General features: G+C 64.9%; 54 protein-coding genes. 14 read left to right on the top strand and 40 right to left on the bottom strand.

Annotated elements, in window-relative coordinates; genetic code table 11:
* The 3 genes from AC3WJE_RS17490 to fabV all read right to left on the bottom strand — a co-directional run.
* A partial coding sequence (locus tag AC3WJE_RS17490; RefSeq protein ID WP_493732098.1) for a hypothetical protein occupies positions 1-189 on the bottom strand: 189 nt, incomplete at its 3' end.
* A gap of 252 nt (positions 190-441) precedes the next feature.
* Positions 442-1,518, bottom strand: coding sequence for an HDOD domain-containing protein (locus AC3WJE_RS17485; protein ID WP_493732097.1), 1,077 nt, complete (start codon positions 1,516-1,518; stop codon positions 442-444).
* A 235-nt stretch (positions 1,519-1,753) separates the two neighbouring features.
* Positions 1,754-2,959, bottom strand: coding sequence for an enoyl-ACP reductase FabV (gene fabV / locus AC3WJE_RS17480; RefSeq protein WP_493732096.1), 1,206 nt, complete (start codon positions 2,957-2,959; stop codon positions 1,754-1,756).
* A gap of 192 nt (positions 2,960-3,151) precedes the next feature.
* Here fabV and AC3WJE_RS17475 point away from each other — a divergent pair, with 192 nt between their 5' ends.
* From AC3WJE_RS17475 to AC3WJE_RS17455, 5 genes are all read left to right on the top strand, one after another.
* On the top strand, positions 3,152-4,213 hold the full coding sequence (locus tag AC3WJE_RS17475) for an alpha/beta hydrolase fold domain-containing protein (RefSeq protein WP_493732095.1): 1,062 nt from the start codon (positions 3,152-3,154) through the stop codon (positions 4,211-4,213).
* An 88-nt stretch (positions 4,214-4,301) separates the two neighbouring features.
* The gene (locus tag AC3WJE_RS17470; RefSeq protein ID WP_493732094.1) at positions 4,302-4,715 is read left to right on the top strand and encodes a host attachment family protein; all 414 of its coding nucleotides are present in this window, start codon (positions 4,302-4,304) and stop codon (positions 4,713-4,715) included.
* A 265-nt stretch (positions 4,716-4,980) separates the two neighbouring features.
* Positions 4,981-7,068 (top strand): pyrroloquinoline quinone-dependent dehydrogenase, encoded by a 2,088-nt coding sequence (locus tag AC3WJE_RS17465; protein ID WP_493732093.1) that lies wholly within the window; start codon positions 4,981-4,983, stop codon positions 7,066-7,068.
* A 404-nt stretch (positions 7,069-7,472) separates the two neighbouring features.
* The gene (locus tag AC3WJE_RS17460) at positions 7,473-9,470 is read left to right on the top strand and encodes a bifunctional 2',3'-cyclic-nucleotide 2'-phosphodiesterase/3'-nucleotidase (RefSeq protein WP_493732092.1); all 1,998 of its coding nucleotides are present in this window, start codon (positions 7,473-7,475) and stop codon (positions 9,468-9,470) included.
* 197 nt (positions 9,471-9,667) lie between these two features.
* Positions 9,668-10,477: an EcsC family protein gene (locus tag AC3WJE_RS17455; RefSeq protein ID WP_493732091.1), complete on the top strand. Its 810-nt coding sequence runs from the start codon at positions 9,668-9,670 to the stop codon at positions 10,475-10,477.
* A 132-nt stretch (positions 10,478-10,609) separates the two neighbouring features.
* On the opposite strand, the gene AC3WJE_RS17450 is transcribed toward AC3WJE_RS17455, so the two are convergent.
* From AC3WJE_RS17450 to AC3WJE_RS17305, 30 genes are all read right to left on the bottom strand, one after another.
* Entirely contained in the window at positions 10,610-11,920 is a 1,311-nt protein-coding gene (locus AC3WJE_RS17450) for an acetamidase/formamidase family protein (RefSeq protein ID WP_493732090.1), read from the bottom strand.
* 104 nt (positions 11,921-12,024) lie between these two features.
* Positions 12,025-12,357 carry a YegP family protein gene (locus AC3WJE_RS17445; RefSeq protein ID WP_493732089.1) on the bottom strand — a complete coding sequence of 111 codons (333 nt, stop codon included), beginning with the start codon at positions 12,355-12,357 and terminating at the stop codon, positions 12,025-12,027.
* 117 nt (positions 12,358-12,474) lie between these two features.
* Positions 12,475-14,280, bottom strand: coding sequence for a hypothetical protein (locus AC3WJE_RS17440; protein WP_493732088.1), 1,806 nt, complete (start codon positions 14,278-14,280; stop codon positions 12,475-12,477).
* Entirely contained in the window at positions 14,280-16,478 is a 2,199-nt protein-coding gene (locus AC3WJE_RS17435; RefSeq protein ID WP_493732087.1) for a hypothetical protein, read from the bottom strand. Before AC3WJE_RS17435 ends, AC3WJE_RS17440 begins: the two co-directional genes overlap by 1 nt.
* Entirely contained in the window at positions 16,475-17,638 is a 1,164-nt protein-coding gene (locus tag AC3WJE_RS17430) for a BatA domain-containing protein (RefSeq protein WP_493732086.1), read from the bottom strand. The genes AC3WJE_RS17435 and AC3WJE_RS17430 overlap by 4 nt, the downstream gene beginning before the upstream one ends.
* A 160-nt stretch (positions 17,639-17,798) precedes the next feature.
* Positions 17,799-18,695, bottom strand: coding sequence for a DUF58 domain-containing protein (locus AC3WJE_RS17425; protein ID WP_493732085.1), 897 nt, complete (start codon positions 18,693-18,695; stop codon positions 17,799-17,801).
* 3 nt (positions 18,696-18,698) lie between these two features.
* Complete coding sequence (locus tag AC3WJE_RS17420) at positions 18,699-19,691, bottom strand: AAA family ATPase (protein ID WP_493732084.1); 993 nt, start codon at positions 19,689-19,691, stop codon at positions 18,699-18,701.
* Between the two features lie 106 nt (positions 19,692-19,797).
* The gene (locus AC3WJE_RS17415) at positions 19,798-20,499 is read right to left on the bottom strand and encodes a DUF4159 domain-containing protein (RefSeq protein ID WP_493732083.1); all 702 of its coding nucleotides are present in this window, start codon (positions 20,497-20,499) and stop codon (positions 19,798-19,800) included.
* 160 nt (positions 20,500-20,659) lie between these two features.
* Positions 20,660-21,994, bottom strand: coding sequence for a TldD/PmbA family protein (locus AC3WJE_RS17410; RefSeq protein WP_493732082.1), 1,335 nt, complete (start codon positions 21,992-21,994; stop codon positions 20,660-20,662).
* 96 nt (positions 21,995-22,090) lie between these two features.
* Complete coding sequence (locus AC3WJE_RS17405; protein WP_493732081.1) at positions 22,091-23,725, bottom strand: TldD/PmbA family protein; 1,635 nt, start codon at positions 23,723-23,725, stop codon at positions 22,091-22,093.
* A gap of 233 nt (positions 23,726-23,958) precedes the next feature.
* Entirely contained in the window at positions 23,959-25,584 is a 1,626-nt protein-coding gene (locus AC3WJE_RS17400) for a TldD/PmbA family protein (protein ID WP_493732080.1), read from the bottom strand.
* Positions 25,585-25,887: 303 nt separating this feature from the next.
* Positions 25,888-26,331, bottom strand: coding sequence for a DUF4288 domain-containing protein (locus AC3WJE_RS17395; RefSeq protein WP_493732079.1), 444 nt, complete (start codon positions 26,329-26,331; stop codon positions 25,888-25,890).
* A gap of 476 nt (positions 26,332-26,807) precedes the next feature.
* Positions 26,808-27,446, bottom strand: a complete 639-nt coding sequence (locus tag AC3WJE_RS17390) for a LysE family translocator (protein WP_493732078.1) — start codon at positions 27,444-27,446, stop codon at positions 26,808-26,810.
* A 117-nt stretch (positions 27,447-27,563) separates the two neighbouring features.
* On the bottom strand, positions 27,564-27,851 hold the full coding sequence (locus tag AC3WJE_RS17385) for a hypothetical protein (RefSeq protein WP_493732077.1): 288 nt from the start codon (positions 27,849-27,851) through the stop codon (positions 27,564-27,566).
* A gap of 49 nt (positions 27,852-27,900) precedes the next feature.
* Entirely contained in the window at positions 27,901-28,392 is a 492-nt protein-coding gene (locus AC3WJE_RS17380) for a molybdopterin-dependent oxidoreductase (RefSeq protein ID WP_493732076.1), read from the bottom strand.
* Between the two features lie 126 nt (positions 28,393-28,518).
* Positions 28,519-29,115 (bottom strand): TMEM175 family protein, encoded by a 597-nt coding sequence (locus tag AC3WJE_RS17375; protein WP_493732075.1) that lies wholly within the window; start codon positions 29,113-29,115, stop codon positions 28,519-28,521.
* A gap of 97 nt (positions 29,116-29,212) precedes the next feature.
* Positions 29,213-29,734, bottom strand: coding sequence for a GNAT family N-acetyltransferase (locus tag AC3WJE_RS17370; RefSeq protein WP_493732099.1), 522 nt, complete (start codon positions 29,732-29,734; stop codon positions 29,213-29,215).
* Positions 29,735-29,820: 86 nt separating this feature from the next.
* The gene (locus tag AC3WJE_RS17365; protein ID WP_493732074.1) at positions 29,821-30,510 is read right to left on the bottom strand and encodes a metal-dependent hydrolase; all 690 of its coding nucleotides are present in this window, start codon (positions 30,508-30,510) and stop codon (positions 29,821-29,823) included.
* 77 nt (positions 30,511-30,587) lie between these two features.
* Positions 30,588-31,202: an isochorismatase family protein gene (locus tag AC3WJE_RS17360; protein WP_493732073.1), complete on the bottom strand. Its 615-nt coding sequence runs from the start codon at positions 31,200-31,202 to the stop codon at positions 30,588-30,590.
* Positions 31,203-31,247: 45 nt separating this feature from the next.
* Positions 31,248-31,649 carry a hypothetical protein gene (locus AC3WJE_RS17355; RefSeq protein WP_493732072.1) on the bottom strand — a complete coding sequence of 134 codons (402 nt, stop codon included), beginning with the start codon at positions 31,647-31,649 and terminating at the stop codon, positions 31,248-31,250.
* A gap of 80 nt (positions 31,650-31,729) precedes the next feature.
* Positions 31,730-32,164: a hypothetical protein gene (locus AC3WJE_RS17350; protein WP_493732071.1), complete on the bottom strand. Its 435-nt coding sequence runs from the start codon at positions 32,162-32,164 to the stop codon at positions 31,730-31,732.
* Positions 32,165-32,298: 134 nt separating this feature from the next.
* The gene (locus AC3WJE_RS17345; protein ID WP_493732070.1) at positions 32,299-32,766 is read right to left on the bottom strand and encodes a hypothetical protein; all 468 of its coding nucleotides are present in this window, start codon (positions 32,764-32,766) and stop codon (positions 32,299-32,301) included.
* Between the two features lie 69 nt (positions 32,767-32,835).
* Positions 32,836-33,570 carry a hypothetical protein gene (locus AC3WJE_RS17340; protein ID WP_493732069.1) on the bottom strand — a complete coding sequence of 245 codons (735 nt, stop codon included), beginning with the start codon at positions 33,568-33,570 and terminating at the stop codon, positions 32,836-32,838.
* A gap of 122 nt (positions 33,571-33,692) precedes the next feature.
* A complete protein-coding gene (locus AC3WJE_RS17335; protein ID WP_493732068.1) occupies positions 33,693-33,950 on the bottom strand; it encodes a hypothetical protein in 258 nt (85 codons plus the stop codon).
* A gap of 61 nt (positions 33,951-34,011) precedes the next feature.
* Positions 34,012-34,515: a YcxB family protein gene (locus AC3WJE_RS17330; RefSeq protein WP_493732067.1), complete on the bottom strand. Its 504-nt coding sequence runs from the start codon at positions 34,513-34,515 to the stop codon at positions 34,012-34,014.
* A gap of 45 nt (positions 34,516-34,560) precedes the next feature.
* The gene (locus AC3WJE_RS17325) at positions 34,561-34,908 is read right to left on the bottom strand and encodes a DUF6794 domain-containing protein (protein WP_493732066.1); all 348 of its coding nucleotides are present in this window, start codon (positions 34,906-34,908) and stop codon (positions 34,561-34,563) included.
* 57 nt (positions 34,909-34,965) lie between these two features.
* The gene (locus AC3WJE_RS17320) at positions 34,966-35,319 is read right to left on the bottom strand and encodes a DUF2185 domain-containing protein (protein WP_493732065.1); all 354 of its coding nucleotides are present in this window, start codon (positions 35,317-35,319) and stop codon (positions 34,966-34,968) included.
* Positions 35,320-36,126: 807 nt separating this feature from the next.
* Positions 36,127-36,429: a toxin-antitoxin system YwqK family antitoxin gene (locus AC3WJE_RS17315; protein ID WP_493732064.1), complete on the bottom strand. Its 303-nt coding sequence runs from the start codon at positions 36,427-36,429 to the stop codon at positions 36,127-36,129.
* Positions 36,430-36,506: 77 nt separating this feature from the next.
* Positions 36,507-37,163 carry a hypothetical protein gene (locus AC3WJE_RS17310; RefSeq protein ID WP_493732063.1) on the bottom strand — a complete coding sequence of 219 codons (657 nt, stop codon included), beginning with the start codon at positions 37,161-37,163 and terminating at the stop codon, positions 36,507-36,509.
* Positions 37,164-37,398: 235 nt separating this feature from the next.
* A complete protein-coding gene (locus tag AC3WJE_RS17305) occupies positions 37,399-38,409 on the bottom strand; it encodes a class 1 fructose-bisphosphatase (RefSeq protein WP_493732062.1) in 1,011 nt (336 codons plus the stop codon).
* Between the two features lie 518 nt (positions 38,410-38,927).
* Here AC3WJE_RS17305 and AC3WJE_RS17300 point away from each other — a divergent pair.
* Genes AC3WJE_RS17300 through AC3WJE_RS17285 form a run of 4 tightly spaced genes read left to right on the top strand, consistent with a single transcriptional unit; the run spans position 38,928 to position 42,026 of the window.
* Entirely contained in the window at positions 38,928-40,310 is a 1,383-nt protein-coding gene (locus AC3WJE_RS17300) for an arylsulfotransferase family protein (protein WP_493732061.1), read from the top strand.
* The gene (locus AC3WJE_RS17295) at positions 40,301-40,576 is read left to right on the top strand and encodes a hypothetical protein (protein WP_493732060.1); all 276 of its coding nucleotides are present in this window, start codon (positions 40,301-40,303) and stop codon (positions 40,574-40,576) included. Before AC3WJE_RS17300 ends, AC3WJE_RS17295 begins: the two co-directional genes overlap by 10 nt.
* Positions 40,577-40,579: 3 nt before the next feature.
* On the top strand, positions 40,580-40,963 hold the full coding sequence (locus tag AC3WJE_RS17290; protein WP_493732059.1) for a hypothetical protein: 384 nt from the start codon (positions 40,580-40,582) through the stop codon (positions 40,961-40,963).
* Positions 40,950-42,026, top strand: a complete 1,077-nt coding sequence (locus AC3WJE_RS17285; protein WP_493732058.1) for a sulfotransferase — start codon at positions 40,950-40,952, stop codon at positions 42,024-42,026. The genes AC3WJE_RS17290 and AC3WJE_RS17285 overlap by 14 nt, the downstream gene beginning before the upstream one ends.
* Positions 42,027-42,084: 58 nt before the next feature.
* Here the strand turns inward: AC3WJE_RS17285 and AC3WJE_RS17280 are convergent, their stop codons facing one another.
* Complete coding sequence (locus AC3WJE_RS17280) at positions 42,085-43,287, bottom strand: amino acid aminotransferase (RefSeq protein ID WP_493732057.1); 1,203 nt, start codon at positions 43,285-43,287, stop codon at positions 42,085-42,087.
* Between the two features lie 162 nt (positions 43,288-43,449).
* Here AC3WJE_RS17280 and AC3WJE_RS17275 point away from each other — a divergent pair, with 162 nt between their 5' ends.
* Together AC3WJE_RS17275 and AC3WJE_RS17270 are read left to right on the top strand one after the other, a co-directional pair.
* Positions 43,450-45,576, top strand: a complete 2,127-nt coding sequence (locus AC3WJE_RS17275; RefSeq protein WP_493732056.1) for a TonB-dependent receptor family protein — start codon at positions 43,450-43,452, stop codon at positions 45,574-45,576.
* Between the two features lie 467 nt (positions 45,577-46,043).
* Positions 46,044-46,451 (top strand): flagellar basal body L-ring protein FlgH, encoded by a 408-nt coding sequence (locus AC3WJE_RS17270; RefSeq protein WP_493732055.1) that lies wholly within the window; start codon positions 46,044-46,046, stop codon positions 46,449-46,451.
* A 129-nt stretch (positions 46,452-46,580) separates the two neighbouring features.
* Here the strand turns inward: AC3WJE_RS17270 and AC3WJE_RS17265 are convergent, their stop codons facing one another.
* A complete protein-coding gene (locus tag AC3WJE_RS17265) occupies positions 46,581-46,802 on the bottom strand; it encodes a hypothetical protein (RefSeq protein ID WP_493732054.1) in 222 nt (73 codons plus the stop codon).
* A 145-nt stretch (positions 46,803-46,947) separates the two neighbouring features.
* On the opposite strand from AC3WJE_RS17265, the gene AC3WJE_RS17260 reads away from it, so the two are divergent.
* The gene (locus AC3WJE_RS17260; protein ID WP_493732053.1) at positions 46,948-47,343 is read left to right on the top strand and encodes a hypothetical protein; all 396 of its coding nucleotides are present in this window, start codon (positions 46,948-46,950) and stop codon (positions 47,341-47,343) included.
* Between the two features lie 109 nt (positions 47,344-47,452).
* Here the strand turns inward: AC3WJE_RS17260 and lldD are convergent, their stop codons facing one another.
* The 5 genes from lldD to AC3WJE_RS17235 all read right to left on the bottom strand — a co-directional run bounded on the left by lldD (position 47,453) and on the right by AC3WJE_RS17235 (position 52,327).
* On the bottom strand, positions 47,453-48,613 hold the full coding sequence (gene lldD / locus AC3WJE_RS17255; RefSeq protein WP_493732052.1) for an FMN-dependent L-lactate dehydrogenase LldD: 1,161 nt from the start codon (positions 48,611-48,613) through the stop codon (positions 47,453-47,455).
* Positions 48,614-49,334: 721 nt separating this feature from the next.
* Positions 49,335-49,790, bottom strand: coding sequence for a DUF2214 family protein (locus AC3WJE_RS17250; RefSeq protein WP_493732051.1), 456 nt, complete (start codon positions 49,788-49,790; stop codon positions 49,335-49,337).
* Entirely contained in the window at positions 49,790-50,365 is a 576-nt protein-coding gene (locus AC3WJE_RS17245; protein WP_493732050.1) for a methyltransferase family protein, read from the bottom strand. The genes AC3WJE_RS17250 and AC3WJE_RS17245 overlap by 1 nt, the downstream gene beginning before the upstream one ends.
* Positions 50,366-50,379: 14 nt before the next feature.
* Positions 50,380-51,894 (bottom strand): carotenoid oxygenase family protein, encoded by a 1,515-nt coding sequence (locus tag AC3WJE_RS17240; RefSeq protein ID WP_493732049.1) that lies wholly within the window; start codon positions 51,892-51,894, stop codon positions 50,380-50,382.
* A 13-nt stretch (positions 51,895-51,907) separates the two neighbouring features.
* Positions 51,908-52,327 carry a DUF2141 domain-containing protein gene (locus AC3WJE_RS17235; protein WP_493732048.1) on the bottom strand — a complete coding sequence of 140 codons (420 nt, stop codon included), beginning with the start codon at positions 52,325-52,327 and terminating at the stop codon, positions 51,908-51,910.
* A 149-nt stretch (positions 52,328-52,476) separates the two neighbouring features.
* Between AC3WJE_RS17235 and AC3WJE_RS17230 the strand changes: the two genes are divergently transcribed.
* Both AC3WJE_RS17230 and AC3WJE_RS17225 read left to right on the top strand, forming a co-directional pair.
* Positions 52,477-53,580 (top strand): sensor histidine kinase, encoded by a 1,104-nt coding sequence (locus AC3WJE_RS17230; protein ID WP_493732047.1) that lies wholly within the window; start codon positions 52,477-52,479, stop codon positions 53,578-53,580.
* Entirely contained in the window at positions 53,577-54,212 is a 636-nt protein-coding gene (locus AC3WJE_RS17225; protein ID WP_493732046.1) for a response regulator transcription factor, read from the top strand. Before AC3WJE_RS17230 ends, AC3WJE_RS17225 begins: the two co-directional genes overlap by 4 nt.
* Positions 54,213-54,500 lie beyond the last annotated feature (288 nt).

Raw genomic sequence — 54,500 nt, 5'->3', positions numbered from 1 at the left:
GTCGCCCTTCGGGTTTTTCCCGCTGGCTCCGTCGCTGCGGATGGGGGCCCCGGAAAAGCGAAGAGCAACTGCAAAAGGCAAAATCACGAGCAACAGCAACAGCAACAGCAACAGCAACAGCAAGAGCAAGAGCAACAGCAAGAGCAACAGCAACAGCAAGAGCAACAGCAAGAGCAACAGCAAAATCACCTGGCTTTTCCCTTCTCCCGCTTCCGTGGGAAGGTGCCCGGAGGGCGGATGGGGGCGCGCCAAAAGAACATCGGAGCAGCCGTCTGCAACCTTGCGCCTCGACCCGGCGCAGCGTCCCGGACGCTCACGCACTCATGGCTCGCACACGCCTTCACTCCAGCAGGAGAAGGGAATGCTTCGAACCTTTCCCAGGTTGCGGCCATGATCGAAGGCAGCGGTAACGATCCGCTTGAGTGTCGAGTCGGCCCGACGCTATTCGATGTTCTGCGCGATCAGGCGCTTCCACAGCTGGGTGTTGGTGTCGGCGTCGGGTTCCACGGTTGCCAGCTGTGCTAGTGCGTTTTCGTCGGTTTCGGCGCCGGTGCGGGCGAGCATCGCCAGTGCGGCGGCCATGCGACCGTAGCGCAGAGCGGTGCCCAGTGGCGTTGCGGGGGCGATGGTGTCGTGTTCGGGGCGTTGTTCTTCGAGTGCGGCGGCCAGGGGCCGTGGCATGCGCCAGCCGATGGCGATGGCGCGGGCGGTGACGGCGGTGTAGCGCTCGATCAGCGTCGTCGCCACGCGCAGGTCCGGGACGATGTCGGGATGGCGCGCGTACTCGTCGCGCAGCACGCGGATCGTCACGATCGCGCCGAGCCCGTGCAGCAGGCCGAGCAGTTGCGCCGACAGGACGTCGCCGCGATGGCGGCGCGCGTAGCCGGCGGTCGCGATGGAGGTGCGCAGCGCGAAATCCCACACCGCCACCGGCAGGCTCGCGAACATGCGGTCGTCCAGGTCAAGCACCGGCTGCATCAGCGCGGCGGCGATGATCTGGCGGACGCCGTCGGTGCCGACCTGCACCACTGCGCGTTCGAGGTCTTCCAGCGGTTGTCCCTGTGGGCGGTAGAGCACGCTGTTGGCGATGCGCAGCAGATGCGCGGCCAGCGCGGGGTCCTGGGCGATGATCGCGGCGATGGCGCGGCCGGAAGCGCGCGGGTCGTTCACCGCGCGCATCAGCTGCGGCAGCAGCTGGGGACGGCGCGGCATGTAGTGCGGCTGCATCTCCAGCCGATCCAGTGCGTTACATGCGGTGTCCTGCACGTAGGCCTGGGCGGGGTCCAGCGAGGTCGATTCCTCGCCGAGTTCGGGCGTGTCCATCACCGCGGCGTACATGCGCCGCAGTAGCGGTCGCAGCGGCAGGGGCGGTGGTCTGGTGGCGATCGGAGTGGGGAGCGACTCCGGCTCCGCCATGGGCGCTTCGGTCGGCATCGCGTTCCGACGCCGGTGCTGTTGCCACAACAGCAGCAGCACGACGGCGAGGACGGTGGCGATCAGCAGCAGCGCAGGAATCATGGATGAATGAACGCTAAAGGCGTGCGTACTATCCGTTGTGCGGCTTGGATCGGCAATGCGCTTTTTTGCGCCTGGGCGGGTGTGCTGCTGAGGCCAGACCCTTTGCAACAGGTTTTCGAGTCATCCCCGCTTTCGCGGGGATGACGATCGAAAAATGGTGCAGACGTCGAAGTCGCTGGCCCCCCGCCCCCGCCTGCGCGGGGGTGACAGCAAAAACATCACCCCAACAGTGCGATCAAAGCTCGATCACATCGAACCTCACGTCGGGCTCGACCTCGGCGTCGTAGTCCACGTCGTCGCGCTCGAAGCCGAACAGCTTGAGGAACTCGTGCTTGTAGCTGGCGTAGTCGGTCAGTGCGAACAGGTTCTCGGTGGCGACCTGCGGCCAGATCGCCTTGCACTCGGCCTGCACGTCTTCGCGCAGTTCCCAGTCGTCCAGGCGCAGGCGGTTCTCGCTGTCGACCTCGCCCGGCTGGCCGTCGGTGCGGTACATGCGCTCGCGGAACAGGCGGTCGAGCTGCTCGATCGTGCCTTCGTGGACGCCCTTGGCCTTCATCACCTTGAAGACGATGGCGATGTACAGCGGCAGCACCGGGATCGCCGCGCTGGCCTGGGTCACCACCGACTTCAGCACCGCGACATTGGCGCCGCCGCCGTGGCCCTTCAGGCGTGCGTCCAGGCGCTGCGCGGTGGCGTCGAGGTCGGCCTTGGCCTTGCCCAGCGCGCCGTGCCAGTAGATCGGCCAGGTGATCTCGGTGCCGATGTAGCTGAAGGCTACACTGCGGGCGTTGTCGGCGAGCACGCCGGCGTTTTCCAGCGCGTCGATCCACAGCTCCCAGTCCTGGCCGCCCATCACGGTGACGGTGTCTTCGATCTCCTGTTCGGTGGCCGGCTCGACCGTGGCCTGGATCACCTGGTCCTTGTTGGTGTCGATCGCGTTGGACGTATACGCCGCGCCGATCGGCTTGAGCGCCGAGCGCTTCAGCTCGCCGGTGCCCGGCAGCTTGCGCACCGGCGAGGCCAGCGAATACACCACCAGATCGACCTTGCCGCCCATCTCGGTCTTGATCAGCTCGATCACCTGGGCGCGGGCTTCGTCGGAGAACGCGTCGCCGTTGATCGAGCGCGCGTACAGCCCGGCCTGCTTGGCGTACTTGTCGAACGCGGCGGCGTTGTACCAGCCGGCGGTGCCGGGCTTCTTGTCACTGCTGGGCTTTTCGAAGAACACGCCGAGGGTGTCGGCGCCGAAGCCGAACGCGGCGGAGATGCGTGCGGCCAGGCCGTAGCCGCTGGACGCGCCGATCACCAGCACCTTCTTGGGGCCGTCGTCGCGCACGCCCAGCGCGCGGGTGGCGGCGATCTGGTCGCGCACGTTCAGGTCGCAGCCGGTGGGGTGCGTGGTGGTGCAGATGAAGCCGCGGACCTTGGGATGGATGATCAAAACGGAGGCCTCGATAGTGCTTGCGTGGGCCGGCAGCTTACGGCGCGACGCACGTCAGTTGAAGTACGGGGGCGTGTGGTCGCGGCTGGACGGCGCTGCGGATATGCTGGCGCGGCCACATTCGGGGGAAGGGAGGCGATGCAGATGCGTACAAGGGGCTATCTTGCGCTCATGATGCTGGCTTCAGCGGCGATGTCCGCTCAAGCGGGTGATGTGCCGCCGTCGGGCGACGGCACCCGCCAGGTGGCCGCGTTCGAGCTGCCGCTGTCGCCCTACCTGAGTGCCGAGGCGCAGGCCGAGGCCCGCAATGCGCTCGCCCATCCCGACCCGCTGGCGAAGGCCGACAACGCCACGCTGCTGCGGCATCTGCCCGAGATTCGCAAGGACATGCCGCGCTGGGCCGGCGAGGCGGTGGCGAAGCTGCGCGAACGCTATCCGGTGCAGATCAGCCACGAGCGCTGGAATGGCGTGTCGGTGACGCTGGTCCAGCCGGGCCGGGCATCGGCGGCGCTGCCCAAGCGCTTGCTGATTGAGCTGCACCCGGGCGGTTTCGTGATGGGCAGCGCCGACACGATGGGATTGATGGAGGCGATCCCGGTCGCGGCGATGACCGGGGTGACGGTGGCCAGCGTCGATTACCGGCAGGGCCCGGAACACACGTTTCCGGCCGCGAGCGAGGATGTCGCGGCGGTCTACCGCGAGGCACTGAAGCGTTACGAACCGCAGCAGATCGGTCTGTTCGGTTGCTCGGCCGGTGGCGTGCTGACCGGCGAGGCGCTGGCCTGGTTCGCCAAGGAACATCTGCCGATGCCGGCCGCCGCAGGCATGTTCTGCGCGGGCGGCGATGCGCAGTACGGTGGCGACGCGCGCTACGTGCAGAGTGCGATCAACGACACCGCCATGCCCGATGCGAACGGTCGGATGGAGATCATGGAGGACCTCTACTATGCCGGCGTGGATTACCGCGATCCGTTGGTCTCGCCGGTGTTTTCCGATGCGGTGCTGGCGCAGTTCCCGCCGACGCTGCTGATCACTGGCACGCGCGCGGCGGAACTGAGTGCGGTGGTGTACACCCATTCGCGGCTGGTCGATCTGGGACGCGATGCGGACCTGCATGTCTGGGACGGCGTGGGCCACGGCTTCTTCATGAACGTCGATCTGCCCGAGAGCCAGCAGGCGCTGCGGGTGATCGCGCGTTTCTTCCGGCGCCACCTGGGCTTGCCCGATGCCGGCGTCACCGCCGCGCCGCCGTAACGCCGCGCATACATCTGCTGATCATCGCGCTTACATCTGCAGGCCTAGGCTGGCGGTCGTTATGTCCCCGCAACAATGAGGAACGTCCATGCCGCAGATTCCCGAAGGCACCCTGATCGTCGTCGCCGATGGTGGTTCGGCCCGTGTGTTCACCAACGTCGGCACCGAGCGCAAGCTCTCGCTGCGACAGGAGGGCGAACTGCTGGTCGGGCAGATCACCGAGCAGGGCGCGTCGGGCCAGGGACCGGCCGGGTCGATGCCAAGCGACATGAGCGTGTCGCAGCTGAACGAGGCCACGTTCGCCAAGCAGCTGGCCGAGCAGCTCAACGAGGACGCATTGAAGAACCGTTATGCGCATCTGGTGCTGGTGGCTGATCCGCAGACGCTGGGACGGATCCGCCCGCTGTTGCACAAGCAGACCCAGCAGCGGCTGGTGAAGGATCTGGCCAAGGACCTGACCAACTCGCCGCTGGCGGATATCGAGCGTGCGTTGGGGGCTTGAGGGTGGTGTCTTCCAGGCCAGGAGGACGTAGCTGAAAAAACACCGTCATTCCCGCTTTCGCGGGAATGACGAGGTTTTAAAATGTGCCGGTCCTGCGGGTGAATGATCAGGGTGCGTTCTTTGAACGGCTCGCCTGGTCTCGGACGCAGCTCATCCCAAATTCCCATCACTTCATCCCCCGATCCCCGGATCACGTCCCCACCGCCTTGCCGGGCTCATGATCAAGCGCCACCGTGGCGGCCGGATATTGAAGCGGGACGGGACGATGCTGCGATCGAAGACGAAGGTGGTGGTGAGCGGGCTGCTGCTGGCGGCCTTTGGCGCAATGGCGGCACCGGGCGACTGGCCGAGCTACGGCGGGGCGCCGGGCGGCGGCCAGCATTCGACACTGGCGCAGATCACTCCGGCCAATGTCGGCCGGCTGCGCATCGCCTGGTCGTTCCGTACCGGCGAGATGGGCCAGGGCCTGCCCGATCCGGACCGGCGCCGGTTCGAAGCCAATCCGCTGGTGATCGACGGGCGCATGTACCTCAACAGCGGCACCGGCATCGTGTTCGCACTGGACGCGGCCAGCGGCCGGCTGTTGTGGCGTTTCGATGCGAAGGTGCGACGCGACAAGCGATTCAGCGATCCGGCTTCGCGCGGGGTGTCGTACTGGCGCGATCCGCAGGCAGCGGCGGGTGCTGCCTGCGCCACACGCATCCTGTTCGGCACGCTCGACGCGCGCCTGATCGCGCTCGATGCCGCCACCGGTACGCTCTGCACCGAATTCGGCGACGCCGGCGCGGTCGATCTGCGTACCGGCATCACCCTGCACGACGAGCCGGACAGCGGCTGGCGCAACTACGCGGTGACCTCGCCGCCGGTGATCGCCGATGGCGTGGCGGTGGTCGGCAGTTCGATCGGCGACAACCGTGCGCATGCCGAGGAACAAGGCGTGGTGCGCGGCTATGACCTGCGCAGCGGTCGCGAACTGTGGCGCTGGGATCCGGTGCCGCGCGATCCCTCTGCCGCGACCGCGCAGGGCTGGCAGCCGGATCAGGCCGCCACGGTCGGCGCCGCCAATGCCTGGGCGCCGTTGTCGGTGGATCCGGCACTCGGCCTGGTCTATGTGCCGACCGGCTCGGCCAGCCCCGACTACTACGGCGGCGAGCGTGTCGGCGACAACCGCGATGCCAATTCGCTGGTCGCGCTCGACCTGCACAGCGGCCGGCGGGTGTGGGCGCAGCAACTGATCCACCACGACGTATGGGATTACGACCTGGCCTCGCAGCCGGCGTTGACCACGCTGCAGACCGCGCAGGGTCCGCGCGAAGCGGTGTTGCAGGCGACCAAGACCGGTTTCCTGTTCGCATTCGACCGCCGCAACGGCCAGCCGCTGTTCCCGATCGAAGAAGTACCGGTGCCGGCCTCCGACGTACCCGGCGAACGGCTCTCGCCGACCCAGCCGATGCCGGAGCCGTCGCTGCGACTGGCGCGCCACGACCGGCTGACCCCGGCCGACGCCTGGAGCCCGATGGTGAGCCCGGGCGAGCGCCGCGAATGCGAGCAACTGATCGCCGGGCTGCGTTCGGAAGGCATCTTCACCCCGCCCAGCGTGCGCGGCACCGTGGCGTGGCCGGGCTGGGCCGGTGGCGTGAACTGGGGCGGCATCGCGGTCGATCCGCAACGCCAGCTGGCGATCCTGCCGGTGATCGAGCTGCCGATGCAGGTGGTGCTGATTCCGCGCAAGGACTTTGATTGGGACGCGCGCAAGGATTTCCCCGATCAGGAGTTCAACAGCATGGACGGCACGCCGTACGGCATGCGGCGCGGCAACCTCAGCTCGTCGAAGGGCACGCCGTGCGTGCGCCCGCCGTGGGGCAAGCTGGTCGCGGTGGATCTGCGCCAGCGTCGCGTGCTGTGGGAGCGCCCGATCGGCACGCTGGAAGAAAAATTGCCGTGGCTGCCGCTGGAGGTCGGACTGCCGCTGCTGGGTGGCGCGGTGACGACGGAGAGCGGGCTGACCTTCGTTTCCGCCTCGGGCGATGCGCGTCTGCGTGCGCTCGACACCACCACCGGCAAGACCCTGTGGGACGTCAAACTGCCGGCCGGCGGCAACGCCACTCCGTCGGTGTATGCGGTGGACGGCAAGCAATACGTGGTGATTGCCGCGGGCGGACGCGAGGGCTTGAGCCCGATGGGCGATTACGTGGTTGCCTACACGCTTGATGGCACGGGTGAGGAGGTGGTGTTCCAGCATGGTGTGGCGGTGCGGATGGCGGTGGTGGCTGCTGGCGCGCTGGTGGTGCTGGGTTTGATCGGATGGTTGGGGCGCTGTCTGCTGCTGCGTCGGCGCAAGCGCCGGGCTTGAGCAGGAACACTTCAGTCGTCAGCGCCTCAGTCGTCTTCCCCGCGCAGGCGGGGACCCAGTGTCTTTACGCTTCTCCGCAGGTGCTTCGACAGCGCGATTGAAGTCGCTGGGTCCCCGCCTGCGCGGGGACGACGGATTTCGAAAAAGCTCCGAGCTGATGCAACCTCGCGGCGGACTGCTTTTTTGTGGGAGGGACTTCAGTCCCGACAGGCTGTCGTGCAGGTCCCTCTGCAAAAGCCCGCACATTCATGTGCGGGGGTTCAAATGGAAAGCCTGTCGGGACTGAAGTCCCTCCCACAAAGGCAGCCACGCGTGGCGACATTCGATCCCGCCCAATCCAGTGACGGCATACCGAAACATCGATCTGCTACCGTTTCCGCACTTTTCCCGCCCTGCCCAACACCATGTCCGTGCCCTCGACCCGCCTTTCCCTGATCGCCCTTGCCGCCGCGGCCGCCCTCGCCGGCTGTGCTTCGACGCCTTCGACCAGGACCGCCCTGGCCGATGGCACGCAGGCGCAGGTGGCGATCCTGGAAACCACCGACATCCACTCCAACGTGCTCAGCTACGACTACTACAGGCAGCGCGAGGACAAGACCGTCGGCTACGAGCGCGTGGCCACGCTGATCCGGCAGGCGCGCCAGGAATTTCCGAACAACTTCCTGTTCGACAGCGGCGACACCATCCAGGGCACCGTGCTGGCCGACTACCAGGCCAAGGTCAAGCCGATCGGTTGCGACGAGGAACTGGCGATCTACAAGGCGATGGACGCGATCGGCTATGACGGCGGCACCGCCGGCAACCACGAGTTCAATTACGGCCTGCCGTTCCTGTCGCAGGTGACCGGCACGCCGATGAACGTCGATGGCGGCCGCAGCGATCGCTGCGCCGGCCCGAACTTCCCGCTGGTGCTGAGCAACGTCTACAGCGCGCGCGACGGCGCACCGATCTTCAAGCCGTGGGCGGTGGTGGAAAAGCCGATCACCGTCACCGACGCCAACGGCAAGACCCGCCAGGTGCCGTTGCGCGTGGGCATCATCGGCTTCACCCCGCCGCCGATCCTGGAGTGGGACAAGCAGAACCTGCAGGGCAAGGTCACCGTCACCGGCGTGGTCGAGGCCGCCAAGCGCTACCTGCCCGAGCTGCAGGCGCAGCATCCGGACATCATCGTCGGCATCCTGCATGGCGGCCTGAACACCGCGCCGTACACGCCGGACATGGAGAACGGCGGCTGGCACCTGGCGGCGGTGCCCGGCATCGACGTGTTGCTGCTCGGCCACTCGCATACCGAGTTCCCCGGGCCGCGCTTCGCCGACATGCCCGAGGTGGACAGCAAGCGCGGTCTGGTGCGCGGCAAGCCGGCGGTGATGGGTGGCTTCTTCGGCAAGGATCTGGGCGTGATCGATTTGAAACTGGTGCGCAAGGACGGGCGCTGGAGCGTCGATGCCGCCGCCAGCCAGAGCCAGGTGCGCCCGATCTGCAAGGGCAAGGACGACTGCGTGCCGGCGGATCCGGCGATCGCGCCGCTGGTCGCGCAGGCGCATGCCGCTGCACAGGCGCACGTCAACACGCCGATCGGCCACAGCGAGGTCGAGCTGAGCAGCTACTTCACCGAGCTGGGCAACAGCACCGCGCTGGCGGTGGTCAACGCGGCCCAGCGCGACTACGTGTTGCGCGAACTGCCGCAGCTGCATCCGGAGCTGGCGAAGCTGCCGGTGTTGTCGGCCGCCGCACCGTTCCGCACCGGCTTCGGCGGCCCGGACGACTACACCGACGTGCCGGCCGGCACGCTGACCCTGCGCAGCGCCGCCGACCTGTACTTCTATCCGAACACGCTGACCGCGGTGAAGGTCGATGGCGCCGGGCTGAAGGCGTGGCTGGAGAAGTCCGCCAGCCGCTACGCGCAGATCGACCCGGCCAAAGCAGGCGAGCAGCCCTTCATCAACGACCGCTACGTGCCCTACAACGCCGATCAGATCCAGGCGCCGGGGCTGGCCTACACCATCGACGTGAGCAAGCCGCAGGGCCAGCGCATCGTCGCGTTGAGCTGGCAGGGCAAGCCGGTGACACCGCAGCAGGCGTTCGTGGTCGCGACCAACAACTACCGTGCGAATGGCGGCGGCGATTTCCCCGGTCTGGATGGTTCGAATGTGGTGTTCCCCGCGCCGGACGGCGTGCGCGAGATCGTCGCAGCGTGGCTGGAGAAGCACGGTACGCTGCGCGCCGCCGACCTGCCGCCGCGCGCGTGGCATTTCGCCCCGGTCAAGGCGAAGGGACCGCTGAGCTTTGCCTGCGCGGCGAACAAGCTCGACGTCGCCCGCGCCGCCGGTGTGAACAACCTGCATGTGTTGAAGGACAACGGCGACGGCACCGGTACCTGCGCGATCGATCTTTCGCGCTGAGGCGCCTAGGTATGTTGTGGGAGGGACTTCAGTCCCGACGGGCTTTACCGGTAACGCCCGTCGGGACTGAAGTCCCTCCCACAAAACCGCTTCGACCCGGGCATGACGGAACGTAAAGCTTCGCCTGCCTATGATCGGACTCCTGGCCAAGACATTGTCGCCGTGGCCACCGTTTCCCGAACCCGAAAGGTGATGTCGTGACCGAAACGCTGCCGATCCCGGTGATCGATGAAACCGCCCTGCGCGATCTGGCGGTCGCCCGCGATCTGCTGGAAAACCCCGGTCTGGCCGCGCAATTGGCCAACTACATCGGCGCGCCGATCGAGAACCTGATCAACAAGCGCCTGCCCAAGTGGGTATCCAACCGCATCGATGCGATCACCCGCCGCGCGCTGCAACTGTCGCTGAGCTCGGCGCTGCTGACGCTACGTCGCAGCAAGCGTGCCGCCGCCACCGGCCGGCACCGCCTGGCGGTGATGCTGACCGGCGGCGCCGGTGGTTTCTTCGGTCTGCCAGGCCTGGCGGTGGAACTGCCGCTGACCACCACGCTGATGCTGCGCTCGATCGCCGCGATCGCGCGCGCCGAGGGCGAGCATCTGGACGATCCGGAAACCGCGCTTGCGTGTCTGGAAGTGCTCGCCCACGGCGGCCCCAGCCGCGACGACGACGGCAGCGAATCGGGTTACTTCGCGGTGCGCGCCGCGATGGCGCAGCAGGTCAACGCCGCCGCGCGACACATCGCCGCGCACGGCATCACTCACAAGGGTGGTCCCGCACTGGTGACGCTGCTTTCGCGCATTGCCGCGCGTTTCTCGATCAACGTCAGCGAGAAGGTGGCCGCGCAAGCGGTACCGCTGGTCGGCGCGGCCAGCGGTGCGGCGCTCAACATGCTGTTCATCGGCCACTTCCAGGCGGTGGCACGCGGCCACTTCACGATCCGCCGACTGGAACGCCGCTACGGCGAGCTGGCGGTGCGGCATGCGTACGAGGCGCTGCCGGCGGTGTGACATGTCGCGCAACCCGCAAGGCACCGTAGGAGCGGCTTCAGCCGCAATGGGGCTTTCGCGCAGATCCTCGTGCAAAGCCCCGTCGCGGCTGAAGCCGCTCCTACAGTGAAGGGTTTCGGCCGTCCTGCCGCTTCAACCGGCGTTCGTACTGACCACACGCCGTGACGCGGGCAACAAGGCCTTGTCGATCTTCGCGGCCACGCCGACGCTGCGCCCGGCCAGATTGGCGACCGAGTAGCGCACCGCGCTGCCCAGCACCTGTGCCGCTTGCGACAGGGTCATGCCGTAGTCCTGCTGCAGCCAGGCGATCATGCCGCCGCTGGCGGCCTTGAGCGCCTCGTCGAGCGATCCGGCCTGACCCAGCACCATGATCTGCGTGGCCGATTCCACGCGCGGTGTGGCGATCGTCTTGCCCTTGATCAGCTCGACCGAGAAGACCACGTCCATCGAGGTTTCCAGCGCGTACTGGCTGGTTTCGCCGTCGCCCTGCAGCGCGTGGGCATCGCCCAGGTACAGCAGCGCGCCGGGCTGCTGCACCGGCAGGTAGACGGTGTTGCCTTCGATGACCTCGTTGAAGTCCATGTTGCCGCCGAACCGGCCGGTATCGCCGGTCGACATCGGCGGCATGCCGAAGCCCGGCGCGACCGCCAGACCGCCCAGCATCGGCTTCACTGGCACCGCGTAACCAGACAGCGCGCCGTCGGCGTGTTCAGGCCGGGCGGTTCCGCGCATGCGGTCAAGCTTCCAGCGCACCGGCTTGTCGAGTTCGCCAGCCTGCGCGGCGAGGCTGGAGGGCAGCGCGCGTCCGACGATCGTATCCAGGCTGTCGGCGTAGTCGCGGTTCAACTGCAGCCGCTTCAGGTGCACGACCAGCGTATCGCCAGGTTCAGCGCCGGCGACGAAGAACGGCCCGGTCTGCGGATTGCCGAACAGGGCGCGGGTGACACCGTGTTCGTCGACGCCGCCGGAATCGAGGGTCTTGGTGCGGACCGTGTCGCCGGGCCAGAGCACCAGCACCGGCGCGCGGTCCGCATTCCAGGTGTTGGAGTAGTCGGTCGGCTGGAAGTCGAGCGTGCGTGCTCCACCCGGCCGCTCCGGCAATCGCCAGGCGCTGAAGGCATGGTTCGCCCGCGCCTTGGGATCATTGGTATCGGGCGCATCGACGTCGCCCTGCATGCGCTCGCCTTCGGTCGCAGCCGTGTAGCGCGACACCTTGCCGTTGGCTTCGGTCAGGCTGAAGGCGATGCGTCCGGCCGAGGCCTGCCCTTCGATGCGGTCACCATCGAGATGGCCGGCGATGCGTGGTCCATCGCGGTCGAAGCTCAGCGTGGAGAAGGCCGGATTGCCCCACAGGTCGGTGCGGACGATCCAGGTTTCCTTCGCCTGCACTGATGCGGTGGCGAGCAGGGCGCACAAGGCGGTAGCCAGGGATTGCAGCTTCATCGCGAGCTCCGCCGGGAATGACAGGCATGGTCACCGGCGCGACGAAGGCCGCGCAGTGCCAGATGTCATGCCCGGCGGGATGCGCCGGAACATCGCGATCGGCGTTACGGAATCTCTTTCACCGTGGTGCTGGGGCCGTTGGTCTGCACCGAGGCGATGCCGGCATCGCGCGAGGCTTCGCTGGCGTACATCTGGCTGGTGCCGATGACCTGGTGGTTGGCGGCCTTCAAGGTGAAATAGAACTTGCCGTTGCTGGCGGTCTTGCGCTCGTAGCGTGCTGCATCGGGACTGTTCTTCTGTACCGAGGCGATGCCGTTGAGCGCGGAGTCCCTGGCGTTGTACTGCTCGCTGCTGAGGATGGTCTCGGCATTGCCGGCCTTCAGCACGAAATGGAACTCACCCTTCGCGTTCTTGCTCAATTCATACCAGCCAGCCATGCGACGCTCCTTCCGGAAGATGTGGATGACGAAGCCGGACTGGGGTTTGTGATCGGTGGGGCAGCGGCCGGCGCGGTTATTGCGCCGCCGCCGTGGTGAAGCGGCCGTGACGGCGCATCAATCCGACGAAGCTGCATCCGGCAGGCGACCAATCCGGCTGCGTTCCAGCCACCACAGCAACGCCGCCGCGACGACGAACGCCAACCACCATGGCCAGCGCGGGCCGGGTTGCGGGTTGGCGCGTGCCTGATGCGGAGCATCGCCGTCGTGCACCAGCGCCAGCGTTGCCGCGCGCTGCGCATTGGCATGCAGCGCGGGAGCGTCGGCGGGATCGCGGACGAGCACGTGGCCGATGCGCTCGTCGTCCTGCCAGCGGTACACGCCGGCCTGGCGCGGCCACACGCCGGCACAGGCGGCATCGCCGCTGGCCGGGTCGAGCAGCAGCGGTACCGGGCTGCCATCCGGTGCCTGCAGGCTTGCGTCGGCGGTCAGCCCGCACAGCGCCATGCGCTCGCCGCGCCAGCCCGGTGCCGCGACGGCTGTCGTCGGCGCCTTCGGGCGCGCCAGGGGCGACAGCAGGCTGCTCCACAGTGCCGCGTGCTGGTCGGGGCGGCCTTCGAGCACTTGTCGGTAGCTGTCGGCGAGCGTGGTCACGCCGATCCGGCCGCGTCCGAGTGCGCGCCACCAGGCGTAGGCGCTGCCGTCGGCGGCATGCAGCAGCGCGACCGCTTCGTCGGTGGCTGGCGACAGGGCGATGCGTTCCAGCGTCGGCGGGGGCGCGGTTTGGTTCTCGTGAGCCGGATCGGGCGCCGTGGCGCGCGCGCCTTGCCGCGCTGCTGCCGACTGCGGATCGCCGGGGCCAGACAGCGTGGTCGGGACGATGTCGGCGCCACCGCGCAGCGGCATGCCGAGTTCGGCCAGTGCGGCGCGTGCCGTGGCGTCGGGTGCGCCACCGATCCGCACCAGCAGGCCGAGCCCGCGTTCGACCGCCGCGCGCAATGCCGCACGTTGCTCGCGACCGAGGCCGGCCAACGCGCGTTCGTCGATAAGCACCAGATCGAAGCCGTCGAGTGTCGCCGCATCCAGCGCGCGCGGTGCATCGCCGAGTTGCAGGCCGCCGCCGACCGCGATCTGGGTCTGCAGCGCCAGGCCGGCATCGTGCGCCCAGCGGCGCAGGTACTTCAGTTCCGGCTGCGGCGCGCCGGCCAGCACCCACAGTTTGATCGGCGCGATCCTGGCGACCGAGACCGGCACCGATGCGCGATCGCGCGCGTTGCCCTGGGCATCCAGCACGCGGACTTCGAACAACACGTCGCCGACATCGCGCGCGCTGCCGCTGAGGACGAAATGGCCACCGTCGCGGAGAGGTGTGCGATCGACGCGGCGCCCGGCCGGATCGAGCAGTTCCACCGTCGCATCCGGCAAGCCGAGTACGCGGCCGCGCACGCTGAAATCGGCGCCGGGTGCGAGCGGCGGCGGCGTGGACAGATCGGCCAGCCCCGCTGTTGGCGGCAGCGGTGCGTAGGCCAGCGGCCAACCCGTGGCGGCGTCGCGATCGCGTGCGGGCAGGCCGGCACCGACGATCCGCAGCCGCTGCGTGCCCGGATACCGGCGCAGCGCGGTGCCCAGATCGGGAACGCGCTCCACGTCCGGCAAGGCCGGCGCTTCCGGCAGGGCGACGACCCGATCACCGGCCACCGTGGCCAGCGATCGCGCATCGCTACCGGCACTGGCGACCACCAGCGTGCCCGCCTGCCCGGCGCGCGGCGGTGGCACCAGGGCGAAGTACAGCAGCAGCGCGCACAGCGGTTGCAGGGCGAGCAGGGCGAATTTCTTCCAGCGGGCGATGCGGGCGCGGCGCAGTCGCCACAGTGCCAGCAACGTCGCCAGCACCAGCACCGCGATGACGGGGAGGTAGGCCATTACTCATTATCCCCGCGTTGCAGCGCATCCAGATACCGCTGGCCACTTGGGCCAGCCGGCGCGCGCGGCGCCACGGCCGTCGGTGGACGCACCAGCAGCGGCCACAGCAGCGCACGCAGGCGTTGGCGGCAGGCCTCGCACGCGGGCGTGGCGCGCAGGGTTTCGAGCGCGGCGGCGAGGTCGAGTGCGCCGTCGAGCTGGTTTTCGTGCGCGCCCAGCCAGGGGGCGAAAGCTTCCAGCGCCGCTGCATCGGCGGCGCGATCGACCTTGCCCAGCGCCTGCCACAGCGCCAGCGGCTGCGGATCGGGCCCGTTGCGTGCGGCGAGCGCGTCGTCGCGGCGCGCCAGGCCCTCGCGCTGGCCGCTCATGCGACGGCTCTGGTCGATCGGCGGCAGCTCCGGCCCGACCCGCGCCAGATAGATGCGCTCGGACTGCTGCACCTGCTTGATGAATTCCAACGCCTTGTAGGCGTACGGCAGCGCCTGCCGCGGCCGGCCCTGGCGCAGCTCGCCTTCGGATTGCCACATCTGGTCGAGCGCGGCCTTCAGCGTGGCGCGGGTCTTCGGATCCAGCAGCGTGGCCGCTTCGGCGTGATCGTGGGTGTGGCCGAACTCGGCCAGCACGTTGCTCTCCTGGCCGAAGCCGGCGCTTGGGTGCGCGTCGCCGTGATCGTGGTCATGGTCGTCGAGCGCGGCGGCGCCTTGTGGTGCGTCGTCATGGTCGGCGTGTGCAGGTTTCGGCGTGGCGGCGGGGGCATCGGCGGTCGGCGGCGCGTCGGCGCTGGGGATGTCGTCGGCGACCGGCGGTGCTTTCGGCGCGCCTTCGGCTTCCTCGCCGAGGAACTGGCCGTAGCGCAGCCGCAGCAGGCGCTGGTCCACGCCGATCGCGTCGGAACGCTTGAGGAACGCGTCCGCGTCGAGCTGGCGCTGCTGCGCGAGCAAGGCCTCGGCGTCAATGATGATCTGGCGCTGGCTGCGGAAGTAGGCCGGCAAGGTCTTCTTGACGCTGGCTTCCAGGTCGGTGGTGAGGGTCTGCTCCGGCGGCGGCCAGCGCAGGATCACGCTGGCGCTGCGCGCTTCCTGCGGTGCCGGTTGGCGGTTGTCGCGGACGATCAGTTGCGCGATCAGGTCATCGCCCGGCCCCATGCCCAGCGCCTGCGGCTGCAGCGTGCGTGCGAACCGGCGCAGCGTCGCCGGACCGCTGCCGGTCAACGTGAAGTTCTGCTCGCGGAAACTGATGTTCTCGCCGCTGCCCTGCGCGAGCGTGATCTTCAGCTGCGCGTCGGGCGATACGCCGTAGTCGTCGCTGGCTTCGAAACGCAGCGTCCAGCCGGCGCGGGTCGGCGTCCACTGCACCAGGCTGCTGTCCGGTTCGAGCACGCGCACCTGCGGTGGACGATCGGGCAACGCTTCGAGCTTGTGCAGCGCGTTGTCCAGCGGCTTGCCATCGACGATGACCCGATACAGCGTGGAGCGCTGCAACGTCATCCGCGCCTGCCAGCTATCACCGCCACGTGTGAGGGCCAATGTGCTGCCGTCGTGCAGACGCAATGCGACGGATGTCGGCTGCGGAGCGAAACGTAATGTCCAGGTGAGTTGCGAGCCCTGCGGCAGCTTGGCGTCGAGTGTCGGCAGCGTGGCGGCAGGCTGCCCGGTGTAGGCCGGCGGCGTGGCCTGCAGCCGCGCCTCGCGCAGGACCGGCAGAGCGCGGGTGGATGTGGCGGCGGTGTCGCCCATGATCGGTGCCGGGCGTTCGCTGCGCGACGGTAGCCACACTGTCAGCAGCGTCAGCGCGAGGGCGGTCAGCGCGAGCGGCCATGCACGACGCCACGGCCACGGCTCGCGCAGATCGCGCGTGCCGCTCGCCAGCCGCGTCTCGATGCGCGCGCGCTGCAGGCGTTGCAGTGGGCCGAGCGATGCGGTGTCGGCGAACAGAAGGTCGGTGCTGTCTTCAAGATCGCGGTGTGTGTCCAGGCGCCGGATCAGCCAGTACCGGTCCAGTCGGCGCGCGCGCCGTACACCGAGCGTGGCGACGATCAGCAGCGCAACGGTGGCGACGATCATCGCGATCGACGGGCTGCCCCAGCGCCAGGCCAGCGCGATTGCCAGCAGCGTCAGCGGCGTGCCGTACAGCCACGTGATCGCGCGACGCCGACGTTTTGCCGCGCGCCAGAGCGCGGTCAGGCGCGCGGCGCTCATGCCAGCCTCCCGCGCCGCGGCGAGGTCGCCAACCAGCGCTCCAGCAGGAACAGCAACGCGATCGCCAGCACCAGCCACGCTGCCACCGGTTGCGGTGCGCTCGGGAACGCAGCGGCGCCGGTCATCGGTAGCTGGGTCGCGGCGAACGCGCGCTGTGGGGCCGGCGAGGGTTGCAGGCCGGCGCGCAGGTGATCGGGGAATGAGGCGTCGAGCAGCTGCGGCAGCGCCGCGGGATCGAGCGTCCGGGTGAAGCGCAGCAGGCGACCTTCGCCGAAGCTGGCGCCATCAATGACGCCGGCGCCGGTCTGGTCAAACCACTGGGGCTGCATGGCCACGCCTTGCGGCAGCGGCGTGCGCGCGTCGAGCAGCAACGTGCCGCCGCCGCGCGCCCATTGCAGCAGCGACTCGGGCAGCGGCGCTGTGGCAAGCCACACGGCGGTGGTGGTGCGTGGTGGCGTGGTCGAAGCGGCGTGCGTCGGTTGCACGTCGAGCGCGCTTCCGTCGTGCCATGCGGCTTGCAAGGCGTGCAGGTAGCGCAGCGCACGACGGCTCTGCATATCGTCGGCCGCGAACACCCGCAGCGTTGGCGGCGTGGTTTTGGCGATGGCGGGCGTCGATGAGGCGGCATCCACGACCCGCCAGTCGACGTGACGCGACACCACCGGCACTTGTCCGTCCAGGCCGCTCCACTGTCGTGGCACCACGACGGTCAACGCTGCTGCGGGCGGCAGCGTCGCGTCGAGTTCGCGCAACAGGCTGGCCTGGGCCTCAGTGGCTGCCGGCGCAGGTACATCCAGGGCGGGAAAGCCCGGTGCCAGCCACAGCCAGCGCGCCGTCGCAGCGTTCGTGACCGCGGCACGCGCTTGCGCCGGTTCGACACCGGGCGCGACCGCCACGCGCGGCGTGCGATCGTCGCGCCCGAGCAGGACGGGCTGGGCCAGCAGCAGCGCCAGCAGCGTGAGTAGCAACAGGCGCACCAGCAGCAGCGGCCATTCGTCGAAGCGGATGCGGTGGCGCGGACGCGGCACCGCGCGCAGCCAGCGCAACGCGGCGAACATGGTCGGGCGATGCTCGCTGCGACGCGCGAGGTGGATCAGCAGCGGCAGCAGCAGCGCGGTGAGCGCGGCCAGCCCGGCGGGCAGGAGCAGGCTCAGGGACATGCTGCGTACGCGGCTCTTGTGGGAGGGACTTCAGTCCCGACGCGGCCTGCCCGAAAGAGCGTCGGGACTGAAGTCCCTCCCACAAGGGAAATCGTCGGGACTGATGGCCCGAGGCCACCTGGAGTCCCTCCCATAAGGAAAGTCGCCTCCCGTGTACGGTTCATGCGCTCACACCTTCGCCAAACAATCGCCGCAACACCGCATCCGCCGGCTCATCCAGATGATGGAGCGCATGCCGGATGCCGGCCGCCTGCCAGCGCGCCTGCCGCGCCTGCTGGGCCTGCGCGAAACGTTGCAGGTAATCCGCACGCATCGCCGCACCATCGCCGAGCAATTCCTCGCCGGTTTCCGGATCGAGAAAACGGTGACCGCCGCCGAACGGGAAATCGCGCTCATCGCAGGTCAGCACTTGAAGCTGCAACACCTCGCGACGTGCGGCGGCGAGCTTTTCCAGCAGTTCGCCGGCGTTCTCATCGAAACCATCGCCGATCGCCAGCACCAGATCATTGGCGGCGATGCGTTCCCAGACCGGCCGCAACGTACTTGGCGCCGGCCACGCGCCTTGCGGGCGCAGGCGCTGCAAGCCCAGCCACAGGCGATCACGCTGGCGCAGCCCGGTGGCGGCCGGTATCAGCTCCAGTCCGCCGCCATGCACCGCGACCAGACCGAAACGATCGCCCTGGCGCAGCGCGACCTCGGCGGCGCAAGCAGCGAGGGTCTTGATCGCATCCAGGCGCGTGTAGTCCGGCCGCCGCTGGTCCGCCTGCGCCGCCGAGGCGGTGGCATCGAGCAGCAGCCACAGCGTCAACGGACTCTCGCGCTCGGCTTCGCGCACGAAGAAACGATCCGAACGCGCGTACAGCTTCCAGTCGATCTGGCGCAGTTCGTCACCCGGTTCGTAGGCGCGGTACTGCGCGAACTCCAACCCGGCACCACGACTGCGGCTGGCATGCAGGCCGATGCCATGCGCGCCGGCCATGCGTCGCGCACGCAGTTGCAGCGTGCGCAATCGACTGCGCACGTCGCTCGGGATCAGCGCCGGCAATGCTTCGTTCACGACTCAGGCAGCGAATGGCACGTCGCGCAGCAGCGCGGCGACCACATCGTCGGCACTCTTCTGCTCGGCCTCGGCGGCGAACGACAACAGCAGGCGGTGACGCATCACCGGCGCGGCCAGCGCGAGCACGTCCTCGCGGGTCGCGGCGAAGCGGCCGTGCAGCAACGCGCGCGCCTTCGACGCCAGCACCAGCGACTGCCCGGCGCGCGGACCGGCGCCCCACTTCACCCATTGCCGCACATGCTCCGGCGATTGCGCGCCGGGCCGGCTGGCGCGCACCAGGCGGTTGATCCAGTTCAGCAGGTCCTCGCCGACATGCACGTCGCGCACGTGGTGCTGCAACGCCTGCACGGCGGCCGCATCCATCACCTTCGGCACCTGCGCGCTGTGCGAGCCGGTGGTGTGCAGCAGGATGTCGCGCTCCTCGGCCTCGCTGGGATAGTCCACGCGCACGTGCAGCAGGAAGCGGTCGAGCTGCGCTTCCGGCAGCGGATAGGTGCCGGCCTGCTCGATCGGGTTCTGCGTGGCCAGCACGAAGAACGGCGCCGGCAGCGAGTAGGTGGTGCCGGCATAACTGACGGTGCGTTCCTGCATCGCCTCCAGCAGCGCCGCCTGGGTCTTGGGCGGGGTGCGGTTGAGTTCGTCGGCCAGCAACAGGTTGGTGAAGATCGGCCCGGGCTGGAAACGGAAATGCCGATGGCCGGTGCCGTGGTCTTCCTCCAGCAATTCGGTGCCGAGGATGTCGCTGGGCATCAGGTCGGGCGTGAACTGCACACGCCGGAACTGCAGCTCCAGCGCCTGCCCGAGCGAGCGCACCAGCAGGGTCTTGCCCAGACCGGGCGCACCTTCGAGCAGGCAGTGGCCGCCGGCGAGCAGGCCGATCAGCAATTGTTCGACCACCTCGCCCTGACCGACCACGGCCTGGGCGAGCGCGCCGCGCAGTTCGCCGAGTTTGGCGAGCAGGGGGGCGAGGGTGTGTTGTTCGGGGGAGGTCATGGGGGCGTCTCGTCTTCGTTTTTGTGGGAGGGACTTCAGTCCCGACGCGCTTCCCCGGGGAAAGCCCGTCGGGACTGAAGTCCCTCCCACAAGTGCAAGTGGGATCTCAGCTATTCAATGCATACATCACGATGTTCACCGCGAACCTGGTGTTGTCCTCGGCCAGGAAGCGCTTGTTGCGCCAGTCGTAATCCCATTCGCAGCCATAGTCCTTGTTGCTGTAGAGCACACCGAGCCGGCCATCGATCTCGATGCCCTTGAGGTAGTCGTGCACCAGATCGTCCCCCCAGCCGTTGAGCTCGAAACCCGTTGCCGGCGGCCCATCGGGAAACTTGAAGAAGCTGCTGTAGATCGGATGCCGGTTGGACAGCTTCTTCAACGCGGTCTTGCCGAAGATCGCCGCCATCTGCGCCTCGAACGACTTGGCGAACAGTCCGTCGATATCGTGATTGCAGTCATCCACCAACACGAAACCGCCGTTGCGCACATAGCGCTCGAAATTGCGCCGCTCGGCCGGGTTGAATTCCACCAGCTTGTGCCCGGCCAGGTAGCAGAACGGCGCTGACAGCATGCGCGGATCGGCCAGCGGCAGCACGTGCTCGACCGGATCCACGCGCAGTGTGGTGTAGTCGATCAACGAGGTGATCAGGTTGGACGGCATGCGCGCATCCACGTCCCAATCGCCGGAGTCGTACTTCAAGCGGGTGAACCAGAAGTCATAGCGCGCCGCCTGCGCCCGCGCCGGCCACGGCAGCGCCAACGCGGCCGCACTGCCGAGCACCGAGCGTATGAATTGCGAGCGCGTCATTGCCAATGTGGGGCCACCCTTGCAGGTTCAGGCGAACAGCCCCCTTTGGTAAAGGGGGCGCGGCGACAGCCGCGGGGGAATCGGAAAGTCCGAAGCAGGGGCCCAAGGTTTTGCACGCAAAACCTTGGGGGCATTCATGCGTAGCAGGGATGCCGTGCCCTCACACCGCGTCCGACAACGAGGTAAACGTGAAATCACGCAGGCGCATCGGCGGAATCATCATCAGGAAGTTGGACTCATCGCCGGACACCCGCACCGGCCGGCCCAGCTCGTCGATGTTGTTGAGCATGATCACCGGCGACTCGTTGAAGCGGAAGTTCTTCACCGGGTATTTGATCTGGCCGTTCTCGATGTAGAACGTGCCATCGCGGGTCAGGCCGGTCAGCAGCACGGTCTGCGGATCGACCATGCGGATGTACCAGGTACGCGTGACCAGCACGCCCTTCTCGGTGGTACGCACCAGATCGGCGATCGACTTGTCGCCGCCGGCCATCAGCAGATTGCCGGCCTCGCCGACCGCACGCTTGCCGCTCTTCTGCGCCCAGTAACGCGAGTAGTTGAGGTTGACCACCTTGCCGTTCTCGACCAGCGCCATCTTCTCGCGCGGCAAGCCTTCGTTGTCCCACGGCATCACCGGCGCCTGCGGGTTCCACGGATCGGCGGTGATGTTCAGGCGCGGGTCGTAGATCTGCTCACCGAGCTTGTTGCCGCCGCCCTTCTTCGACAGGAAGCTGCGGCCCTCGTCGGCCATGCGCGCGTCGAAGAAACGCATCATGAAACCGATCAGCCCTGCCGCTGCCGCCGGCTCCAGGATCACCGTGTACTTGCCCGGCTCCAGCGCCTTGGCTTCGGACGACTCGCTGGCCTTGCGCATCGCGATGCCCACGTCCTGGTCGGCCTTGAAGTCGGCCGCGTCCTTCAGATTGCGACCGACCCAGCCCGAACCGCGCCCGTCCTCGGTACGCACCGTGCAGGTGAAATCGAAGTTGGTACCGCGCTGGTAGCCGAAGTTGCCGTTGCTGTTGGCGAACGCCTCGAAGCTCTGGCCGTCCTCCAGGAAGCCGGCGGCGATCAGGCCATCGCCCTTGCACGGGCCGATCGAGTCGGCGGCCACCTTGGCGCGGAACTCCGGCGTGACCGCGGCAGTGGATTCGCTGAAGGTCGGGCTGGCCGTGTAGTTCTGCTTGGGCACGGCCGGCACGAATTCCGGATTCTCCGGCGCCAGCTTCGCCAGGTCTTCGGCGCGACGCACCACGCGTTCCAGCGAGGCATCGTCGAACTCGTTGATGGTGGCGGTGCCCACGCGCTTGCCGAATGCCACCTGCACCGCCAGCTCGGTGTTGTCGACGATGCCGCTGGTGGACACGTTGTTGAGGGCGAAACGGATGTTGCCGTCGATCGAGCCGGACAGCGATGCGGTGCACTCGTCGGCCTTGGACAGCGCAATGACCTTGTCGAGGATGGCCTTGGCCTGCGCTTCGGTGAGGATGCTCATGGAATCTCCTGGGTAGAGCGGAGCGTGCTCCGCTGCTCTTCGTTCTGAATGGGTTGAAAGGCAAAGCAGCGGAGCAGGCTCCGCTCTACATGCGGATCAACCCAGGCTGCGCGCGGTGTTGATGACGTTGATGCCGTTGAAGCGCGCCGTGGATGAGCCGTGCGAGACCGCCGACACCTGCATCGGCTGGCCCTTGCCGTCGAAGAACGAGCCGCCCATGCGGTAATCGCGCTGATCGGCCACCGCCACGCACGAATTCCAGAACTCCGGCGTGCGGATCTGGTAGGCGACGTCCTCCAGCATGCGGGTGATCTTGCCGTTCTTGATCTCGTAGAACAGCTGCCCGCCGAACTGCGCGTTGTAGCGCTGCTGGTCGATCGAGAACGAGCCGTCGCCGATGATGTAGATGCCGTTCTCCACGTCCTTGACCAGCTCGGCCACGCTCAGCGGCGTGGTACCTGCGGCCAGCGACACATTGGCCATGCGCTGGAACTGCACGTTGCTCCAGGAATCGGCATAGCAGCAGCCGTCCGATTCGGTCTTGCCGAGGATGTGGGCCTGATCGCGGATGGTCTGGTAATCGACCAGCTTGCCGTCGCGGATCAGATCCCACTGCTTGGTCTTCACGCCCTCGTCGTCGTAGCCGACCGCGCCGAGGCTGCCGGGCTGGGTCTTGTCGGCGAAGATGTGCACCTTGTCGCTGCCGTACTGGAAGTGCGCCTTCTGCTTGTCCAGCGTGGCGAAGCTGGTGCCGGCGAAGTTGGCCTCGTAGCCGAGCACGCGATCCAGCTCCAGCGGATGCCCGACCGACTCGTGGATGGTCAGCCAGGTGTGCGACGGATCGAGCACCAGGTCGTACTTGCCCGGCTTCACCGACGGCGCCTTGAGCTTCTCCTGCGCCTGCTTGGCAGCGGCGATCGCGTCTTCCTTCATGTCGTAGGACATGCCGTAGTTCACCACGCCGTTGGGCGTGACGAACTTGCCGGAAGCATCACCGTCCAGGTACTCGAAGCCCAGCCCCATCGGCGCCGACAGCCCGTCGCGGGTACGGAACTTGCCGCTGGCCTTGTCGATCGCGGTCACCGACATCGGTGCCCAGATGCGGTGCACGTCCTGGTCGATGTAGGAGCCGTCGGTGCTGGCGAAGTACTTCTGCTCGTTGACCAGGAACAGCATCGAATTGACGAAGTTGGCGCCGGCATTGATCGCCGCCGCGTTCACGCCGAGCAGCAGATCGGCCTTGTCCTTGATCGGCACTTCCATCGCGTTCTTCTTGATCGGCGTCTTCCACGACACCTCGCCGTAACCGGGTGCTGGCGCCAGCCTCACTGGCGCGGTCTGGATCCTGGCGTTGGCCTTGGCGATCGCGGTGGCCTGCTGCGCGGCACGCGCCACGCCGGCCTCGGTCAGATCATTGGTGGCGGCAAAGCCCCACGCGCCGCCGGCGATCACGCGCACGCCGGCACCGGTGGATTCGGTGTTCACCACGTTCTGGACCTTGTCCTCGCGGGTGATCACGAACTGGCGCAGGTAACGACCGATGCGCACGTCGCTGTAGCTCGCCCCCGCCTTGCGGGCGGCATTGAGGGCAGCATCGGCCAGGCGCTTCTTGACGGCCGGATCCAGCGTGGTCAGCAACTGCTCGGCCGCGATGGCCTTGCCGAAGAAGGACGGCACCATCAGGCCGCCTGCAGTCAGCCCGGACAGGGCCAGGAAATCACGTCGAAGCACGGCGATACTCCCCTTGGTTCCGCACATGCGCGCGGAGGTTTTGGTTGGGTGCGCAAGGTGTGGCGGCGCGGTCCCGATTCTTGCGGTGCCGCGAAGAAGCCGTCAAATGACTTTAGACATGGTTCGGTGGGTTTACGCCGGAGTTTTTGTGGGAGGGGCTTCAGCCCCGACGAAGGCTTTCCCGGCAAGGCCCGTCGGGGCTGAAGCCCCTCCCACAGGAGTAGCGAGTCCTCCTACCCCAGCGAACGCGCGGTATTGATCACATTCACCCCATCGAACCGCGTCGTCGCCGAGCCATGCGAGACCGCCGACACCTGGCTCGGCTGGCCCTTGCCGTCGAAGAACGAACCGCCCAGCCGGAAATCGCTCTCGTCGCAGATCGCGCTGACCGAATTCCAGAACTCCGGCGTGCGGATCTGGTAGGCGCCGTCCTCGACCAGCCGCGTCACCTTGCCGTGCTCGATCTCGTACAACAGCTGCCCGCCGAACTGCGCGTTGTAACGCTGCTGATCGATCGAGTACGAGGCGCGACCGTGGATATACAGGCCCTTCTCCACCCCGGCGATCATCTTCTCCACCGACAGCGGCGTCTTGCCCGGCATCAGCGACACGTTGGGCATGCGCTGGAACTGCACCGTCGACCACGCATCGGCGTAGCTGCAACCATCCGACGCGGTCTTGCCGAGGATGTGGGCCTGGTCGCGCGTGCACTGGTAATCGACCAGCACGCCGTCCTTCACCAGATCCCATTGCTTGGTCTTTACCCCCTCGTCGTCGTAGCCGACCGCGCCGAGGCTGCCGGTGCGGGTCTTGTCGGCGACGAAGTTCACCGGCGTGCTGCCCCACTGGAAGCTGCCACGCTTGTCGAGCGTGGCGAAACTGGTGCCGGCGTAATTGGCCTCGTAGCCGAGCACGCGATCCAGCTCCAGCGGATGCCCGACCGACTCGTGGATGGTCAGGAACAGATTGCTCGGATCGATCACCAGATCGTACTTGCCCGGCTTCACCGACGGCGCGGTGAGCTTGGCGCGCGCCTGCTTGGCAGCGGCGACGGCATCCTCGCGCGGATCGTAGGACAACCCATAGCTGATGACCCCGCCGGGCAGATGATGCTTCTGCGAGGCATCGCCATCGAGATATTCGTAGCCCATGCCGACCGGCGCACCGACCCCGTCGCGGGTGCGGAACTTGCCGCTGGCCTTGTCCACCGCCGTGACGGTGAACGGCAGCCACAGCCGATGCACGTCCTGATCGATGTAGGAGCCATCGCTGCTGGCGAAGTACTTCTGCTCGTTGATGCAGAACAGCCGCGAAGCCACGAAGTCCGCACCGGCGTTCTGCGCGGCGGCATTGAGGTCCATCAGCAGCGCCACCTTCTCCTGCAGCGGCACCTCCATCGCATTGCGCTTGAGCGGCGTGCGCCAGCTCGCCTCGCCCACACCCTCGAGCGGCGCCAGTTGCACCGGCGTGGACGCGAGCTTCGCATTGGCGCGTGCGATCGCCACGGCCTGGCGGGTCGCCGTCGCAACACTGTCGACACTGAGCGAATTGGTCGCAGCAAATCCCCACGCGCCACCGGCGATCACCCGCACCCCGACACCGATCGACTCGGCGTTGACCACGTTCTCCACCTTCGCCTCGCGCGTGATCACGAACTGGCGCAGATAACGCCCGACGCGCACGTCGCAATAGCTGGCGCCGGCGGCCTTGGCGGTTGCCAGCGCGGTATCGGCCAGGCGCCGATTGCGCGCGGCATCGGCCGGGACCAGCAGCTGTTCGGCCGCGATCAGCCGCGCATGCGGTAACAGCAGCCCGGCGGCGCCGAGTCCGGAACAGGTCAGAAAAGTGCGACGATCCACGTGGACGAGTCTCCCATCGGGGCGCACCTACCCCGATGCGGCGCGCCAAAGAAGGGACCATCGTTCCCCATGGGCAACCAGGTCAAGTGACCTTGGTCATGTGATCGAGCCGATCTACCTCAGGCAGCACCGGCATGGCGACATTCGTCGCAGCATGCGTCAGCGCCAGAACACTTTGCCAGCCGGGCTGATACTAAGGGTTCCTCCATCATGAATCGCTTACCGTTCCACACAGGGGAAAGGAGTAATTCCGCTTATATGACCCAGCTAGTTCATGGCGCCAGTTCAGCCCGAATAAACGGATCAAGTGCTCTTGGAGCGCAGGCGTTCCTTGACATCATTTAGCGACTTGACGCGTCGCCTGAGCGCGCCAAGTTTTATTGATTCATGCTCCTCCCACATTATCTCAGCGCCGTCCTCCAAAGGGTCATAGATGGGCAGAAGATCGGTGATGCCTTCGAAAATCCACTGAACTGCAACTCCGTCAGGACCTCCCTTGTACGGATCGGTTTCACTTTTTGCCACAGCAACAACCTTACTGTAGGCCTCATCAAGACTATGGGCTCTCACAATGACGGTGTTTTCCCAGGCAAGAAACCTCCCATCGAGATCATTGTTGTCAGGTGCATCAAGCTCAATGAATCGGAGCAAATAACAGCCGACGTACCAGCCAACGGGGGATATGTCGTTTGAGAAATTTGACATGCTGTGATACGGCCTTAGTGCTGGAAAGATCGTTGTGTTCATCATGGTACGCGTTGTGATTATTTAGCGGAAAATAACTTCATGAAGCAGCATAAGTAACTCTCAACGACGAGCACCGGCCTCGAATAAATGCTCAGGGCAATAGGAAACACCCAGAACGGTTCGCTCGTTACAGTTTGACCAAACGCAGGTAATCTCGGAAAGTCCACCACGCGAGTGAACGATGGTGTCAAGAACAAGGGACTTGTGATCAAACGATTCCCAACCGATCTGGGAGGAAATTTTAACAGCTAGTGGTGTTTGATACTTATCCCATGTGTCTACGCGCCATAGCTGTTCGCAAATAGGACAACGAAACAGCGCGACCCAATCACCAGAAGCTATCGGATCGAGACCCTCGGTGAAGCGAGTCCACTGATCCACAATGTAAACGAGCTCAGGAAGATCAGTGCAATTACACATAAGTTATTAACGGGTGAACTGAACGAACCGCGAGCCACATTCGCTTCCATGAGGCATTAGACAGCCCTGCGTTGCTCTGAAGCGAGCCGCACGGCGAGCCCCGCGAGCACGGTACCCATGAAGTATCTTTGCGCCGCCAGCCAACGCGGGTTGCGTACAAACCAGCTGGCCAGACCGCCTGCGGACAACGCGATGACCGTATTGACCATGAAGCTCACGACGATCTGGGTGAGGCCGAGCGTGATGCTCTGCAGGAAAACCGATCCATGCTCGGGCGATACGAATTGAGGAAAGATCGAAAGATAGAAGACCGCGATCTTGGGGTTGAGCGTATTGGTCACGAAGCCCATCAGAAACAGCCTGGAAGGTGGATCTTCCGGAAGCTGGCGGGCTTCGAACGGGGATCGGGCACCGGGTTTCACCGCTTGCCACGCAAGGTATAGCAGGTAGGCAGCTCCCAGCCACTTGAGAACTTCATATGCCGGGGGAATCGCCAGAAACAGCGCCGTGATGCCGATGGCGGCGGCGAACATGTGAACCAGGAATCCCGTAATCACGCCCAAGAGCGAGATCATCCCGGCCTTCCGCCCCTGGCAGATGGAACGCGAGATCAAGTAGATCATGTTCGGGCCCGGCGTCAGGACCATCAGCAATGCCGCGCCAGCGAAGAGCAGCAGGTCACTTATGGGAACCACGTTTGCTCCTCAATCAACGGGATTGGCCTGGATCGCACCAATCTACCAAATGGACTTCCATCTCCGTGCCTGGCACGTGAGCCGAGCTTTGATAGCGGTGCCGGCTTGCATGAGTTGTTAACGTCCATCCCCGGTTCCAAGCCGCGCACGAACCGATTGAACATAGTCGCCCGAAGCATCGTGAACTGCCGCGCCGGATATCAGGGCCTGGAACAGATCCGGGCCCAGAGAGGCCTGGCCAATCTGCTCGCTGAGCTGGAGGATCTCGGCCTGGATCCGGGAACGAAAGGCGGCCTGCTCTGCTTCGTTGTGACCGCTCCAGATGTATCCCTTGTCGTTGTATGAGGCGGCGGAGCCCAAGGCTCGAAGCAGCTTGCCTGCAAGAACGTGAGCGGAATCGATCATGGGCGCCAGCGCCGAGACGAAGTGGAGTCACAAAGCAGCGTGACCATGGTCAGCCCCCTGCCGGGGATTGTTCCGACACACGGATGGAGATGACCTGGCGTACCCAACGGGCTGGACGCCCATCGCTGGGGACGACCAGCCGCCACCGACCATCCGACGCTGGCAAAGACTGGCCATTCTCGCGATCAGCGAGCAGCACCAAGGTGTTTCCGAGCGTGCGGTCCAGTTCGGCCAGGCTGAACACCACGTTGTATCCGTCGGCTGCGGTGATGGTCAGATAGGTTCCGAGTTGCTTGCCACGCAATGACTCGACAGGCGAGACCCCGGCGGCGGCGAGGACCGAGCGCAGGTCATATCCCTCGTAAAGAGCGGTCTTGCCATGCGTCGTGCCGGAAGCTGTCTGCCTTGGCAGCGGTGCCAGCAGCGGTGCCGTGAGATCGACGGTGCGTCCGTCAGCCAGGATGATGGATACGGTCGAGGGCTCTGCGGCCACTGCCGTCGTGCTGACGAGAAGAGCAAGCACCAGGAGCAGCGTTCGCATGGATGTCTATCCAGAAGGTTGGTGTTCGAACTGCGCGACCAGAGGTTCGAGCCGCACAGCCGAGGATAACCCTGAGCATTTCACGGCCCAAGTGCCATCGATCGAGGTGGTCCGCTCGACGGGAGATCAGTCGTGCCGACTGACCAGGAATCGATCCATGGCCGGCCCGGCGAAGATGAAGAAGAGCGGGACAGCTGCATAGCAGGCCAATGCGACGGCCACCGCAACAGGCGCAACGGCGATTGCACCCGCATAGACAAGGACAGGCGCCGCATGGGCCACCGCGGTGCGGGACCGCTGCCCCGGAAGCAGCGCGGTGGGCTCGTTGCGAGCGCGCGTACCGTACAGCCAAAGCGCCACGCCGAGCAGGTTGGCAAATATCAGGGTAAGGCCATACAGCTGGACGGCCTCGACGTCGCCATGCGTGGCGCCGATCAACGCCGTCGGATAGGGAATGAATGCCACAACCATCAGCAGAGCGAGATTGATCCAGAGCAACACGCGATCGACCGCCTTGACGTGATGAAGCAGCCGATGATGTGCCACCCAATAGCTTCCGATCACGGCAAAACTCAAACCGAACGCCATCATCCTGGGAAGCGCATGCAGGATCATTTCCCGAGCATGCGTGGCACCTTCTTCGGGCCGCAATTCAAGCACCAGCAAGGTGATGACGATTGCAAACACCCCATCGCTGAATGCCTCGAGACGTGTCTTGGACATCGGGACGCTCATTTGATCTCCGGGTCAGTGGGAATCAGCGGTCTCTGCATGCCTGGATCAAACCGGACTGTGACACGACGTCGGTTCAAACGCATTGTCAGGCACCGTCGCCACGAACTCCACCCACCCCGTGCGCTGCTTGAGGTGACAAAGGATTCCTGAGTCTCCGCTCCCGCACGATTCGATAGCCACCCGACAAATAATTTGGAAGCGCGTTGGGATGATCGTCAGTGGCGGTATGAAGCCATACCTTCGGTGCTCCGGTTGCGAACGCCTGCTGCGTCGCGATAGTCAGCAGATCACGACCCAGACCTCGGCCTCGATACGGCGGAAGCAGACCGAACCCCTCGATCTTCACGCCTCGAGTGAGCCGCGTGAGTTCGAAACACCCCGCGTCCTGCCCCGAAACCCGTGCGATCCAGAAGGAGACATTCGGTTGTTGAAGATGCTTGTGCCACCGCGCGAGATCCCAGCGACTACGCTCGGTCCAGAAACCAATGCCTACCTGTGCCCAGAGATGCTTGCACAGAGCCACGTCCTGCCGTTGTGCAGGGACTATCTCCAAGCCCTTTGCTCGAGACACCTTCGGCCGGAACGTGGCCGGTGTGCATTCGAGCATGAAGCTGCGGTGATCCATCAGCAGTACCCAACGCTTGCGTTAGAGCGTGTCATGCAACGGTGTCTGCCCGGATGAATTGACGACGCTCAACGCCTCAGCCCCACCGACCAAACAACAAAGGGAATCCAGATCGGGACGACCACGAGCGCTCGGGAAGCGATGCTACGGTACGGAACCCGACGCGCGAATGCCACAAGGACTGCAAGCACGGGCAACAGCACGACCTGCTCGATGAGCAGGTTGCGCCACAGATAATAGTTGTCCAGCGTCAAACGACCTGCACTGGGAAGGACGCCAAAGGGCAGGGAGACGTCCGGACTGTGCAGTGGCCATAGCAGAGGCACGGGATGAGCCCCTACCAACAGATCCAGAAGGGGGTGAGAAAGGCCGGCAGCCAAAAGGCCGAGAAATGGCACACTGGCCAGATGATGCCGACGCAAGTAGCCGGTACATAGCCAAACGAATGCAGCAGTAGCCAAGGAAAACACGAACGAATGGGTTATACGCGGAGTGGGTATGGCCTGGAACAGCCAAATGGCGAGATAGTCCAAGTCCGGGCAGATCGCCAGGAAGACAAACGCAGGAAGCGCCCAAAGTGTCTTGCGCTCATCGAGGCGGTTGTAAGCCAGAAAGACAGCGGCGCCAGCAGCCGCATGACCTATGACGGACGACATACTGTCCTTGGGCGCTAACGCCATTAATTGAATTGAACCGGACTGCGATGCAGCGTCGGCATTAACCGCCATGCCAACGCCAAGGTTGACCAAGCCGACCATGCGACGTTCTCCACCTGCCTGGGGTCTGACTAAGGGAGGGTTGGGCCGTACTTGGAACATGAAATTGCCGTGGCTGCCTACCTGCTGATGCTGTCAGGCACCGTGAACTCAACGTTGTCTGCGCTGGCAGTGCCGTTCTTGAGGCCCGGATACTCGAGCCACTTCATGGCGACGTTGAGTTCGTGGATCACAGTCTCGGCCTCGATCATCAACCCACTGTCAAGTTGCATTGACTCAGTCGTGTGTGCGTCCTTGACGAGCGTAAGGTCGTATCCGCGATCCAGCGCCGCGTACGCGGTGGCCCGAATGCACCAGTTGGTTGCTGCGCCGGCGAGCACGATGTGGGTGGCACCAAGACGGGCCAGTTCGGATTCGAGGGAAGTCCGCTCGAACGAAGAGTTGTACTTCTTCTGTATCAACACCTCTCCCTCGGCGGGCACGAGCTCTGGGACCCACTGCCACTGAACCGAACCCGTGGGAAGTTCCTGGCTCGAGTGCTGGACCCAGATCACCGGTACCGCTTCGGCTCGTGCGCGTTCGACGGCGCGTGAGACGTTCTTGATGATGCGCTGCGCCTGCCAGGCTTCTTTCATGACACCAACCTGCACGTCTACGACGAGCATGACGGACCTGTTGCCTTCACGTACCGTTGCCATCGCGTTTTCTTCCAACTGGATAAGAAGTGGGGTCATCGATGAGCCAGCCGCGATGTGGCTTCGTGCGGCCTGACGCTTCAATCAGGTCCGCGACTTCTTACGACGGTTGGCGAAGATCATATACGGCCAGAATCCGGCCATGGCCAATCCAAGGACCGTGCCGAACAGCACGCGAATGACTCCCAACCCTGGGTTGGACCATGCCATGCCAATGAGTCCGAGCCCGAAGATCATCATGGGCCCGCCGAGAAAGACGAGTGCGAAGGCCTTGACTCTGCTGCTTGTGCGGGAGTCTTGCAGCTTTCCGGCTATGTCAGCGGTAGCAAAGTGGATTTGAAGCGGGTCAACCGTGGAACGAGCTGCGTCGAGCTTCGGCGATGGCGCGGTCTCGACAGGCTGGTTCAAGTCCATTTCGGGCGCAGCGGGCTGAATCAGCTCGTCGAGATTGGTGCGGCGGACAAGTTCCTGGAGTTTCGGGTCCATGTGTACTCTCCTGAGCAGCTAACGTCTGAACCAAGCCGGCTCGCGAAGCGGCGTCGGCTTGAATGAATTGTTAGGCACCATCATCTATCCGTATGACTTGCGCCGTTGATGAAGAATCCGACCAGGCCCAAACCATCTTCACGACGCGTCACCGTAAGCTTCATGTCCCCAGAGTCGAACGTGCCGTTGGTCAATCTGACTTTGTAGTTGAGCGTGTAGTAGTCACGACCTGCGTCGTTGCCCGCCAGTACCGCATTAGAGAAAGCAGGGTCGCTAATGGCACCCATAAGCGGATAGAGCTTGTTGAGCTGAGTAACCAGTTGGGCGTGAGTAAGTTGAGCCTTGGCAAGGCTGTCAAATTTGTCGTACATCCCGGCATCGTCCTTGGCGTTGTACAGCTTCACCATCTCTTCCGCCATGGCGTTTGCCTCAGCCTCAGAAATTGCAACTTTCGCGGTCGAAGCAGGTGCACCAATAGCGGCATCATAAGGTCGGAGGATGAGGCAGCTGGTCAAGCAGATATTCAGTACGAGCAAGCCTACGACAGTAACGCCGAATATCTTTGATCTTCCGACAAACATAATATCCCCTGTAGTAAATAATTTATTAGTCAATCCGAGCCGCGAAGCGGGTTCGGCCTGATGAATTGTCAGACCTGCACGCGATCCTGGTCATTGACGATCCACTGCGAACGTCCGGAATGGGTGCGGTCATGGAAGTAATGGTGATTCTTGTGACGGATGGCGTCAATTGCCGCCCGAGCGTCTTCAACGGTCTTGGGATCGTCGTGGTGCAAAAGCGCGGCCAGCATGGGCATTGCGTCCTGTCGAAGCGAGTATGCGCAAAGGCTGCAGGCGCGGTATCGAACTATGGTGGATTTGTCATTAAGTGCGGCAACCCCCAGTTGGAATGCGGCCTCTGACACTCTGGCGTATCGAACTGAATGAAAAACTAAAGATGCTCGACCTTGCCATTTCCTGGCTTTTGGATAGAAAGCTGCGAGGTATGGCACGACGTTGGCGCCGAGTGCCTTCAACTGGAGCCAGGCAGCCTCTTCGTCGACGGACCTGGAAGTGTCCAGCGCGCTGACAAGCGCTTGAATCTCTAATTCGTCCATATGATCTCCATGCAGGTCCGGCACCTGAGTCAAGCTGGTCCGCGAAGCGGCATCGGTTTGAATGAATTGTCAGGCCGTATGTGGGAGAAACGTGCAGTCCTTGGGAAGATCAAGGATGACATGTCGCATGCCAGTGCCGGAACGGTCAGCCGTGAACCTTCCTATCTCGATGACATCGGCAGTGCGCAAGTTGAATAGGATATTGATACCTGAGTTGTATGGCTGGCCTGCAGTATGGCCAGGATCATCGAACTGAACGCTGATGTAGTATGGAACGATGGACTCTTCGTGATACCAAGAACCGGTGACGAAAATATCGCTTTGGCGCGTTGAGCGGATTAAGCGAGTGACACAGTTAGGAAGATCATTGAGGTGTACCCCGGATCGAAACTGGACACTGAGCGTGGAGGTGCCAAGCCCGGAAACCTTGAGCGAAACGGGTCCCAACGGAGCTGGAATCTCCGGGATTGATCCATTCGAGCGGATTGTCAGTATCCTGTCCTGATGCGCGCTGGCGGTACTGGTGAAAATCGCGAATAGCATCAGTAACGAGCGAAAGCCGTTCATGCGGCAAACCGCATTGCGAAGCAGCGTCGCCTTGAATGAATTGTCAGGTATCAGTGCCATCGCCGGGAATGTCCTTGAGGCCTGCTTTGTGAAGAGCAGTGTTTGCACGAAACCGAGCACGCCCGCAATGTTCCCTGATCTCATCTGGGGTGAAGTTGTTGCAGGTGCAATGGGACGCCAGGCAACGGAGATCCTCCACGTCCAGCCATGGGGCGACGCGATCGAGTGCCATTTCATGGGATGGGTCAGGTGGATGCACGGGCTTGGGGTTCTTGTTCACGAGGCCTGACATCTTGATTAAGTCGAGCTGTGAAGCGGGTTCGGCGTGAGTGGATTCCTAGGCAGCATACCGACACGCTTCACGAGCGAGTGTCGCTGGCAAGTTGGAGCAGCCCGTTGAAGAAGGCGATGGTCATATTGATGTCATCCTGGGTTTCGCCATCCCAATCTTCAACGGCGAGCGCCTCTGCCTTTAGCGCCGCAATCCGGGCATGGATCTCCTGAACTTCCTCGGGACCACATTGAGCTGCAATCTCCCGCCACTTTGTTTTGGGTATGCGCTGCCATGGCGCGAGGTCTGCCTTTGCTTCCAGAAGAATGGACTGTAGGTTGCTCATCATTGCCGCTTGACGTCGGAATCAAGCCAATCCGTGGAGCGGCTTTGGTTTGAATGAATTGTCAGGTGCCAACACGTGGAACCCCTCCCGAAGAAGCCAGCCGCTCGATTGATCTTGCAAGCGGAGGATTGCTCAAGGCTCGAACAGAGACGCAATGAGCACAGCGTTTGTTGAAGTACAGGAAAAGAATGCCCTGCTGCTCCCGCACCCGCAGAATCGCGGCCCAGCTCTGCTTCAGTTCAGAGGTGGAACCGAGGACCTGCAACCCATCAGCGTCGAACTGGTACGCGTATGGGCCGCGAGCACGATCAGCCCGGTGCGCATTGAAGGTGTTGACGAGAAACATAAACGGGACAAAGCCAAAGCACCCAAGCAGCGCGAACCAGCCCATGATGGGGTTGTCAGCTGCTGGCACACCAAGCAGGAGCAACACGATGCCGAAAACAGGAAAGAAGCTGAGCCAGAACAGGGCAACGGGCGAACCGAGTGTCAGCAGCCAGGCGGCCCGAGGCCGCTCCGCATAGGTGAGCGAGAACCTGGCTTCAATTGGCAGTGATGTATCCATTGGCACCTAAGTCGTGCCGCGAAGCGGCATCGGCCTGAAGAATTGTTAGCCCTCATGCTGCAGGGCTGTCCAAACCGCCTCAATAATCGCCATGGATGCATCATCGGGATGACAGCCCTTGCCGCAGGCCGACTCGATGAGTTTGCTGTTCCCACGCCAGAGCCCATAGTGGTTGCGGATGCCCATGCCCCAGCCGCGGTGGAACATGATCAGGTCGTCCTTCTCGGTCTTGCGCAGAATGGCCTTATCCTCCTCAGACAGCGAGCGCAAGATGTCCGCGACGGCCGCTTGAACTGTGGTGGGCCAGGTCTCAGGGCCCAAATCCGGCCCGTCTTCCGCCAAAAGTGGACCAGCGGAGGAAAGAAGAACCAAGAGCAGAAGTAGTTTCTTCATGAGGGCTAACGCCTGAATCAAGCCGGCCCGCGAAGCGGGTTCTGCTTGGATGAATTGTCAGGGCTCATCTGCCGGTGCCCAATCCGTAACTGCCAAGAATCGCTCCGACTCCGGAGTCTTCTCAAACGCGCTGCCCTCCGGGGCGCCCAAAAACGGGACAATGCTCGGGTCGTAGTTCGCGATGGTATTGACGTCATAGACTGCATGGTTGTTTGAGTCGCCCATGTACGCGTCATCCTCAAAGCCGGACATAAAGCGCCAACCACTATCGATATCGCTGTCTGGCGCCTGGCGATACATGAAGCGAACGGGACAACCATCAACGGTGATCCTGTCCGTGGCAATGCATCCGCCATAGCCCTCGGCCAAGGGCTTGATCTGATCCTTGGATAGCCGGAACTGCTTGGTCATGAGCCATAACGTCCTAGTCAAGTCGAGCCGCGAAGCAGTTGAATGAACTGTTAGATCTGTGCGTCATGGTGGTTGCCGTACGGGCTTCTGAGCCAATAGTGGCAATGAACGCAGAAATCCGCATGCTCTGCCGTTCCGCGCTGCACGGCACTGATTGGTGATTGTTGACAGTTGGGACAACGCAATGTGCCCCTGTCCACGAGCTGTGTAATTACAAGGGCGACTCCAACACCAAAGAAGAGCCCAACAGTGGTGGCACTAGGGGCATAGAATATCCATGCGCCAAGCGGCACTAAGGCGAGAAGCAAGAATAGCTGCGCCTTGCCGATGCCCTGCTTGCGTTGGGTAATCTGTGCTGCCCAGGCGTCGAAGACTTTTGGGTCGTGAGTCGCCCGATAGTTCTTCACAGGTTAAGCGCCTGAATTAGACCGCGCCGCGAAGCGGCGACGGCTTGAACGAATTGTTAGGGCACAGCTGCTGTTGCGCCGCGGCCGAGCATGTACTTGATGGCATGTGCTTGGCTACCAAGAACGAGAACTATAGGTGCAAACCAAGTTAACGCGTAGTGCCAGAAGTAGCCGTCCTTATGGTCAAGAGCCGCCCAAAGAAGGGCGAGTAGAGTGGCGCCGATGAGGGTTGGAAGTGCGTATGCGCGTGTGGCCGCAGAACGTGATCGAAGCACGAGCCAGATGATAGACGTGATGCTTATAAGCCACGCAATTGGGAAGATGATCTCGACACCCATGGTCCGCGCCCTAACGCCTGAGTTAAGCCGACCCACGAAGCGGATTCGACTTGAATGAATTGTTAGGCCGCACCTGATTGTTCAGATGAGCCATCTGCCGACCAGTAATGCCAAATGCCAGTCTTAACACCATATGCATAAGAGCCTTCCGCGGCAAGTTGCCCACTAGCGTGGTAGTCCCGCCATTGTCCATGCACTTTGCCGTGCTCGTATGTACCCTCGGATGCCATCGAGCCATCTTCGTGATATGCACAGAACAGGCCGTGACGTACCCAAGTTGAGCCATCGACCGATAAGTAGCGAGAGTACCGAAAGCGAACTACACCAGATGGGTGCGGAATCTCTGCAATGTGGAGATCTGCCATAGCGGCCTAATGCCTGAATTAAGCTGACCCGTGAAGCGGGTTCGGCTTGAATGAATTGTCAGGGCGCAGCTATATAGTCACAGCTCCTGCCAATCCGGAAATTGACCCGGAGACTTAGGCTGCAGGCCATATTGTTTAACTCCATACTTTCCAAAGCTCGCGAGTGGTAGCGGGACTTTGGCATGTGGATTGTGGTAGATCCGCAAAGTGGGCAAGGCATCGTGGGAACTTAGCACTGCAATAGCACTGAGCGAAGTATTGTTACTTGGAGTGGTCTTTCTTCCGCTGCCAAAACCTTTGTCTTTGAGATACACAGGCTGGCTCGGGTTCTGGGGTACGCCAAGGTGGTGGGTCTCAAACCCATGCATAGCAACACGAATGTTGTACGAGCTTGTGTGCTCTGCGGCAAAGCCTGTGTCAAGCAGGACTAGTAGTCCAGAGAACCGCCCTTTTGTCGCGGCCTTTAGTTGTGGGACCGCTTTGCTGATCTTGCTCCGCACCCGATCGCCCGGAGTGGAGCTGACCACAACGAACTGGCCTAAGCGAATTAGGCGTTGAGCTTCCAGCTCCTCTCGGTTGGGAGAAATTTCTTTGATCTCGACGACAACTTTACGGCGCGACAGGTAGATCGCGTAGTCCGGTGTGCGAGCGTCTGCAGTAGGTAGCCGGCAACACCGGATACGGTGCTGGCCGCAGAACTGCTCAAACAGTTGCTCGGATTGCGTGAGTGTCATCCTGCGCCCTAACGCCTATTGGACCGCCCGATCGCGGCCTGAAGCGATGCTCGCCGCTCGCAGCCGTTGCGTCAATCGCTGGCAACTGATTGATGTATCGAGAAACTCTGCCGGTCGCCGAAGAGTTGGATACGTGCGTTACACCGCGTTCCTGCGGCTGTAATAGTTACACCCGCTTGGGAGCGGGTGTAACTAGGAAACGTCTGATTGTCGAACCGATAGACGCGGCTCAGTCCTACTTGCGATCGTGTTCGAGGTGATACTGCGTAGCTTCCGCCACTTCATTCTTCGAACCGAGGAATACCGGTACACGCTGATGCAGTCCGGTCGGCTGGATTTCGAGGATGCGTTCGCGGCCGGTGGTCGCGGCGCCGCCGGCTTGTTCGACCAGGAAACCCATCGGGTTGGCTTCGTACATCAGGCGCAGTTTGCCGGGCTTGGATGGGTCCTTCTTGTCCCAGGGGTAGATGAAGATGCCGCCGCGGGTGAGGATGCGGTGCACGTCGGCGACCATGCTGGCGATCCAGCGCATGTTGAAGTCCTTGCCGCGGGGGCCTTCGGTGCCGGCCAGCAGGTCGGCGACGTAGCCTTGCATCGGGGCTTCCCAGTGGCGCTGGTTGGACATGTTGATCGCGAATTCCTTGGTGTCCTCGGGCACGCGCATGTCAGCCTGGGTGAGCAGGAAGCTGCCTTCCTCGCGCTCCAGCGTGAAGGCGTGGGTGCCGTGGCCGAGGGTCAGGATCAGCATCGTGCTGGGGCCGTAGATGCAGTAGCCGGCGGCGACCTGCTTTGTGCCCGGCTGCAGGAAGTGTTCATCGCCGGGCTTGTCGGTGCCGGGCGGGGCGCGCAGTACCGAGAAGATGGTGCCTACCGAGACGTTGACGTCGATGTTGGAGCTGCCGTCGAGAGGGTCGAACAGCAGCAGGAAGTCGCCGCGCGGGTACTGGTCGGGCACCGGCTGGCTGTGTTCCATCTCTTCCGAGGCGCTGGCGGCGAGGTGGCCGCCCCAGGCGTTGGCTTCGATCAGGATGTCGTTGCTGAGTACGTCGAGCTTCTTCTGTGCTTCGCCCTGCACGTTGCCGGTGCCGGCATCGCCGAGCACATCGCCGAGGGCGCCCTTGCTCACGGCGATGGAAATGCGCTTGCAGGCGCGGGCGACGATGCTGATGAGCTGGCGCAGTTCTGGGTCGATGCGGCCGGCGTGTTGTTCTTCGATCAGGAAGCGGGTCAGCGAGGTTCGCGACATGAGGAGCGGTGGCCTTGCGTAGGAAGTGGACCGCTATTGTCGCGGCTGTAACGCAATATTTCGATCACACACTTCCCGGTCCGGCGCTTCGATGCCTGCGAACCCAGGCATATGCGAGCCCGGTCAAGCACCGCATGGGCGCAGTGCCGCCGTTTGCTGTGATTCACGGCGCGGGTGGGCGGCCGAAGCGTTGCCAGGCGCCCATTCATTTTTTCAGTGGCGAGCACATTTGCCGCTGAAGTGGGGCTGGCTGGAATCAGGTGACAGTTTTGCTACGGGACAATCCGGCGGATCGGATGCGGCGGACACCGGGCTGAAAGCCTTGCCCGGGTACCGAATGCGTTCAGGACGCGGGGCGTGGAATGACGACCCGCCTCCGATGGGCGAGGGCCTTTCAGGAAACGCCCTGCCGACCTCCTTTCCTTCTGCCGGTCCCGCATGCATCGAGTATCCAACCCTGCTTCCAGCACCTGGCATCGGCGAAGTACCGCCCATGCGGTCGGGCCGTGATGGATAGGATGCACAGGCCACCCGCTGCGGAGCAGGCGCCCAGCCTCGGCGAGCGTATCGCCTTTGCGCGGGTGCCGTTGTGGCTGCTGGTGCTGGTGATGCTGGGTGGACTGGTGGTGGCGATATGGGGGGCGTCGCTGGCCCGTCAGCCGCATCCGAAGAAACGCAGCGCGCGGATCGCGGTCGCATTGGCGCAGATTCCCGACACGCTCAAGCAGATGAAGAAGAACCGCTCTGCGCTGGTGCAGTTCAGGTCGATGTACGACGGTAACTACGAGCGCCTGCCCGATGGGCTGTGGCGCAATCCCGCCGCCGCGTTCACCGATCCCGGCTACGTGCTGTTGACCGCGTTCGATGATGCGCACAACCGCGCCGAGGTGCACCTGCTGCGCTTGAGCGACGGCAAGCTGCTGCATCGCTATGCCCCGGACATCGAGGACATCAATGCCCGCTCACGTTTCAAGTCCGCGCTGATCGACCTCAAGCGCGACAAGGACAAGTCGCGCAACCTGATGATGCACCCGCTGCTGATGCCCGATGGCGGGCTGGTGATCCATGACACCACGCCGCTGACCAGGATCGATGCCTGCGGCAAGGTGCGGTGGACCATCGATGGCATCTTCCATCATTCGCTTGAGCCGGGGCCGGACGGCGATTTGTGGGCGGCGTATCGTTATCCGCGCTCGCCGATGCCGGAGGTGAGCGACAAGTTCAACGACGAGGCGGTGGCGCAGGTTTCGACCGATGGCCGGCTGCTGCAGCTGATCCGGATCGCCGACATCCTGGACCGCAATGGACTCGGCTATCTGTGGCGCAACCGCCCCTACACCGACGATCCGTTCCACCTCAACGATGTGCAGCCGGTGTTCGTGTCCGGGCCGCACTGGCAGCGCGGCGATCTGCTGCTGAGCCTGCGCAACCTGTCGATGCTGATGCTCTACCGGCCCTCCACCGGCAAGGTGCTGTGGTGGAAGATCGCGCCGTGGTCGGCGCAGCACGATGTGGAGATCCTCGACGACCACCGCATCTCGGTGTTCGACAACCACTGGCGCTTCGCCGCGCCGGAGGGCGAGGTCGATGGTGGTAATCGCCTGCTGGTCTATGACTTCGACAGTGGCCAGGTCAACGAGCCGCTTGCAGGCGCGTTCGCACGTGAGCACATCCTCACCCGTGCGCAGGGCCGGGCCACGCCGTTGCCCGGTGGCGATTTCATGATCGAAGAAACCGAACCCGGCCGTCTGATGCGCCTGGCGGCCGACGGAACGCTGCGTTGGCGCTACATCTCGGCCGACAGCCGAATGGAGCGGTTCCAGCTGCGCTGGAGCCGTTACCTGGACCCACGACAGAACCAGAAGGCCATCGAGGCCGCGGAGAATGCGAAATGCGATTGACCGGCCATCACGTTGCGATGTTCCTGGGCGTACTCGCCCTTTCCGGTGCACCGGCGGCCGCGCAGGCCTACCTGGGACCGGGCCTGGGCCTGGGCGCGATCGGCGCGGCGCTGGGCACGGTCGGAGCGATCCTGCTGGGTGTGATTTCGGTGATCTGGTATCCGTTCAAGCGGATGCTGCGCCGCCTGCGTGCCAGGAAGCCGGTCGCGCCGAAGCCGCTGGCTGACGCGAACGACGAGCCAGCGCCGGAACGCGAGTCGGACTGAGACATGCTCGGCGGCTCGCTGTTGTTGCTGGCCATCGTGGCGGCGCTGGAGATCGCGCGTCGCTCGACCCTGCTGCCGTGTTTCGCCCGGTTGGGCGAGTACGGCCAGCGCGCATTGCGGCTGTTGTCGCGCAAACGGGTCTCGGACTGGAGCAAGGAACGCGCGAGCGGAATCCTGGCGCGCCGGCTGGGCGCGCAATCGCTGCACGCCGGCGCGCTGATCGCGCTGGTGGCTGCGCCGCTGGTGCTGGTGCTCGCGCTGGATCCGTTGCTGGGATTGGGCACGCGCGCGGCATTCGTCGATCCGCGTGGACGGGGGGTGATCTTGTTGATGGTGCTGGCGTATGGCGCGCTGCGACGCAGGGTTGTCCGACGTGTCCGCCTATAGTCGCGCCGATCGGCTGCTGCACCGGGTGGCGCTCGGTTTCCGGCCGCTGCTGGAGGTGTCTTTCGATATCGAACGGGCGCTGCACGGCAAGGCGGCCGCCGAACTGCCGGCGCCGGCACCGGTATTCGTGACCGGCCTGGCGCGTGCCGGTACCACCATCCTGATGCGGGTCCTGCACGGGACCGGCCGCTTCGCGGCGTTGTCCTACCGCGACCTGCCATTCCCGCTGGCCCCCAATGCCTGGTCGCGCAGCAGCGCCGGCAGCCGGCGCGCGTTGCCGGCACGCGAACGCGGCCACGGCGATGGGCTGACCCACGATCTGGACAGTCCCGAGGCGATCGAGGAGGTGTTCTGGCTGGGCAAGGAAGGCCCGCGCTATCGCCTGGCGCGTGGCCTGGCGCCGGTCCCGCCACAGCCGGAGAGCGTCGAGGATTTCTGCGACTACGTGCGGCTGGTGCTGTTGCGTTACGGCAAGCCGCGCTACCTGTCCAAGAACAACAACAACCTGCTGCGGTTGCCGGCGCTGGTGCAGGCCTTCCCGGATGCCCGGCTGCTGCACCCGTTCCGCGACCCATTGCAGCAGGCGGCCTCGCTGCGCGACCAGCACCGGCGTGCCTGTGCGCTGGCGGCGCAGGACCGCTTTCGCGCACGTTTCATGCATTGGCTGGGGCATCACGAGTTCGGCGCCGGGCAGCGCCCGTTCCTGCTGCCGGGAGCGCCGTCGGCCGAGGCCGATCGCGATGGCCTGGATTACTGGCTGCAACTGTGGACCAGCGTCTACAGCCATCTGCTCGAACAGCCCGAGGCAGTGGCGCGGCGTCAGCTGTTCGTCGAATACGAGCGCCTGCCGGTGGACAGCCGGCGTCAGGCCGAGCAGTTGGGACGCTATCTGCAATTGGATGTGCCGATCGGCTTCGAACGGTTCCAGCTGGCGCCGACACGCGTGCCAGGAGTGGTGGACCCGCGACTGTACGAGCAGGCTTGCGAGGTGCATGCGCGGTTGCGCCGGCGTGCGCTGGCGACATACGAGGTGCTGGAGACGGCAGCGGCTTCCGCAGCCTGAAAACGAAACAGGCCGGGAGGCGTGAGCGCTCCCGGCCTGCCGTTGGACCGCGTTGCGATCAGCCGCGGCTGACCGTCGCCACGGCTTTCGCCACGTACTCCAGGTTGTTCTGGTTCAACGCAGCCACGCAGATGCGACCGCTGCCGACGGCGTAGATCGCGAACTCCTCGCGCAGGCGGTCCACCTGCGGCTTGGTCAGGCCCGAGTACGAGAACATGCCTGCCTGCTGCTGGATGAAGCTGAACTCCGGCGCGCCCTGTTCGGCCAGCTTGGCGACCAGGCCGGCACGCAACGCGTGGATGCGCTCACGCATTTCGGTCAGTTCCTGCTCCCAGGTCTGGCGCAGCTCGGTGCTGGTCAGGACGCCGGCGACCAGCTGCGCGCCGTGCGTGGACGGGCTGGAGTAGATCGTGCGGATGATGCGCTTGATCTGCGACAGCACGGCCTTGGCGTCAGTGGCGTTCGGGGCGACCACCGACAGGGCGCCGACGCGCTCGCCATACAGCGAGAACGACTTGGAGTAGGAGCTGGCGACCACGTAGCTGTCGATGCCGGCCTCGGCCAGCAGACGCACCGCGTAGGCGTCCTCGGCGATGCCCTTGTCGAAGCCCTGGTAGGCGATGTCGACGAACGGGAACAGCTGGCGCTCCTTGAGCACCTCGGCCACCTGCTTCCACTGCGCCTGGGTCAGGTCGGCACCGGTCGGGTTGTGGCAGCAGGCGTGCAGCAGCACCACGGTGCCCGGGGCCAGCTTGTGCAGGTCGGCGACCATGCCTTCGAAGTTCAGGCCGTGCGTGGTCGGGTCGAAATAGGTGTACTCCACCACCTCGAAGCCGGCGGCCGAGAACACCGCGCGGTGGTTCTCCCAGCTCGGGTTGGAGATGGCGATGGTGGAGGTCGACAGCAGCTTCTTCAACAGGTCGGCACCGACGCGCAGCGCGCCCGAGCCGCCCACGGTCTGCGCGGTGGCGACGCGGCCGGCGTCCAGCAGCGCCGAATCGGCGCCGAACAGCAGCTGCTGGGTAGCTTTGTCATAGGCCGCCAGGCCGTCGATCGGCAGGTAGCCGCGCGGTTTGGCTTCCGCTGCGAGCTGCTGTTCGATCTGGTAGACGGAACGCAGCAGCGGGATGCGGCCGTTTTCGTCGTAATAGATGCCTACGCCCAGGTTGACCTTGTTGGTGCGGCTGTCGGCGTTGTAGGCCTCGGTCAGGCCCAGGATCGGGTCACCTGGGACCTGTTCCACGTTTGCAAAGAAGGACACGGCGGTACTCGTTGGGAAGCGGAGGTGGGGTGTTGCCGGAGGCTCGCGGTGGCCTGGCGCCGCCGCGGAGCAGCCCATCGTAGCAGGCGCTCCCTCCATGCGTGACAAGGCGTTTCATCAGAAACGGTGCGGTTGTGACGCCGGTTGGGGGACAATCCGGCGATGCGATGCTCTTTCCCCACGTTGCTGGGCGGCCTGCTGGCCGCCGGCCTCGCCCCGAGTGTCCGCGCGCAGGCGCAGGACGATCGGACCCCTTCCCTCCCCGCCGTGCAGGTCGAAGCGGCGCGCGTGCAGGATGTCGACGATTTCGATCTGCCGGCCTCGCTGACCAGCGTCGCCGTCGGTCGCGACCTGAACAGCCGCGGTGCGCAGGTTTCCGAGGTGCTCGCCGGCATTCCCGGCGTGGTCGCGCGCGATCGCCAGAACTATGCGCAGGACACCCAGCTGTCGATCCGCGGTTTCGGTGCGCGTTCGACCTTCGGCGTGCGTGGCGTGCGCCTGTACATGGACGGCGTGCCGGCGACGATGCCGGACGGCCAGGGCCAGCTGTCGCAGTTCAACCTGCTCGGTGCCGATCGTGTCGAGGTGCTGCGCGGGCCGTTCTCGGCGCTGTACGGCAATTCCTCCGGCGGCGTGGTGCAGCTGTGGAGTGCCGACGGGCAGGCCGGTGATCCGTGGCGGGTGCGCACGACCTATGGCTCGTATGGCACCTCCAGCACCGGCGCGCAGTTGCTCGGGCAGCAGGGCCCGGTGCACTACAACGTGGCCGCCAATCATTTCGAGACCGAGGGCTGGCGCGATCACAGCCGGGCCAGGCGCGATTCGCTCAACGCCAAGTTCGGCATCGATCTGGCCGAGCGCAGCCGGCTCGATCTGGTGTTCAACTATCTCAATGCGCCCAACGCGCAGGATCCGCTCGGCCTGACCTGGGCGCAGGTGAAGGCCGATCCACAGCAGGCGACTTCGGTGGCCTATCAGTACGACACCCGCAAATCGGTGCGGCAGTCGCAGGCCGGCGCGGTGTTCACCCAGCAATTCGATACGCAGACGCTGCGGTTGATGGCCTATGCCGGGCAGCGCGCGGTCGAGCAGTACCAGGCCATTCCGAAGGCGACGCAGGCCAATCCGCTGCATGCCGGCGGTGTGATCGATCTGGATGGCAACTTCGGCGGCGCCGATGCGCGCTGGGCCTGGCATGCGGATCTGCTTGGGCGGCCGCTGGAAGTGACGGCCGGCGCGAATGTCGATCGCCAGCGTCAGCAGCGCACCGGCTACGAGAACTCCATCGGCAACACGCTCGGGGTGAAGGGCGCGCTGCGCCGCGACCAGTACGACACGGTCGAGAACGTCGATCAGTTCGCGCAGGCCTGGTGGCAATGGAGCGATCGCTGGTCGGCGCTGCTTGGCGCGCGCCACAGCGAGGTGCGTTTCCGCTCGGTGGATTACTACATCACCGCGACCAATCCGGATGACAGCGGCAGTCGCGATTATTCGGCGACCACGCCGGTGGCGGGCGTGGTGTTCAAGGCCAGCGAGGATCTGCGCGTGTACGCCTCGGCGGGGCGCGGTTTCGAGACCCCGACCTTCAACGAGCTGGGCTATCGCAACGATGGCGGTGCCGGGCTGGCGCTGAACCTGTCGGCGGCGAAGAGCCGCAATTACGAAGTCGGCACGAAATGGCGGAGCCAGGCCGGCGCGCGGCTGGATCTGGCGCTGTTCCGCACCGATACCGACGACGAACTGGCGGTGGCCAGCAACACCAACGGACGCAGCACCTATCGCAACATCGGCCGCACCCGTCGCCAGGGCGTGGAGCTGGACTTCCAGCAGCCGATCGGTCGCACTCAGCAACTGCAACTGGCCTACACCTTCCTCGATGCGACCGTGCGCGATGGCTATCTGGTCTGCGCCAGCACCGGTTGCGCCACGCCGAACGCGCTGGTCGCGGCCGGGTCGCGGCTGCCGGGCGTGCCGCGTCAGCAGCTGTTCGCGCGCTGGCAGTGGCAGCCGGCGGCGTGGCAGTTCGCGGTGGAAGGCGTGGCGTCGGGGAACACCGTGGTCAACGATCTGGCCACGGCATCCGCGCCAGGATACGGACTGGTCAACCTGGAAGCGGCGCGACGCTGGAGTACTGCGCACGGCACGCTGCGTGCCTTCGCCCGCATCGACAACGTGCTGGACCGTGATTACATCGGCTCGGTGATCGTCAACGACGGCAACGGCCGTTACTACGAACCCGGCCCGTCGCGTGGCTATACCGTTGGCTTGCAATGGGAGTTCGGCGGCTGAGTCGCTGACCGGACCTGCCGGAACATGGGCGGGCGCCCTCGATCGCCCGCACGATCTCCCGAAGGTGCGGCACCGGTGGGATGTAACGGTTGGTGCTGCATGTCGTCGTTTGACAGCACCGACAAACCGGGGCGAAGCAGGCTGGCAAGAATCATGCGTGCCTGGTCCGGGAGACTGGGCTTCGCTCCGTTGCTGATGCTCAGTGGACAGGCCATGGCGCCTGACCTGCTGGCCGGCGACGGCGGGTTCCTCCTCGCCATCCAGGTTCGATGAAGGCTTCCAGACTGCTGCTGGGTTTGTTGCTGATCGCTCCGTTGAGCGGTTGCTATTCCATGTACATGGGATCGCTGCGCGTGCGGGAGCAGATGGGGGAGATGCAGGAAAGGCGTCGACAGAACAAGCCGCCATCATCGGACGCCGTCGCGTACGCGCCGAAACCGGTGCCTGCCACCGCGCCGGGAACGGACGTGAGCAATGGCCAAGAAGTCGGTCGATTGCTGCGGGTGGAGTTCGAGGATGCCGCACCGGTGCAGACCTACGGCCTGGCCGATGTGAGCAAGCGCGACGGCGTGCTCGACAACCCGCTTACCGGGTGGCTGCGACGAGGCGGTGGTGGCATGTCCGCCACGGTGATCCGGCAGATGTACGACGGCCGCCTGCTGGTACGTGGGCAGAAGGTGCTACCCGGCGACAACGCCGGCTACGTGCAGCTCGATGGCATCGTCGATCCGCACGACATCAACGGCGACGGCGCGGTGCTCTCCAACCATGTCGCCGAGGCGCGGCTCAGCTATTACGGCGGCAGTGGTGTGCGCCCGCCCGAGGTCGCCGAACTGGCGCGGTTTTTCCGGGGTGGGGGTAACGGCGGGTCCTAATGCGATCGTGCAGTGAGCCGGGCCATGTAGCGCCGAGTTTGCTCGGCGGGGCGTTTACCGGTGAGGCTTCAGCCGAGCAAGCTCGGCTCTACGGGGTCATTCGATTGGATGGAACCGTGCAATCGCGGCTCATGGCCGGCTTGCGGGATCCCTGCCGTCCACCGGAACCGGCAGGTGGTCGCCGGTGCCGACCGGCGCCAGGCCGGGCAGGCACGAGGGCCGCTCGTCGTCGCCGGAGAGCGTGGCATCGGGACGCCTCCCGGCGCCGCGGTCTTCGGTTTCCTGGCTGTCGTGCTTGCCGCGTTGTTCGCCGGGGATCCGGGGGCGTTCGCGGAGCGGGTCGCGTGACATGGGCGTTCTCGATGCGGCAACGGGAGTGCAGTCCACCGCCAACGCGGTGAACGCCGCGGCAATTTCCTGCGGCTCCTGTCACGTCCTGCTAACGGCGGCGGCGTTACAGCTGGGCGCCCCTCCAGCCGATGCCCGGGGCCGCGCCATGCGCATCTTCGAACGTCGTCCCGACCGTCGCCTCTTTGCCCAGCTCGAACCGTCACCGCGCGGTGCGCCGGCCGGCGGCTTGCCGCAGCCCGAGCCGGGCGGTGTGGCCCAGGACTATCGCTACTACAGCCTGGCCGACTACCAGCGCCGCCGCCGGCGTGGCGGGCCCAGCTGGCGCGACCTGTATCCGGCCTACGCCTTCGCCCTGCTCACCCACGCCGCCGACTGGCCGCGCGCGCCGGATGAGGGTGTGGAGGACGAACTGGCCGCGCAGTGGGAGCGCATGCGCGGCTCCTCGCGGCTGAGCTGGCGGCGTGCCCGCCCGGTGGTCGAGGACGCCTGGCTGGCGCTGGATCACATCCCGGTCGCGGCGGTGCATGAGGCTGCGCACTGACGGTTCGGCTTGCTCGGAGCCATCGTAGGAGCGGCTTCAGCCGCGATGAGGCTTTACCGGTAACGCCTCATCGCGGCTAAAGCCGCTCCTACATACAAATCGCGGCGGACTATGGCGACACGACCGATTCGCGAGTCACTGTTGCAAGCAATTCACTGGTGATCCCGGCGATGGATTTGGCGCCGGTCAGCGTCATCGCCACGCGCATTTCCTTTTCGATCAACCCCAGCAGGTTCTCCACCCCGCCCTGCCCGGCGGCGGCCAGAGCGTAGACGAAGGCGCGGCCGAGCAGCACGGCGTCGGCACCCAGCGCGATCATCCGCACTACATCCAGGCCGGTACGGATGCCCGAATCGGCCAGGATCTTCAGCTCGCCCTTCACCGCATCGGCGATCGCCGGCAACGCGCGCGCGGTGGACAGCACGCCGTCGAGCTGGCGTCCGCCGTGGTTGGAGACGACGATACCGTCGGCACCGAAGCGCACCGCATCCTTCGCATCGTCCGGATCGAGGATGCCCTTGATCACCATCGGGCCCTTCCAGAACGCGCGGATCCATTCCAGATCCTTCCACGAGATCGATGGATCGAAATTGCTGCCGAGCCAGCCGATGTAATCGGCCAGCCCGGTGGGATGACCGCGATACTTCGAGATGTTGCCCAGATCGTGCGGACGCCCATGCAGGCCCACATCCCACGCCCAGTGCGGGTGCGTCACCGCCTGCAGCATCCGCCGCAGCGACGCGTTGGGGCCGCTCATGCCCGAGTGCGCATCGCGGTAGCGCGCGCCCGGCGTGGGCATGTCCACGGTGAACACCAGCGTGGTGACGCCCGCGGCCTGTGCGCGCTCCAGCGCGTTCTGCATGAAGCCGCGATCCTTGAGCACGTACAGCTGGAACCACATCGGCCGCTTGATCGCCGGCGCGACTTCCTCGATCGGGCACACCGACACGGTCGACATCGTGAACGGAATGCCCTTGTTCGCCGCCGCCCTGGCCGCCTGCACCTCGCCACGCCGCGCATACATCCCGGTCAACCCGACCGGCGCCAGCGCCACCGGCATCGCCAGCGTCTCCCCGAACAGCTCGGTCTGCAGCGAAAGATCGGACATGTTGCGCAGCACGCGCTGGCGCAGTGCGATGTCGGCCAGATCCGAGACATTGCGGCGCAATGTGTGCTCGGCGTAGGCCCCACCGTCGATGTAGTGGAACAGGAACGGCGGCAACCGGCGCTCGGCAGCGGCACGATAGTCGGTGGAGGCAGAGATGATCATGGACGGATGGTCGAAGGAGGAAAGCGCGAGGCCGCGCACGACACGCCCGGTTCTGCTTGAGCGCGCATAAGGCGAATGAGTGTCGTGGATTGCCTGCAAGCTTGCCAGAGGGGCCAGTTGAAACACGGCCGCGGTGGCCCGGACGCGCCGGTGAGTTTGCCGTTGCTGTTGCCGTTGCTCGTGATCTTGCTGTTGCTGTTGCTGTTGCTGTTGCCTTGGACTTTGACTTACCCGGGGCCCCCATCCGCAGCGACGGAGCCAGCGGGAATAACCCGAAGGGCGACGTGCATGGATGCACGTCGTTTTCTGCCGCGGCATGGATGCCGCGTCAGAAAATCCCGCTGGCGCAGTGCACCCGTAGCGCAGCGGAGGGCGCGAGGACTGGGGCGTGTTTCTTTGGGTTACGTTTCTTTGCACGAGCAAAGAAAGGTAACTCGCTCCGAAGGAGCGAAAGCCTTTGCTGTTGAAGTTGCTGTTGCCTTTGCCGTCACTGCAACGTCAAGCTCAAGAAGCAACGTCCATGGATCCCCGCTTGATCAGCCATTACCAGCCATTCGGCTGTTGTGAAGCGTTTCGGCTGCTGAAAAGCGCTTCGCGGGGATGACGATAGAGAGATGGCAGAGGACGGTAGAGAGATGGCGCACAAGACACTGGGTCCCCGCCTGCGCGGGGACGACGGTAGAGAGAGCCTGCGAAAGCAGCGAAGCCTCAACCCCACCCATCAAAACAACCCATAACGCGCCATCAACGCAGCAGCAACGAACAACAACGGCAACAACCCCAACTCCACCCCCACACAACGCCGCACCGGCACCACCTCCTCCGGCTCAGGCGCAAAACCCGGACTGAGCCGCTGCAGCCGCCGCCAGCGCAACACCGCCACGGTCGGATAGATCGACACCAGACCGATCGCTGCGAACACCCCCAACTTGGTCCAGAACCACGGATTGTGCAGATAGAAACCGCTGCCCTTGAGGCCGTACATCACGCGCAGCGCGCCGATCGCCAACACCGCCAGGGCGGACAGACCATACGCAGCATCGATGCGCCCGAGCCGGGTCAACAGCTCGCCACGCGGCGGCACCCGCAACAGCGTCCACTGCGCCACCAGACAGCCGATCAGCAGCAGAAAGGCGAGATGGTGCAGGCAGGCCAGCAGCGGATCGAACCGGACCATCACCACACCCCCGGCAGCAGTCGCCAGCGTTTTGCGACATAGGCGTCATAGCGCGGCCCGAAAGCCTCGCGCAGCGCCGCTTCCTCGACGCGGATGCGGCGCAGGAAGGCCCAGATCACCGCCGGCACGATCAACAGCACCGACAAAGCGTTGCCCAGCCCCAGCGCCAGCCCGCAGAACGCCAGCAGCGCGCCGGTGTAGGACGGATGACACAGCCGGCGATACGGGCCGCGCTCCACCAGTTCCTGATCGTGCTGGATGGTGACGTCGACGGTGAACCAGCGATCCAGCACGCGGATCGCCCACAGCCGGAATCCCAGCCCGCCGGCGATCAGTGCGCAACCGACCCAGCGCAGCGGCTCAAGCAGGTCCGCGGGGAAGCGCCCCAGGCCGACGAACGCAGCAGCCACACCCAGCGCAATCGCGCCGTACAGCACGCGCCACAGCAACTTCAGCGTGCCCTGATCACGCGCACCCCCGTCGGCGGCGCGACGGCGATGGCTGATCAGCATTTCGTAGCTGGCCCAGGCGAGGCAGAGCAGCATGAATGGGGTGTCGGATGAGAGCGTGGACATAAGGGCTCCGTAGATCAGGCGATGGTGAAATGGCCGTGGAAACCGAGCGGTGCCGCATACGGTAACCAAGCGGTTGCTAGCGGGCCGTCGTCGAGATGCTGGGCATCGAGCACGGCAATGCCGCTGCGCTGGCGCGGCACGTCCAGCAGGGTGCCGACCAACCAACCGTCGTCGGGACGGTGGCTGCCCGGTCGGGGTACGAAGACATGCTCCTCGACCATGACGTCGTCGCCGTAGCGATGTATCTGCCGGCGCCCCCGCTCCAGATCGTAGGCAGCCACCGCGTTGAAGTACGGCGCGTCGTGGTGACCTTCGAGACAAGGCGCGTACAGGCGTGCGCCACGATCACCCGGCGTGCGTGAATCGAACAGCGGGAACTCGATGCCGGCCACGTCGTGCTCGCGCCAACGTGCCGCGCCGTTGCGCAAATCCAGGTGCAGCGTGCGTACACTTGCCTGTGAGTTGTGGGCATCGCCGCTGCCATGCATCGCCGCGCGCATCGGAGAGCGTGCCTCGTCGATGTCGGGGTGTTGCACGGCGCGGACCACGATCTCGCCACCGCGCTCGTAAGCATCGGCAAAGTGGTAGACCGCAGCGAAGTCGGCTTCGAACCAGCGCGGCGCGTCCAGGGCATCTTTGGGGACCACCGCAATCCGGCATGGTGCATCCGGAGTGAAGCGCAGGCGTTCGAAGAACGCACCACTGCCGGCGTAACGAAATGGCAGTAGCACGAATACCAGATGACGGTCGGTCATCGCAAAGCTATGCAAATAGCCTTGCACCGGCGTATCCAGCACCTGTGCCTGGCACAAGGTGGCGTCCGCGCCAAGTTGCCAGATCATCAGACCGGTGCCGCCCATCAGGCCGATCGAGCCGAAGTTCCACACGCTGCCGTCGCGATCCACCAGCGGGTGCGCCGAGAACGGTACTGCTGTCAGATCCGGACGCCAGCTCACTGCACCGAGCGTGTCGAGCTGATCGGGATCCAGTTCGAACGCAGAGCCGGCCTCGGATAGTGCGAACAAGCGTCCGTTGAGCATCATCACCGAGGTGTTGGCGACGTTGGCATCGTCGTTGTTGCGGATTGGCTGCATGTCCGGCACCCGCGTGCCGGCGGCCGGATACAGGAAACGTCCGGCCTTCTGCTCGCGTGCGAACTTCGGTGTGGCGACCATGCGCGCGCGGTGGGTCAGCGTGCCATCGCCGTTGAAACCCCAGCGGTGCACCATGCCATCGCCGTCGAACCAATGGTCGTAGCGAAAGCCGGCACGCTCGGTCAGCGCAGGGCCATTGCGATACAACGTGCCGGCGAAACCGGCTGGCAGGCGGCCTTGTAGCGGCACCGTTGCCGGTCCCAGGGTCGCGCTGACCACACTGCGCCAGCCGATCAACCACGGATGCTCGCGCAGGCCGGCCGCGAAGGTGGCGGCATCACCGGCATGCGCGGGTGCACTGCGCAACAACGTACTGCCGATGGCCAATCCGGCACTGCCGGCCAATAGAGAGTGCAGGAAACGACGACGATCCATGGTGATCTCCTGCTCAGCGCAGCGCGATCGTGATGGTGGTGCCATCGTCTGGAAGTGCGAAGCGCGCCTCATCGAACGTCGGCTTGCGCATCACATTGGGATTGTTGCTGAAGCCGTAGCTCTCCAGCGGCATGCCGAGCATGTTGGTGTCGAGCTTGCCGTTGTCGTTTTCGTCGTGCATCACCCGCACTGCATAGTCTCCAGCGGGCAGGTCGCGGAACACGACATGAGCGCTGTCGCCGGACGGTACCGTGCTGGCGACACGCGCAGGCGCGGCCTTGTTGTCCCAGGCCGGCGCGGAGTCGATCAGCGCGACGTGAATTTGACCGGTTTGCACGCGGACATCACGCAGGTCGATAGTGAGGTCGGCGGCTTGCGCAGAAGGCAGCGCGGCGAAGGCAAGCAGGGCGAGCAGCGACAGGTGGGTGGTCATGGCGGTGTCCTTACGGTGGTTGGGTGACGCCAGTCTTGCGTTCCTCCACGCGTGGATCAGCTGCCGCCGGTCATCGATCCGACCTGCCAGAAGTCACTTTCTTGCGCTTTCCCATTGCCGTGCGGCCAACATCCGGTCAGCATCGCCGCATGTCCCGTGTCCTGCGCGAACTACTTGAACCGATGAACGTGGCTGGCCTGTTTACGGTCGGCGCGGTGGCGTTGTCGTTTGCTATCGAAGCACCTCCGCACAGCTTGGTTCACTGGTGGTGGCTGGGTGTATTCACGCTGCTGTTTATCGTCCACGACATGTTGCCGCCGTGTTGGGGACTGCGGCATCTTGCTCTGGTAGTGCAGGGCGCGGCGGCGCTGGTGCTGATCTGGCTGGAACCGCATATCGGTACCGCGCCGGTGTTGTTGGTGGTGGTGGTCGCGCAGGTGGCGATGTGCTGGCCACGCTGGGCCGTGCTGTTGTTCGCGCTGGTGCTCAACGCGGGTATGTATGCCGTACTTGCTGATGCCGACTTCAATCGCGCGTGGTTGATCGTGGTGATCTACGCCAGCTTCGAGGCGTTCGCCGCGCTCACCGCCTACTATGCCGCCAGCGCCAACCGCGCTCGCGACACGCTTGCGCGCGTCAACGCCGACTTGCTCGCCACCCGCGCGCTGCTGGCCGACAGCGCGCGTGATGCCGAGCGCCTGCGGCTGGCGCGTGAGCTGCACGATGTGGCCGGGCACAAGCTCACCGCGATGCGGATCAACCTGCGCCTGCTCGCCGCCGATCCGCAACTGGCGGGCCGTACCGAGATCGTCGCGGCCGAAGGCCTGTCGGCCGAGCTGCTGGCCGACATCCGCCGCGTCGTGCAATCGCTGCGCGACGACCGCGGACTCGATCTGGAAACCGCATTGCGCGCGCTGGCCGCACCATTCCCGCGTCCGCGCCTGCAACTGGAGATCGCGCCGCAGGTGCACGTCAACGATCCCGCCATCGCCGAGGCGGTGCTGAGGCTGGTGCAGGAGGCGTTGACCAACGCCGCGCGGCATGCGGATGCCGCGCAGGTGCGGGTCCGCATCGGCATCGGGGATGGCCAGTTGCGCATCGACATCGAGGACGATGGTCGTGCCGTTGCCACGATCCGCGAGGGCAACGGTATCGCTGGCATGCGCGAGCGCATGGCCGCGCTGCATGGACGGCTCGAACTCGGTCGTACCGCACAAGGTGGTTTGTGTCTTTCCGCGAGGCTTCCTGCATGAACTCCGCACCGACCATCGCGCTTGCCGATGACCAGGTGCTGATCCGTGCCGGCTTGCGCGCGTTGCTGCAGACCCTGGGTGTCCAGGTTGCCTTCGAGGCCGATGACGGCGAGGCGTTGTTGGCGGGATTGCAGACCACGCCGGTGGACGTGGTGCTCAGTGACATCCGCATGCCCGGCATGGACGGCATCGCTGCGTTGCAGGCGTTGCGCGCGCGCGGCGACCATACCCCGGTGCTGCTGCTGACCACGTTCGACGACAGTGATCTGCTGCTGCGTGCGATCGAGGCGGGTGCACAGGGGTTTCTGCTCAAGGATGCCGCGCCCGAGGATCTGCATGAGGCGATCGTGCGCGTGGCGGCCGGCGAAACGCTGTTGCAGCCGGTCAGTACCGATCCGGTGCGATCGCGCTATCAGTACCGCGATCAGGATGCGCCGCGTGACACCTTCAGCGATAAGGAGGTGGCGATCCTGCGGTTGTTGGCGGGGGGTTATTCGAACAAGGAGATCGCGCGGACGTTGTTTCTGGCCGAGGGGACGGTGAAGAACTATGTTTCTACGATTCTGGAGAAGTTGGGGACGCGGGATCGTACGCGGGCGGTGTTGAAGGCGATTACGTTGCGGGTGATTTGATGGTTGTTGTTTGTTTGGGGTCGCTTGCTGTTGTGTTGGCTAGGGGGTTTCGTAGTCGAAGAGTTGATTTGGTGGGATCTGGGGCGACTTGCGCGATCTCTCCACCGTCGTCCCCGCGTAGGCGGGGATCCAGCGACTTCCTCGCGATCTCTCTACCGTCATCCCCGCGGAAGCGGGGATCCATGGACGTTCGTACAGGTGGCAATGACCTTGTAGCAACTGTCTTGTTTACCCAAGCGCAGGTGTGCCGGCCCAGGCATCACGAGCGCGGGCATTGAGGATCACCAG

Source organism: Pseudomonas sp. GW821-FHT07E12 (assembly GCF_058986605.1).
Note: the sequence above shows the minus strand (reverse complement) of the source record. Positions and strands in the feature narration are given on the sequence as shown.

What these genes read in the sequence shown, in the direction of transcription:
- AC3WJE_RS17295 (WP_493732060.1), top strand. Translation starts at nt 40,301, where the DNA reads ATGCGATTGACCGGCCATCACGTTGCGATGTTCCTGGGCGTACTCGCC.
- AC3WJE_RS17395 (WP_493732079.1), bottom strand. Translation starts at nt 26,331, where the DNA reads ATGAACACAACGATCTTTCCAGCACTAAGGCCGTATCACAGCATGTCA.
- AC3WJE_RS17365 (WP_493732074.1), bottom strand. Translation starts at nt 30,510, where the DNA reads ATGGTCGGCTTGGTCAACCTTGGCGTTGGCATGGCGGTTAATGCCGAC.
- AC3WJE_RS17330 (WP_493732067.1), bottom strand. Translation starts at nt 34,515, where the DNA reads ATGGATACATCACTGCCAATTGAAGCCAGGTTCTCGCTCACCTATGCG.
- lldD (WP_493732052.1), bottom strand. Translation starts at nt 48,613, where the DNA reads ATGATCATCTCTGCCTCCACCGACTATCGTGCCGCTGCCGAGCGCCGG.
- AC3WJE_RS17305 (WP_493732062.1), bottom strand. Translation starts at nt 38,409, where the DNA reads ATGTCGCGAACCTCGCTGACCCGCTTCCTGATCGAAGAACAACACGCC.
- AC3WJE_RS17435 (WP_493732087.1), bottom strand. Translation starts at nt 16,478, where the DNA reads ATGAGCGCCGCGCGCCTGACCGCGCTCTGGCGCGCGGCAAAACGTCGG.
- AC3WJE_RS17245 (WP_493732050.1), bottom strand. Translation starts at nt 50,365, where the DNA reads ATGTCCACGCTCTCATCCGACACCCCATTCATGCTGCTCTGCCTCGCC.
- AC3WJE_RS17250 (WP_493732051.1), bottom strand. Translation starts at nt 49,790, where the DNA reads ATGGTCCGGTTCGATCCGCTGCTGGCCTGCCTGCACCATCTCGCCTTT.
- AC3WJE_RS17440 (WP_493732088.1), bottom strand. Translation starts at nt 14,280, where the DNA reads ATGGCCTACCTCCCCGTCATCGCGGTGCTGGTGCTGGCGACGTTGCTG.
- AC3WJE_RS17310 (WP_493732063.1), bottom strand. Translation starts at nt 37,163, where the DNA reads ATGACACTCACGCAATCCGAGCAACTGTTTGAGCAGTTCTGCGGCCAG.
- AC3WJE_RS17460 (WP_493732092.1), top strand. Translation starts at nt 7,473, where the DNA reads ATGTCCGTGCCCTCGACCCGCCTTTCCCTGATCGCCCTTGCCGCCGCG.
- AC3WJE_RS17335 (WP_493732068.1), bottom strand. Translation starts at nt 33,950, where the DNA reads ATGAGCAACCTACAGTCCATTCTTCTGGAAGCAAAGGCAGACCTCGCG.
- AC3WJE_RS17465 (WP_493732093.1), top strand. Translation starts at nt 4,981, where the DNA reads ATGCTGCGATCGAAGACGAAGGTGGTGGTGAGCGGGCTGCTGCTGGCG.
- AC3WJE_RS17470 (WP_493732094.1), top strand. Translation starts at nt 4,302, where the DNA reads ATGCCGCAGATTCCCGAAGGCACCCTGATCGTCGTCGCCGATGGTGGT.
- AC3WJE_RS17230 (WP_493732047.1), top strand. Translation starts at nt 52,477, where the DNA reads ATGTCCCGTGTCCTGCGCGAACTACTTGAACCGATGAACGTGGCTGGC.
- AC3WJE_RS17265 (WP_493732054.1), bottom strand. Translation starts at nt 46,802, where the DNA reads ATGTCACGCGACCCGCTCCGCGAACGCCCCCGGATCCCCGGCGAACAA.
- AC3WJE_RS17380 (WP_493732076.1), bottom strand. Translation starts at nt 28,392, where the DNA reads ATGCGAACGCTGCTCCTGGTGCTTGCTCTTCTCGTCAGCACGACGGCA.
- AC3WJE_RS17355 (WP_493732072.1), bottom strand. Translation starts at nt 31,649, where the DNA reads ATGGACCCGAAACTCCAGGAACTTGTCCGCCGCACCAATCTCGACGAG.
- AC3WJE_RS17260 (WP_493732053.1), top strand. Translation starts at nt 46,948, where the DNA reads ATGCGCATCTTCGAACGTCGTCCCGACCGTCGCCTCTTTGCCCAGCTC.
- AC3WJE_RS17385 (WP_493732077.1), bottom strand. Translation starts at nt 27,851, where the DNA reads ATGATCGATTCCGCTCACGTTCTTGCAGGCAAGCTGCTTCGAGCCTTG.
- AC3WJE_RS17290 (WP_493732059.1), top strand. Translation starts at nt 40,580, where the DNA reads ATGCTCGGCGGCTCGCTGTTGTTGCTGGCCATCGTGGCGGCGCTGGAG.
- AC3WJE_RS17450 (WP_493732090.1), bottom strand. Translation starts at nt 11,920, where the DNA reads ATGAAGCTGCAATCCCTGGCTACCGCCTTGTGCGCCCTGCTCGCCACC.
- AC3WJE_RS17475 (WP_493732095.1), top strand. Translation starts at nt 3,152, where the DNA reads ATGTCCGCTCAAGCGGGTGATGTGCCGCCGTCGGGCGACGGCACCCGC.
- AC3WJE_RS17360 (WP_493732073.1), bottom strand. Translation starts at nt 31,202, where the DNA reads ATGACCCCACTTCTTATCCAGTTGGAAGAAAACGCGATGGCAACGGTA.
- AC3WJE_RS17375 (WP_493732075.1), bottom strand. Translation starts at nt 29,115, where the DNA reads ATGTCCAAGACACGTCTCGAGGCATTCAGCGATGGGGTGTTTGCAATC.
- AC3WJE_RS17340 (WP_493732069.1), bottom strand. Translation starts at nt 33,570, where the DNA reads ATGAAATGGCACTCGATCGCGTCGCCCCATGGCTGGACGTGGAGGATC.
- AC3WJE_RS17445 (WP_493732089.1), bottom strand. Translation starts at nt 12,357, where the DNA reads ATGGCTGGCTGGTATGAATTGAGCAAGAACGCGAAGGGTGAGTTCCAT.
- AC3WJE_RS17415 (WP_493732083.1), bottom strand. Translation starts at nt 20,499, where the DNA reads ATGACGCGCTCGCAATTCATACGCTCGGTGCTCGGCAGTGCGGCCGCG.
- AC3WJE_RS17420 (WP_493732084.1), bottom strand. Translation starts at nt 19,691, where the DNA reads ATGACCTCCCCCGAACAACACACCCTCGCCCCCCTGCTCGCCAAACTC.
- AC3WJE_RS17240 (WP_493732049.1), bottom strand. Translation starts at nt 51,894, where the DNA reads ATGGATCGTCGTCGTTTCCTGCACTCTCTATTGGCCGGCAGTGCCGGA.
- AC3WJE_RS17325 (WP_493732066.1), bottom strand. Translation starts at nt 34,908, where the DNA reads ATGAAGAAACTACTTCTGCTCTTGGTTCTTCTTTCCTCCGCTGGTCCA.
- AC3WJE_RS17300 (WP_493732061.1), top strand. Translation starts at nt 38,928, where the DNA reads ATGCACAGGCCACCCGCTGCGGAGCAGGCGCCCAGCCTCGGCGAGCGT.
- AC3WJE_RS17430 (WP_493732086.1), bottom strand. Translation starts at nt 17,638, where the DNA reads ATGTCCCTGAGCCTGCTCCTGCCCGCCGGGCTGGCCGCGCTCACCGCG.
- AC3WJE_RS17235 (WP_493732048.1), bottom strand. Translation starts at nt 52,327, where the DNA reads ATGACCACCCACCTGTCGCTGCTCGCCCTGCTTGCCTTCGCCGCGCTG.
- AC3WJE_RS17275 (WP_493732056.1), top strand. Translation starts at nt 43,450, where the DNA reads ATGCGATGCTCTTTCCCCACGTTGCTGGGCGGCCTGCTGGCCGCCGGC.
- AC3WJE_RS17225 (WP_493732046.1), top strand. Translation starts at nt 53,577, where the DNA reads ATGAACTCCGCACCGACCATCGCGCTTGCCGATGACCAGGTGCTGATC.
- AC3WJE_RS17320 (WP_493732065.1), bottom strand. Translation starts at nt 35,319, where the DNA reads ATGACCAAGCAGTTCCGGCTATCCAAGGATCAGATCAAGCCCTTGGCC.
- AC3WJE_RS17315 (WP_493732064.1), bottom strand. Translation starts at nt 36,429, where the DNA reads ATGGCAGATCTCCACATTGCAGAGATTCCGCACCCATCTGGTGTAGTT.
- AC3WJE_RS17345 (WP_493732070.1), bottom strand. Translation starts at nt 32,766, where the DNA reads ATGGACGAATTAGAGATTCAAGCGCTTGTCAGCGCGCTGGACACTTCC.
- AC3WJE_RS17485 (WP_493732097.1), bottom strand. Translation starts at nt 1,518, where the DNA reads ATGATTCCTGCGCTGCTGCTGATCGCCACCGTCCTCGCCGTCGTGCTG.
- AC3WJE_RS17410 (WP_493732082.1), bottom strand. Translation starts at nt 21,994, where the DNA reads ATGAGCATCCTCACCGAAGCGCAGGCCAAGGCCATCCTCGACAAGGTC.
- AC3WJE_RS17370 (WP_493732099.1), bottom strand. Translation starts at nt 29,734, where the DNA reads ATGCTCGAATGCACACCGGCCACGTTCCGGCCGAAGGTGTCTCGAGCA.